Below are 55,992 nucleotides of genomic sequence, written 5' to 3' on the forward strand. Positions count from 1 at the left end.
GGCGGAGGCCCAGCGGGGCATGGCGGCGCAGGCGGGCCAGGTCATCGGCCAGGCCCACGGCCCCAAAGGCCAGCGCCCCAAACAGCGCGATGCGGCGCAGGCGGGCCAGGTCATCGGCCAGGCCCACGGCCCCAAAGGCCAGCGCCCCAAACAGCGCGATGAGGAGCCGGGTGGTCCACAGGCCCTCATCCCCCAGCAGGGCAGGCTCTGCCACGCAGGCGGCCGTCCAGCCCACGCCCACCGCTGCCAGCGTGCCCACCATGAGGCAGAGGCCCCCCATGGTCGGGGTGGCCGGGGGCGGCAGGTCGTCCGGGTCGCTGTCCGGCTGCAGCTGAGAGGTCTGCGGTGCCTCGGGCTCCTGCCCGGGGCCGAACGCCCGGAGCAGCGGCACCATGAAATTCCCGAGCGCCGCCGTGAGGAAGAACCCCAGCGTTGAGGCGACGATCAAGGCAAAACGGATCATTTTTGTATTACTCCAATTGATATTTCTTTTTATTTTTGCTCATTGTAAAAGATTTCGAGCACTTTTTCCAGCGCCATGCCCCGGCTGGCCTTGACCAGCAGCGCGTCGCCGGGCTGCATCCGGGCCAGCAGCAGTTCTGCCGCCTCCCGGTAGGTATCCACATGGCGGGCCTCCACCCCGGCAGCCGCGGCAGCCTGGGCCGTGCGTTTCGCCTCCGGGCCATAGGCCACGAGGAAGTCCACGCCGTATTCCGCAGCCTGTTTGCCCACCGTCTCATGGGCTTCCGGGCTGATCTCGCCCAGCTCCAGCATATCGCCCAGCAGGGCAAAGCGGCGCTTGCAGGGGTACTCTTTGAACATGGCCAGGGCCGCTTTCATGCTGTCGGGGTTGGCGTTGTAACAGTCCTCGATGACATCCACGCCCTTGCTGTGGACCACTTTCTGGCGCATCCCGGTCTGCTGGAACTGGCTCAGCCCCGCAATGACCCGCTTGGCGTTCAGGCCCAGCCGGGTGGCGGCGGCGTAAGCCGCCAGCGCGTTGGCCACATTGTGGCGGCCCATGGCCGGGATGTGCACCTCGGTGGTGTCTTCCTCCCGGTCTTCCAGCGTAAAGGTCATGCCGTCGTTCTCCTGCCGGATGTTCAGGGCGCAGACGTCCGCGTTCTCATCCCCCAGGCTGAACCAGACCGGGTGGACATGCTCCGGCAGCTTCGCGGCCCGCAGGAACGGGTCATCCCCGTTGAGCACCAGCGGGGCACCGTTGGGCAGGCCCTCGCAGATCTCCAGCTTGGCCTTGCAGATATTCTCCTGGCTGCCCAGGTTGCCAATGTGCGACACACCGATGCAGGTGATGATGCCCACATCCGGGCGGGCGCAGCGGCTCAGCCGCTCGATCTCGCCCCGGTGGCTCATGCCCATCTCCACCACCGCGTACTCCGTCTCTTTGCCGATGCGGAACATGGTGCGGGGCAGGCCCAGCTCGTTGTTCTGGTTGCCCTCGGTCTTGATGGTATTGCCAAAGCCCGCAATGGCGGCGTAGGTCATCTGTTTGGTAGTGGTCTTGCCCACGCTGCCCGTCACGCCCACTACCTTGGGGAAAACTGGCGGCGGTAGTTGGCACCCATCATCATCATGGCGCGGTAGCTGTCCGGGCAGAGGAAACACTTCCCCGCCGGGACATCTTTCACCGGGTGGTTGAGGACGACATATTCGGCCCCTTCTTCCAGTGCTTTGGCCGCGAAATCGTGGCCGTCAAATTTTTCACCGGGGAACGCCACAAAGATGCACCCGGGGCGCACCTCGCGGCTGTCGGTGGTCACAAGGTCGATGGCTGCCTCATCGGCAAAGCCTCCGGGGCCAGGCCTTTTAAAAGAACGCTTGCACTGATTTTATCCATAATGCTTCTCCTGTCTAAACCTCTCAGTCTCGCTATCGCTCGACAGCCGTTCCCCTTTCGGCACTTGCGTCGCCACCCTGCCCCGGCGGGAGTCTTTCCTACCAGGGGAGCCCTTGGCAAAGAGAGTTTGTTTTCGATAAAACGAATTTAATTTGCTGGAAAACGTACCGGACTGCCAAAGCCTCTCCTGACAGGAGAGGTGTCATCGAGCGAAGCGTGGATGACGGAGAGGTTTTATCCACAAATAATTGTAACGATGGTACCACGCTGGACGCTGGTGCCGGGGGCCTCGCTCTGGCTCTGGACCAGACCGTTGGCATCGCCTTCCACCGTGCAGTTCAGGCCCGCTGCCGCCAGCATCTGGCGGGCAAACTCAGCACTTTTGCCGCTGACATCCGGCACCTCGGTGTGGCTGCCCTCGTAAGTGTCCGTGTACAGGTAGATGGTGGTGCCGTAGGGCACCTCGGCCCCGGCGCGGGGATACTGGTAAGTGACCACGGCGGCGGTCTGGTCGGAGCTGCTCTCCATGAGCTGATGCTTGAGGCCCTTGATGTTCAGGGAGACCTGTGCGTTGCTCCACTCCTGCCCGATGAGGTTGGGCACCTTGTAGCTGGTCTGGCCGCGGTCCACGCCGTCGGTCGCAAGGCCCAAGTAGGGGGCCACCTCACTGATGATGTTGCCCACCACAGGCGCCGCCAGAATGGAGGAGTAGTCCGTCCTGGCGTTGTTGGGGTCGTCCAGCATGACGTAGACCAGAATCTCCGGATCATTCGCAGGGAGAACCGCCGCAAAGGAGGCCACTTTCTTGTAGTCGCCGTCGGCGCGGCGGTCCATGTTCAGCTGCTCGGACGTACCGGACTTGCCGCCGATGCGGTAGCCCGCCACGTAGGCGCGGCCGCCGCCGCCCTGCGTGCCGTCCGCCACTTCGTATTCCATGATCTGGCGGATGGCGTCGCTGGCGCTCTCGCTGATGACCTGACGGCGGATGTTGGAACCGATCTCCTGAATGACGTTGCCGTTCTGGTCGGTGATCTTATCCACCACATGGGGGGTGACGAGGTAGCCGCCGTTGACGGCTGCCGAAATGGCGGTGCAGACCTGCAGCGGCGTGACCGCCATGGCCTGACCGAACGCCGAGGAAGCGAGCTGGACTTCGCCCAGCTGGCTGGCGTTGTAGTACTGCATAAAGTTGGTCTCGTTGGGCAGGTCCACACCCGTCCGCTCGGTGAAACCGAACGCGTCAAAGTAATCGTAGAAGAGGCTGGAACCCACCCGCTGGCCCAGCTGGATGAAATAGATGTTGCAGCTATTCCGCAGAGCCATGGCCAGATTCTGCACGCCATGGGCCTTTTTGCCGGCGCAGTGGTAGGTCTGCTTGGCAATGGTGTAGGCACCGGAGCAGTTCAGGGTGGTGTTGAGGGTGGCATGGCCGGAGTCCAGCCCCATGGCCGCCGTGATGACCTTAAAGACGCTTCCGGGGTAGTACAGCTCAGTGATGGTCTTGTTCTTCCACTGGATGTCACGGTAATAGCCCGAGTAATCGCCTTCCGGGTCCAGGATCTTATTGCCCCGCTCATCGGTGATGTAGTTGCCATTCTCATCTTTTTGATAGATGCCGTAGAGCTCCGGCTCCGCGTGGACCAGTTCATCCAGATAAGTCAGGTTCTGGCTGTAATCCAGCGGGTTATTGGGGTCAAAATCCGGCTTGGAGGCCATGGCCAGAATGGCACCCGTCTTGACGTTCATCACGATGGCGGCACCACGGTTCTCGACATTGTTGGCTTTGATGGCCTCGTTCAGATACCGCTCCACCACTTCCTGGATATTGACATCCAGCGAGAGAACAAGGTTGGAGCCGTCCTTGGCTTCGTAAGTGGTGGCGTTCTCGTCGGCAATGGCGTTGCCATAGGCATTGCGGAGAGTGATGGTGCGGCCATTCACACCGGCCAGCGTGGATTCATAGGATTTTTCGAGGCCATAAGTACCGTAGCCGTCGGCATCGCAGAAGCCCAGCACCGAGGCCGCAAAGGCACCATAGGGGTAATCCCGCTGGAAGCTCTTGGTGGAGGAGACAGAGACGCGGCCCTTGCGGATGCCTTTTTCGGCGTTGGCTTTTTTGTGGGCCTTGTTGTACTCCGAGACGTATTTTTCAATGGAGAGCTTGACGGCGTTGTTGACCTTGGTGGCCAGCACCTGATAGGATGAATCGTTTTGGGAGAGGGCGTCGTACACCGTCTGATACTGGGTCTTGTAGGCTTCAGAAGAAGGATCCACGCTGTCCAGCGCCGCGCCATCGCCCGAGAGCAGCCGCAGGGTGATCTGGGTGCTCACCTCATTGAGAGCAGCGGGGTCGATGGTCTTGGTCACCACCTTGGTGTCGTCGTCCGTCTGGCTGGTGAAGAGAGCGCTGCTGTAGCTGGGGTCGGCCCAGATGGTCCATACCACGCTGGTGGATGCCAGCGTGATGCCCGAGGTATCGTAGATCTCGCCGCGGGTAGCCTGAATCGTGCTGTCCAGCAGCTGCTGCTGGGCGGCGTACTGGCGGTACCGGGCACCATCCCGGATCTGGATGTCATATAGGCTGTGGATGACGATGGCCGCCGCCGCCACAACAAAAAAGACCGCCGCGCCGAAGCTGAAATGCCGCAGCGTTGCGCCAAGACGCTCGTGCGGGTCGCTGCGGCGCAGACGGTAGTAGATTTTTTTATGGTTCTTGGGGGATTCTTGCATTGCGTACTCCTGCAGAAACCGAAAAAGCGTGCACTGCCGCACGCTTTCCCGTCATTTCGTTTTATTTTGCCTGGTTGACCGCGCCAATGATGGTCATGGCACCATCGTGCAGAAAATCCGTCCACTGGTGGACTGCCGATTCTTTCCGCACCAGCACGCTGCCCGCATCCAGCCGGATGTAGGTGATCTGGCTCTGGTCGATCTTCATGAGGCCAAGGCGGCTGGCCGCTTCCTCCACACTGGTGATGTTCGTTTTGCTGTTCAGGGCACTGTTGTAGTATGTATACTGACTCTGCTCGCTCACCAGCTGCGCTTTGGCATCCTGGATCTGGTCGTTGAGTTCCACCAGCTGGGCTTCGCTCCACAGCAGGCTGACCGCAAAACCCACCATCAGCGCCACCGAGATGAGCTGGATGGCGTGCTGCATGGCAGCCTGGAACGGGGTAAGGCGCCGCTTGCCGCCTTTTTCCACCCGCAGAGGGACGTTCTTCCGCGTCTGCGGTGCTCTTCTGCGGCGCACCGCGTTCATATCATATGCTGCCTGGCCCATGGTAGGTCTCCTCCTCACTCAGATGCCGTAACGCATTCAAATTTTTTCCAGTACCCGCAGATGGGCGGAACGGCTGCGCCGGTTTTCTTCCAGCTCCCGCGTGTTCGCCTCAATGGGTTTGCGGGTGATGAGCTTCGCCTTGGCTTTGCCGCCGCAGACACAGACCGGGAACTCCGGCGGGCAGGTGCAGGCAGTGGACCAGCGGCGGAACTTGTTCTTTACCAGCCGGTCTTCCAGCGAGTGGAATGTGATGACACACAGCCGCCCGCCCGGGGCAAGATGCTCAAAAATGGTGTCCAGCCCCTCCTCCAGAGCGTCCAGCTCGTGGTTGACCGCAATGCGCAGCGCCTGGAACGTGCGCCGCGAGGGGTTTTTGTTTTTGCGCCGCTCCGCAGGCGGCATGGCACTGGCCACGATATCGGCCAGCTGAAGCGTTGTTTCAATGGGGGCCGTCTCCCGTGCCTCCACGATCTTGCCCGCGATCTGCCAGGCAAAGGGTTCCTCGCCGTAATCGCGCAGGATGCGGGCCAGCTCTTCCCGGCTCTCGGTGTTCACGAGGTCGGCGGCGGTCTCGCCCTCCTGGCTCATCCGCATGTCCAGCGGGGCGTCCGCCCGGTACGAAAAGCCCCGGGCCGCGTCGTCCAGCTGGTGGCTGGAAACGCCCAGGTCCAGCAGCGCGCCATTGATCTTCTCAATGCCCAGCTGCTCCAGAGCTTGTCCGGCATAGCGGAAGTTGATCTGTACCACCGTGGCAGGCAGGCCCGCCAGCCGCGCCCGGGCGGTCTGTACCGCGTCCGGGTCCTGGTCCAGCGAGATGAGCCGCCCGCCCTTTGCGCCGTCCAGCCGGAGGGCGATCTGCCGGGAGTGTCCCGCGCCGCCCGCCGTGCCGTCCAAGTAAGTGCCTGCCGGGTCGATGGCAAGCCCGTCCAGGCACTCGTTCAGCAGCACAGGGATATGCTCAAACGAGGCCGGGTCAAAGGCTTGCGGGTTGGTTTGTGGTTCCACAGGGCCCAGCCTCCTTTCAAATGTCTCAAAATTGGGATGCTGTCAGGCTGGAAGCGTTGGAATTTTGCACCATTCTTCCGCTCCCACTGATACAAGTTTATTTTAACAAATCAAGCCCCCGATTGCAAGGATTTTCCGCTTGCCAAATGTGACAAAAAATGCCCCTGTGAGCCGTCATTTTTGCTCACAGGGGCCGCGGAAGCGAGACACTCCGTTTTCGGGGTCGATTTTGCCCGCCGAATTTCTCTGGTCACAGGGTGGTTTTGCGGGGTGACTGGCGCAGGTTTGCCCGCACGCTCTTGACCTGGGCGGCATTTTCCGCCATGGTCTCCTCGGTGGTCTTGAGCATATTGTCACAGTAGTCCGTCACGGTCTGGCGGACGGTGCGGGCCTCGGTCTGGGCGGCAGAGACGATCTCGGAAGCGCGCTGCTGCGCCGCTTTTACGATCTCCGCCTCACTGACCAGGATGCGGGCACGCTCCTCCGCCTTTTTCACGATGGCCTGTGCCTGCGCGTTGGCCGATTCAATCAGCTGGGCGCGGTCGCTGACGATGGACTGGGCCTGCCGCAGCTCCACCGGGAGGTTCGAGCGGACCTCGTCCAGATAGTCCCGAATTTGTTCCACGTCCACAATGCGTTTGCCGCCCGAAAGGGGCATTCCGGCGCTCTCTTCCAGCGCGTCCTCAATGGTATCCAGAAGCTCGTTTACGTTCATTCTTCCACTCCTCCGGTTTCTTCCTCGGCAGCCATGGGTTTGGTGTACTTCCACAGCAGCACCTTGCCGTATTTATACTGCTTTTTGAGGGTCAGGCTGCCCACCTCGGCAGGCAGCACCAGGCCCGTCTCACTTTCGCACAGGACGATGCCGCCGGGTGCCACGCGTTTCTCCACGCCGGGCAGGATCTTTTCCAGCGTACCACCCCGGAACGGCGGGTCCAGCAGAACCAGGTCGAACTGCTCATGGCAGGCCGAGAGGTAGCGGGCCGCCTCGCCGATGTTGACCCGGCTGCGGTCAAACACGCCGCAGTTTTTGCAGTTTTTCATCACGATGTTCACGGCGTCGCGGTTCTCATCCAGAAAAACGCAGCGGGCCGCCCCGCGGGAAAGGGCCTCGATGCCCAGCTGGCCGCTGCCAGCGTACAGGTCCAGCACCCGGGCGCCGGGCAGATCAAATTGGACGATGCTGAACATGGCCTCCTTGACCTGATCGAGGGTGGGGCGGGTCACGTCGGTGCCGGGCAGTGCTTCCAGCCGTCTGCCCCGGGCTTCTCCTGCAATTACGCGCATGTTTGGCCTCCTTTAAAGCTCTTGTTTTCGTAACTTTATATTAAAGTCAAATCCCCGTGCTTTGTCAAGTAGCTGCGTTGCACTCCGGGCTGTTTTGTGCTAAAATCAGGCCAGAACGCGCCGGAACTTCCGCGCGGCGCACAAAGGAGAGTATTTGTTATGCATGTTCTGCTCATCAACGGCAGTCCCCACGAAAAGGGCTGCACTTACACCGCCCTCAGCCTGGTGGCCGGGGAGCTCAACGCCGCCGGCATCACCACTGAGATCTTGAATGTCGGCACCAAGCCCGTGGGCGGCTGCATCGGCTGCGGCGGCTGTGCCAAGGGCAATGGCTGCGTGTTTGGCGGCGTGGTCAACGAGGCCATCGAGAAGCCCGGACCGCCGACGCCTTTGTCTTCGGTACCCCGGTGCACTACGCTTCCGCCTCCGGCAACATGACCAGCTTCCTGGACCGTCTGGCCTACGCGGGCGGCAAGTATCTGGCCTATAAGCCCGCCGCCATCTGCGCTTCCGCCCGCCGGGCCGGCACCACCTCCGCGCTGGATCAGCTGGTCAAGTACCCGGAGTTCTTCCACATGCCGCTGGTGAGCGGCTCCTACTGGCCCATGGTGCACGGCTCCAACCCCGAACAGGTTTTGCAGGATGAAGAGGGCTGCGCCGTGATGAAAGAGCTGGGCCGGAACATGGCCTGGCTGCTCCAGTGCATCGAGGCAGGCAAGGCCGCCGGGATCTCCCACCCGGAGAACCCCCGCCGCCCCATGACCAATTTTATTCGATAATTTTCCCATGAAAGCACCGAAATTGCACTTCGGTGCTTTTTTCGTTCATAACTTTGTGGTAGCATAGGAGGAGAATGTTGATTCACCGAGGGAGAGAACGGCGATGGAACACTACGATTGGAACGACGGCTGGCTGTTTGCCCCCGTCTTTACCCCCGCACTCGTACAGCCGGACCGCGCGGAAGAGCTGACCCCCGTGCGCGTCCCGCACACGGTCAAGCCCCTGCCCTACAACTACTGCAACGAGAACGATTGCCAGCGGCTTTCCGGCTACCGGAAAGAGTTTTTCGCGCCCAAGGAGTGGGAGGGCCGCACGGTCCTGCTCACGTTCGGGGCAGTGGCCCACGACGCCACCGTTTTCTGCAACGGGCGGCGGATGTTCCACCACGGCTGCGGCTACACTGCTTTTACGGTCGATCTGACCGCCGCTCTCCGGCTGGGCCAGAAAAACGTGGTGGCCGTCCGGTGCGACAGCCGCGAGGATCTGAACATCCCGCCCTTTGGCGGCCAGCTGGACGGCCTGACCTACGGCGGCATCTACCGCGCCGTCTCGCTGGACATCAAGGAGCCCGCCTACCTGCGGGATATCTTCATCGAGGCAAAGGCCGAGGGCGATTTCCGCATCTATTCCTCCACCGTGGGCGAGACGGTGGGCTGCACGTTACAGGCCGAGATCCGCAGTCCCTCGGGCAGCCGGGCCCTCTACCAGGGGGAACTCTCCCTCCCTATCGTGGGCACTTTGAACGGCGTCCACCCCTGGAGCTCGAACACCCCTCCCTCTACACCCTTACCGTCCGGCTCATCCGTCCGGGCACCAACGGCCTGCCGGACCGTGTCCTGGATGAGCGGAGCACCCGGTTTGGCTTCCGCACCCTCCAGTTTGTGGCCGGGGGACTGTACCTCAACGGCCAGCGGGTGGAGCTGCGGGGCCTCAACCGCCACCAGAGCTACGCCTACCAGGGCTATGCCATGCCGGACAGCATCCAGCGGCTGGATGCCCAGCTGCTGAAAAAAGAGCTGGGCTGCAACGCCGTCCGCACCAGCCACTGTCCCCCCAGCCCGGCGTTCCTCGACGCCTGCGACGAGCTGGGCATCCTCGTGTTCACGGAAATGCCCGGCTGGCAGCACCTGGGCGACGACACCTGGAAAGCCCAGGCTTTGCAGAACTGCCGGGAGATGGTCTGCCAGTACCGCAACCACCCCAGTATCTTTTTGTGGGGCGTGCGGGTCAGCGGCAGCGCCGACGACGAGGCGTTTTACAAGCGCACCCATGAGACCGTCCACCGGCTGGACCCCACCCGCCCCACGGCCGGGGCCCGGGGCTTCCACAAGAGCCAGCTGCTGGAGGACGTGTATGCCTACAACGATTACTCCTACCGGGGCCGCGGCTCCGGGTGCGAGCCCCGCAGTGCCGTGACGCCGGACCTGCGCCGGGGATATCTCATCAGCGAGTTCGGGGGGCAGCAGTTCCCCGCCAAAGCCTTTGACGACGAGCCCCACCGGCTGGCGCAGGCTCTGCGCTACGCGGCTGTCCTCAACGACAGCATCGCCCAGCAGGGCGTGGCCGGCAGCTTTGGCTGGTGCATGACCGATTACAACACCCACCGGGAGTTTGGCAGCGGCGACCGCGTCAGCTACCACGGCGTGATGGACCTGTTCCGCAACCCGAAGCTCTCCGCCGCCGTCTATGCCAGCCAGAAAACGCCCCGCGCTCCCTCGGACATCGTGCTGGAAGTCTCTTCCGGCATGGCACTGGGCGATCTGCCCGGCGGCATTCCGGTGGCCTGCTGGGTCTTTACCAACGCCGAGAGTGTCCGCCTGTACCGTGACAACGATTTTGTGGCCGAGTTTTCTCCTGACCGCCGGGGCCGTTTTGCGGCTCTTCCCCATCCGCCCATTGAAATCCAGGATTTCGTGGGTTCCCTGCTGGAAAAATACGAGGGGCTGGACCGGGCCGCGGCCCCGCAGGTGGCCGCCATCCTCAACGAGATGCGCCGGGACGCCATGGAGCTCTCGCCCCTGTCCCGGGCTCGGATGCTTTCGCTCCGGCTCAGCGCGCAGGAGCTGCTGCGGATGTATTACAAGTACATCGGCGTGCTGGGCAGCCCCACCAGTGTCTACCGCTTTGAGGCCGTCTGGCATGGCCGGGCCGTCAAGACCGTCATCCGGGAGCCCGTGCAGAGCGTCCGGCTGGAATGCACGGTCCACAACCCCATCCTGACCGACGGCCCCACCTGGGACTGCGCCGCCGTCAGCCTGCGGGCCATCGACCAGAACGGCAACCTCCTGCCCTACTGCAGCGAGGCTGTTCAGCTCAGCGTGGAAGGCCCCGTGGAGATTCTGGGCCCCAGCGTCGTGCCGCTGCGGGGCGGCATGGCGGGCACCTATCTGGCTACCACCGGCGAGGCCGGCCGGGCCGTGCTCCATTGCAAAATGGAGGGTGCTTTGGACACCGAGGCCGTGCTGACCATCCGCTGCCGGGAGGAATCCAGAGCTTAAACCCCGTCCTTTCATGATAGATTTGCACTCTGTTCAAAGTTTTATCATGGTTGCATGGTATCCTAATGGCAAAGAAACAGTTAAGGGCAGCACCGGCTGCCCTCCTTTTTAAGCGTATTTGCAAAGGAATGGATGACGTTTATGAGAGAAAAACTCCGCCAGTTTATGATCGGCCGCTATGGCACGGATGGCCTGAACCAGTTTTTGAGCATTGCCTCGATCGTGATGCTGCTGATCTCCCTGATCACCCGGGTCAGCCTGTTCACTTATGTGGGCATGGTGCTGCTGATCCTGTGCTACTACCGCTCTCTGAGCCGCAACATCTCCAAGCGCACCGAAGAGAACTATAAGTTCTACACCATCAAGGACCGCATTACCGGCAAGGCCAACGGCCTGAAAGACCAGTGGACGAACCGCAAGCTTTACCACTACTACCGCTGCCCCCAGTGCCGCCAGAAGCTGCGGGTGCCCCGGGGCCGGGGCCGCATCCAGATCTCCTGCCCCCGCTGCGGCACCCAGTTCATCAAAAAGAGCTGAGTTATGTTTGGTTATGTGATCCCCAATCAGGCCGCCCTCTCCCCGGAGGCGCAGGCCCGCTACCGCACCGCTTACTGCGGGCTCTGCCGCCGCATTGGCGCGCTGCACGGCCTGCGCGGGCGGTTGACCCTGAGCTATGACCTGACGTTTCTGAACCTGCTCCTCTCCAGCCTGTACGAGGGCGAGACGGAGTGCGTGCAGGGCTGCGGGCACTGCCCCATCCACCCGGTGCGGAAGATCCACTGGCGTTCCAGCGGCCCCACCGATTACTGCGCCGATCTGAGCGTGGCGCTCCACTACTACAACGCGCAAGATAAATGGAACGATGACCACAGCCTGCTGGGCCTTGGGTTTGAAAAACTGCTGGCTGCCCCCACACAGGACGCCGCCGCCCGCTGGCCCCGCCAATGTGAGGCCATCCGCAGCTGCCTGGATCAGCTGGCCGAGTATGAGGCCGCCGGCAGCGAAGATTTAGACGCCGTCTCCGGCTGCTTTGGCCAGCTGATGGCGGAGCTGTTTGATTACAAGCAGGATCACTGGTCGCCGGAGCTGCGGAGCATCGGCTTCCACCTGGGCAAGTATCTCTATCTGCTGGACGCTTACGATGATTTAGAGCGGGATCAGCGCAAGGGCGCCTACAATCCGCTCAAGACCCTGAGCCAGCAGCCCGGATACGAAGAAGAGATGCGGGAAATTTTTGAGCTGCTGCTGGCCCGCTGCGCCAAGAGCTTTGAGCGCCTGCCCTGCGTGGAGGATGCAGACTTGCTGCGCAACATCCTGTATTCCGGCGTGTGGCTCAAATACAACTGCAAAAACGCCAAAAAAGAGAAATAACCCTCTCGGGCGCTCACGCGCCAGGTCTCGCCTCTCCCTTTGGGAGAGGTGTCATTTTGCGAAGAAAAATGACGGAGAGGGCGCGGAAACACTTGATTTATTCTCTGTGTTCCTGTAGACTGAGAAAGTATTGTGACCAATGCTAGAGACGTGAGGAAGTAGACCGATGAGAGACCCCTATGAGGTGCTGGGCATCCAGCGCGGTGCAAGCGATGAAGAGATCAAAAAGGCATACCGGGCCAAGTGCAAGCGCTGGCACCCGGACCTGAACCCCAACGACCCGACGGCTGAAGAGCACTTCAAGGAGGTGCAGGCCGCTTACGATGCCATCACCAAGGGTGAGACCCAGCAGCAGGCCGGCGGCTATGGTTACGGGCAGCAGGGCTACAGCAACCCCTACGGCAATTATCAGCAGCAGGGCAGCTACCAGCAGAACGGCTATTACAGCAGCCAGAACAACGGCTATACCGATTTTGGCGGCTTTGATTTCGACCCGTTCGGTTTCGGGTTCAACTTTGGCGGCTACCAGCAGCAGAGCGGTGCCAGCTACAACAGCACCGGCAGCGCCGAGATGCAGGCCGCCCGCAACTTCATCATGAACCGCCGCTACGCCGAGGCCCGCCGGGTGCTGGACAGCATGAACGCCCGGAACGCCCGCTGGTATTACCTCTCCTCCCTGGCCAACCAGGGCCTGGGCAACAGCATCGACGCCCTGCAGGACGCCCGCCGCGCCGCCCAGCTGGACCCGAATAATACCGAGTACCAGATGCACCTGCGCAACTTGCAGAACCCCGGCCAGACCTACCGTACCCAGACCACTTACGCCCAGCCCGGCGGACTGATGCGCTGGTGCTGGAGCATGATCCTGCTCAACCTGCTGTGCAACTGCTGCTGTGGCGGCGGCTGGGGCTGGCGGTTCCGGATGTAAGCATTTTCATTTTGATCAACATAACAGAAGCCAGTGCGGTGCACGGGGCCTTTGCTGTTATGCGTCTTTAATTGATCACGATGGTCCGGGTGATCTTTTCGCTGGAGTAGTTGCCAGCGGCCTTGGCCGTCTGCGTGTAGGTGCCCGGCTCGGTGGGGAAGCCGCCGATGGTCGTACCGCCAAAGAAGCTGCTCTTCTTTTTATAGCTGTAGGTCACCTTGCCGTTCTCAACCACCTGCCCGTCGGACTCGACGACAGCGGCAGCGTTGAAGCTCCGAGCCTCTTCCACGGTCATGGCGGCGGGAGCCTCCTGGGCCCAGTAGACCCGGACGCCCTCCGTCTTGGGCTTGATTTTGAAGAATGCCACGCCCGCGGTGTTCAGATCACCGGATTCCAGCGCGATGGCACCGGCAATGTAGCTGCCGGCATCGCTGGGCTGTTCATCCACATAAATGCGGCTCATGCTGCCCGCCGGCAGATACTTGCGGATCATCTCCAGCGCCAGCCGGAGGCCAGTGGAAACATCCTTGATGGTGGGGATATAAAACTGCAGAGCATCCATCACCGAGGCGACCTCATCGGCCACCCGAAGCAGCACCTCCACGTCGTTGCCGTCGATGAGCTGCTTGATGTAGGAATACAGGTTGAAATCGGTGGTCTGGTCCGGCGTTGCGGACATCCGCTTGGGCAGCGGGATCATTTTGAGCAGGGTGCGGATCTTATCGGAGAAGACCAAGGTCACAAAGCCTTTTGCCTCGCCCTTGGTGCCCAGCACCACCCCCAGATACTGCGTCTCGGCCGGGCGAGTCTCCACCACCAGCTCAAACGGAGAGCCGTACACCAGCGGGCCGGAGGCCGTCAGCTTGATGGACACCGGGCCGTTGCTCTCCTCCAGCGCCGCGCTGCCGGGCAGAGCCGACGCTGCCGAGGCGGCCACAGCCGGGGTCACGGCGACACCCAGCGTCAAAACCGCTGCTAAAAACAGTGAAAGAATGCGTTTGGCGTTCATATGCAAAACCTCCTGTTTGCAAAACTTCCGGCAGAGTTTCCGCATTCTGCACGGGCCCGGAGCACCGCCCCAAACGCGGCACTCCGGATAGTCTCATTTTACCGCAAACCGGAGGGCAAATCAACAACGGGATTCAACCAGTTCCACTTTTTGAGGTACTTTTTTCCCGCCGCTGCCGTAAAGAGCCGCTGCCCGGACGGGCGGCGGCTCTTTGCGTATAAAAAGGTTCGGGGAAGATCTCCGTGTTACAGGATGCGCACCCGGATGACGGCGGGGATGGCAGCCAGCTTTTCGGCCAGCTTGCCGTCCACGGCACCGGTCGCGTCCAACATGGTGTAGGCCATATTCTTTTTGCTCTTGTTCATCATGTTTTCGATGTTCAGGCCCGCCTCGGTGGTCAGGGCGGTGATTTGGCTGATCATGCCCGGCTCATTCTTGTGAATGATGCAGATACGCTTGCCGCCGGCACGGGGCTGGTGGACTTCCGGCATGTTGACCGAGTGGGCAATATTGCCGTTTTTGATGTAATCGCTGATCTCCTGCGCTGCCATGACGGCGCAGTTGTCCTCGGCTTCCGGGGTGGAAGCGCCCAGGTGCGGGGTGCAGACGACGCCCGGCTTGCCCAGCAGGGCCTCGGTGGGGAAATCGGTCATGTAACCGGAGACCTTGCCCGTCTCCATGGCGTCCAGCAGGGCGGGGGTGTTCACCAGCTCGCCGCGGGCGTAGTTCAGGATCCTGACGCCATCCTTGCACAGGGCCAGTGTCTGGGCATTGATGGTATCTTTCGTGGTGGGCAGGTAGGGCACATGGATGGTGATGTAATCGCAGAGAGGCAGCATGTCGTTCAGGTTGACACAGTGGTGCACCTGGCTGCTCAGGTTCCAGGCCGCGTCAATGGAGATGTAGGGATCGTAGCCGTAGACCTCCATGCCCAGCGCGATGGCACAGTTGGCCACCCGGGAACCGATGGCACCCAGACCGACGACGCCCAGCGTCTTGCCCTTGATCTCGTTGCCCACAAACTGCTTTTTGCCCTTTTCCACGCTCTTGGCCATGGCGGCATCCCCGGCCAGCCCCTGGGTCCACTGGGCGGCGTCAGCCACATTGCGGCTGCCCGCGATCAGCATTCCGATGACCAGCTCGGCCACGGCATTGGCGTTGGCACCCGGCGTGTTGAACACCACGATGCCCTGCTCACTGCAGCGGTCCAGCGGGATGTTGTTGACGCCTGCACCGGCGCGGGCAATGGCCAGCAGGTTGTCCTTGAACGTGGTGTTCAGCAGGTCCGCGCTGCGGACGAGGATGCCGTCCGGCGCGTCGGCATCCACCGACACGTCAAAGAGGTTTTTGGGGAGCTTTGCCAGGCCCACCGGGCTGATGGCGTTGAGGGTTTTGATGGTAAACATACTTTCCGATCTCCTATACACAAATCAGGCATTCGCCTTGCGGAATTTCTCCATAAAATCGACCAGCTTGTCGATGCCCTCGCTGGGCATGGCGTTGTAGATGGAGGCGCGCATACCGCCTACCAGACGGTGGCCTTTCAGGTTGACAAAGCCTGCCTCCGCGGCCTCCGCACAGAATTTCTTGTCCATGTCGGGGTTGGGGCTGGTGAACGTGACGTTCATCGTGCTACGGTAACGGTGCTCGACGGGGTTGTTGTAGAAGTCCTGGCCGTCCAGATAATCGTAGAGGACTTTCGCCTTGGCTTCGTTGATCTTCTGCATGTTGGCCAGGCCGCCGATGTCGTTTTCCAGGTACTTGAGCACCAGCCCGGTCATGTAGATGCACCAGCAGGGAGGCGTGTTGTACATGCTGTCCTTGTTGATCAGGGTGGTGTAGTTCATCATGGTGGGCACATTGTCCGCTGCTTTGCCCAGCAGATCGTCCCGGATGATGGCAATGGCCATACCGGCAGGGGCCACATTCTTCTGGACACCAAAATAGATGCATCCGTACTTGGTCACATCCACAGGCTTGGAGAGGATCATGGAGCTCATATCCGCCACCAGCGGCACGCCCTCCACCTGCGGCACCTCCACATACTGGGTGCCGAAGATGGTGTTGTTCTGGCAGATGTGGATGTAGCTTGCATCCTTATTGTAAGGGATGGCGTTCACATCCGGGATGTAGGTAAAGTTTTTGTCCTTGCTGGAGGCCACGATGTTGGCCTCGCCGAACTTGGCGGCTTCTTTGGCGGCCAGGTTGGAGAAGTTGCCGGTCACGATGTAATCGGCCTTGCCCGTGGTCATAAAGTTCAGGGGCACCATGGCAAACTGCTGGGTAGCACCGCCCTGGAAAAAGCCGATCTTGTAATGATCCGGGATGTTCATGACCCGGCGCAGGGTGGCTTCCGTCCCAGTGATGATGGCATCAAACCACTTGCTGCGGTGGCTCATCTCCATCACGCTCTGGCCGCTGTCGCCGTACTCGAGCAGCTCGGCCTGTGCCTGCTTCAGAACTTTCTCGGGCAGCATGCTGGGCCCCGCGCTGAAATTATATACTCGTGCCATAATGCACCTCTCCTTTTCCCTCGGTGATTCATGGAAACGCCGCCCGAACCTTGGCGGCGTTCGTGTTCTGGATTTGTCCGTAGTATACCGGTTCTGAGGGGTGCAAAACAAGAGCATCTTTGCACAAAGATGCAGCGTTCCTGTCCGCATTGAAATCGCAAAGCGCACAAACGTTCGTCGTATAAGAACAAATTCTAAGACATCTGTAAAATAAGTACAGAATCACCGCATGACCACTCGATTTTCCGCTCTTGCGCTTTGGTGTGGATTCTGGTAAAATAGAAGTATCAGAGACAATTGTAAAAGCATTTTTTTGAAAGGAGGCGTTCCCATGTACGGTATCCCGGAGCACTGCCAGCCCCTTTCCCCCGCCGAGGAGCAGGTGCTGCTGGCCGTCTGGGCCTGCCGCCCGCCTGCCACCCGGCGCGACATCGGTGAAAAGCTGGCTGCCAAGGGCTGGGCCCCGGCCACGGTGCTCAACTTCTTGTATCGGCTGGAAAAAAAGGGCTGGGTGAAGAGCGGCAAGGACCAGAACCGCAACACCTACACCCCCACCGTTACCCGCCGGGCCTACGGCGTGGCCGCCATGCGGGAACGGCTGGACACCGTCTTCGGCGGCGACCTCGCCGAGGCCGTCCGGGCCCTCGTCAGCGAGAGCGGCTGCGGCCAGAGCGAGCTGGAACAGGCCATGGCCGTCCTGGCCGAAAAGCAGGCTGAAGCGGAAGAATATGATTTGTATGACCCATACGGGTAAAGCCCGTGCAAAAACAGAGCAAGCCCTCTCCGGAGGGCCTGTTCTGTTGCGTTTGATCGACATTTATGCTATTCTTGTTTGTAGAAAATACAAAAATGACCGCCTCACAGCCTACCAAACTTGAGCGGTCATTTCTTCTTGACGAATCTGGTAAGGGGCTAGTCGTTTGCAGACAGCGCCTTTTCTATTTGTAGAATCGTGATTTTTTGTTGTTTTGTCAAGCCCGCATGGTGGGCTGGGAGGATCTATGTCAGATTGCAAACTGCGCGCCAAAAACTGCGGCGGCTGCCCGCTTCTGGGGCTGGACTACGCCGCGCAGCTCAAACAAAAAGAAAGCGCCGTCCGCGCCCTGCTGGGCAAATACGGCCCCGTGCACCCCATCCGGGGGATGGATGTCCCCTACCACTACCGCAACAAGGTCATTTCCACCTTTGCCCCGGCAGCGGGCGGGAAGCTCACCTCCGGCATCTATGCGGCCCGCACCCACAAAGTGCTGCCCGTGGAGAGCTGCCTGCTGGAAGACGAAGTGCTGGACAAGGTGCTGCTGGCTGTCCGGGCGGCGGCCAATCGCTGCCGCTACCAGCCCTACAACGAGGACCGCGGCACCGGCCTGCTCCGTCACTGTCTGCTCCGTCGGGCCGTTGCCACCGGGCAGGTGATGGTGGTACTGGTCACGGCCCAGCCCGTTCTGCCCGGTGCCAAGAACTTCGTCCGTTATCTCTTGGAAGAAGCCGAAACGCGCGGCGTCCCTGTGACCACCGTGGTGCAGAATTACAACCCCAGCCAGACCAGCGTTGTGCTGGGCGAGGCCGAAAAAGTGCTGTACGGCAAGGGCTTCATTCTGGACACTCTCTGCGGCAAGACCTATGCCCTGAGCCCCCGCAGCTTCTACCAGGTCAACCCGGTGCAGACGGCGGTGCTCTACGGACTGGCCGTGGATGCCGCCCGCCTGACCGGAAAAGAGACCGTGCTGGACGCCTACTGCGGCATTGGCACCATCGGCCTCACGGCCTCCGGCAAGGCCAGGCAGGTGGTAGGCGTCGAGCTCAACCGGGACGCCGTGCGGGACGCCATTGGCAACGCCAAACACAATGGCGTGAAAACGCGCGCTTCTTCGCCGCGGATGCCACCGCGTGGATCCAGGAAGCCGCCGAAGCGGGCCAGCGGGCAGACGTCATCTTCATGGACCCGCCCCGAGAAGGCTCGACCCCCCGGTTCCTTGAGAGCGTGGCCAGGATGGCCCCGAAGCGGGTGGTCTATGTCAGCTGCAACCCCGAGACCATGGCCCGCGACCTCGCTCTCCTGACCCAAAAAGGCTACCGCGCCGAAGGCTTTGTCCCAGTGGATCTATTCCCCCAGACCGCCCATTGCGAAGTGGTCGGGGCCTTGTCCAGACCGTGAATCAAACACCGTGAAAGCGAGGAAGCAGTATGAATGAGTTTTCACACTTAAAAAACAAGCTTCTGGCGGAGCGGGCTTCCTCGTGGCACGGATCCTCTCTTTCTTTGCTTGACCGACGATTTGATCCTCTTTCAAGTTGTCGTTCCCTGTTCTCCTAATTCATTTACCTTCTAAAACACAGCCGCTCCGGTTTATGCTTTGCCCGGAGCGGCTGTTGTTTTTTATTTTAAATTGAAATCACGCCCCAAAGAACTCTTTTGCGATATCCGCGCTCTGCTTGGCGTCCTTGGCGTACCAGTCCGCACCGATCTTCTCGGCGTACTCGGGGGTCAGCACGGCACCGCCCACCATCACCTTGCAATCCAGCTTGGCGGCGTGGAGGGCCGCAATGGTCTCCTCCATGCTCTTAAGGGTTGTGGTCATCAGGGCGGAGAGGCCCACAAGGTGGACGTCCTTTTCCCGGACAGTCTCCACTACGGTCTCCACGGGAACGTCACGGCCCAGATCGATGACCTCAAAGCCATAGTTTTCAAGGATGACCTTGACAATGTTCTTGCCGATGTCGTGGACATCGCCCTTGACGGTGGCCAGCACGATGCGGCCTTTGCTGGCCCCGGCGCCGCCCCGCTGGGCAATGGCGGTCTTGATCTCGTCAAAAGCGCTCTGGGCCGCGCTGGCGGCCTGCAGCAGCTGCGGCAGGAAGAGCTTCCCTTTCTCGTACTTGACCCCCACGATGTCCAGTGCCGGGATGAGGGCCTCATCCACCAGCTCCAGCGGCTCTTTCTCGGCCAGCAGGGCCTTGGTGCAGGCAGCAGCTTCCCCTTTCAGGCCCTGCTCCACCGCTTTCATCAGGGGGGCATAGGGGCCGGACACCGCCGGGCCCGCTGCCTCCGCGGCGGCAGGGACACTGCTGGCAGCTTTGTCCTGCATGGCCTTGGCCAGCGCCGCCGAGGCGGGCACCTGATCGGCATAGCGGGCAATGTATCTGCCGCTCTGCTTGTCCCGGTTGGTGAGGACGTTGTAGGCATAGACCGCCGCCATCATCTCCTCACTGGAGGGGTTCATGATGGCAAGATCGAGGCCTGCATACATGGCCATGGTGAGGAACGTAGTGTTCAGGTACGGGCGGCAGGGCAGGCCGAAGCTGATGTTGGACACGCCCAGAATCGTCCGTACCCCCAGCTCCGTCTTACAGGTGTGGAGAGCCTGCACCGTGGCAAGCACATCCTCCTGCTGAGCGCTGGCGGTCAGGGTCAGGCAGTCGATGTAAATATCCTCCTGCGGGATGCCCGCTTCCAGCGCCGCTTTTTTGATGCGGCGGGCAATGGCCACACGGTCTTCCGCCTTGGGCTGGATGCCCCGCTCATCAATGGCGAGGCCTACCACGGCGGCACCGTACTTTTTGCACAGGGGCAGAACTTTTTCCAGCACCTCCGGCTCGCCGTTGACCGAGTTGACGATGGGCTTGCCGTTGTAGACCCGCAGGCCCCGCTCCAATGCCTCCGCGTGGGAAGAATCCAGCTGCAGGGGCAGGCTGACCACGCTCTGCAGGGCCTTGACCACCTGCTCCATCAGGGCAGGCTCATCCACACCGGGGGCACCCACGTTGACGTCCAGGATCTGTGCTCCGGCCTCGGCCTGGCTGACCGCCTGCTCGAGGATATAGTTCATGTCGCCGTCCCGCAGGGCCTGCTGGAACCGCTTTTTGCCCGTGGGGTTGATCCGCTCGCCCACCACGGTGATGCCGTCCACATTCACGCAGTCCACCGGGCTGCAGATGACCGAGAGCATCGGGTGCTCCGGGCGGCCCGGCTTGCAATCGGCAAACACGCCGTTGAGCATCTGGATGAACTCCGGCGTGGTGCCGCAGCAGCCGCCCGCCGCAAACAGGTGCAGCTCCCGGTAGGGCTTCATCTGCATAGCGTAAAGCTGCGGGGTGATGTCGTAACCGCTGCCGTCAGCCCGGGGCAGGCCCGCGTTGGGCTTGACGAAGACCGGGAAATCTCCGGGCACGGCCTCCGCCAGCCGCTTGGCCATGGGGAAGATCTCTTTGGGTCCCAGCGAGCAGTTGATGCCCACGGCGTTGGCCCCCAGGCCCCGGGCCGTGGCCGCAAAGCTCTCCACGGTGCAGCCCGTAAAGGTGCGGCCATTGGCCTCAAAGCTCATGCTGGCCATGATGGGCAGGGTGCTGTTCTCCTTGGCGGCCAGCAGAGCCGCTTTCATTTCATACAGGTCGGTGAATGTCTCAAAATAGAGGATGTCCGCCCCGGCAGCCACACCGGCCCGGACGATACGGCCATACTCCGCCACGGCGTCCTCAAAGGCCAGCGTCCCGCTGGGTTCCAGCAGCTCGCCCAGCGGGCCCACATCCAGCGTGACCAGTGCGCCATACGGAGCCACGGCCTGCTTGCAGTTGGCAATGCCCGCCGTAATGACCTCTTCCAGCGTGTACTTGCTGTCGGCCAGCTTGTGGGGCGAAGCGCCAAAGGTATTGGCGTTGACGACGCGGCTGCCAGCGGCTGCGTATTTTGCATGGATGCTCCGGATGAGCTCCGGGTTTTCAATGTTCAAATCTTCCGGCCGGGTCCCCAGCTTCATCCCGGCTGCCTGCAGCATGGTGCCCATGCCGCCATCCAGCAGGATGGTATTGGGCTGATGGAACAGTTCACTCGCTTGCACAGGTCTTCCCTCTCTTTCGATATTCGCACCGGGTACGGAGCACACAATGCCCGCAGCCCGCTAAATGTCCCTTGACCGGGTGGTCACTGAGGCCCAGAATGGCCGTCACGCTCTTGCGGGGGGTCATCAGGTTGGTGTTCAGCACACAGATGCCCGCCCGCCGGGCGGTGTCCAGCACTGCCGCTACTTTCGGCTGCACCGTGATGGGCCAATCGCCGTAGCCCGGCGAGAAGCGGCCCGTGAGGTACTTTTCCTCCCGCGCGGCCCACTGCCGCAGCTCGGCTTCGGCGGCATCCGCCGCCTGCTCCGCCAGGGCGGAACCCAGCGCGTCCGACGCCACGGAGGCGGCAATATCCCCCACCCCGGCCCGGCGGATCTGTGCATCCACGCCGGGGCCCAGAGTGACCGCCAGCATCAGTGCCTGCGGGCAGCCCTCCAGATGCTTCATCACATCCCCGCCCTGCAGGATCCCTGCTTCCAGCAGGCTGTCCACATCGGCTTCCAGCCAGACGGCCCGGGGCGTGGCGGCTGCCAGAATGGGCACCGCGCATTTTTCCAGCAGTGTCCGAGTGGCCGTGTCCGGCTCCCCCCGGGCTCCAAAGTAGCGCGCTGCCTGCGGGATATCGATCTTGGCCGGTTTTTCCAGCACCAGCGGCCTGCTTGGCCCGATGGACATTTCCGCCGCCCCCTTTCCGTAGAATCTGTTTCAGTATACCGCACCGGTGGGATTTTATCAATCCCGCAGACAGAAAAACACCCCTGCACACGGGGCGCAGAGGTGTTTTGCATCCGGTATCAGAATTTGATCTTCCACACATGGTCGGTGCGGAACAGGCCATTGGCGTAATGGATGGCGCCGGACTCAAACAGCACATAGATGCTGCCGTCCTTGGCGTCGGCCAGCGCCTCGGTCATGGGCATGGCGGTCACGCTCTCTTTGAGGCGCTTGCTGTCCAGAATGTAACCCGGCACATCCCTGCCCTGCACGGTCAGCATGGTGTCCAGCGTCTCTCCCAGTGCCAGCGAGTAGCGGAGCAGGCTGGCGTTGTTCTTCCGGCCATAGGACTGGCTCAGGGTGACGGTATCGTCCTCCCCGGCCACGACACCCTGAATTTTGTTGGGGCCGACCAGTACCACATCCGGCTGAGCGTAATCGTCGCCATCCGCCACGGAAAGGCTCCCCTTGCTGAGGTCATAGCCCATGATGTAGCAGCCGTAGTCCTCGCCGTCGGCGCTGGCCGTGGTGTACTTCATGCCGTCCGAGAGGGGGTAATCCGCGCCCGGGTGGTAGAAGTTTCCCACCCACAAATAGCCGTGGGAACAACTCAGGAACGAGGGCGAGACCGGCACCGGGATGGTCTGCTCCAGCTTCACCTCGTGGCTGCCCTCGGCGGGCAGGTCTTTGAGGGGAATCGCGCAGATGGTGTACAGGCCGTTTTGCTTCTGGCCCGAGACGTAGAGGATGTCTTCACTGACAGCCACGCCGCCCACATGGCCGTCAAAGGGGGTGCCACCTGCATTGAGCAGGATGTACTCCGCCGTCAGCTCCCCGGTGGCGGTGTCCACGGCTAGAATGGCCGAGGATTTTCCGTCGGTGGTGTAATAGCCTGAGATGTACAGGATGCCTGTTTCATCGCACTGGTCCATGCCCTGGGGGATGAGGTTTTCCGCAAGGCCCGGAATGACCAGCCCCGGCTCCGCCTTGCTCAGGAAATCCGCAAAATCCGCTTTCTCTTTGTAGGTCTCCGTGGGCACAGTGGGGGTCTGGGTGTACTTCATGGCAGGCTCTTCCGGCTGCTCTGCCGCCTCCGAGGAAGCCACAGACGATGCAGGCACGGAAGAAGCCGAGGATGCCGGAGCACCGCCGCAGGCCGTCAGGAGCAGGGCCCCTGCCAGCAGGGCAGCAGAGAGGGATAACCCTTTTTTGAAACAGGACATTGCTTTCATCCTTTCTGTTTTGTTGTTTTGTTCGTGTTTATTCTGTTTTGTATGATCTTTTCCAGGCTATTCCGCAAGCTCTGCCCGCCGGAACGCCCGGGTATGGGCGGCTTTTCCATCGGCCGTGTAGACCGAGAAATAGACGTACTCGCCGATGGGCGGCAGGTCCAGCTCCGCGTGGGTGATGGGGCTGCCATCCGGGTTGTAAAAGCTCTTGCCCATCTTGGGGCTGCCGTGGACGACGATCCGCTGGGCCGGGCTGCAGCCGATCCGCACATGGCTGCCGTCAAACGTCAGCTCGGTGATCTCGGGGCCGGTGGTGGCATAAAAGCGGCCCTCTTCCAGCGCCCGAATGACCGCCGGGTAGGTCAGCTCCTCGGCCAGGATCTGGGTCCAGGAGCCGAACGAATCGCACATCAGATCCCCGAACGGCGCTTTGTTGTGGTTGTCGTCCGCGCCATGGACATAGAGGAATTTGCCCTTGCGTAGGAACTTATCGTACAGGGCCATGTTGCACTCGTAGCCGCTGATCTTCTCCGAGCCGGTGTTGAACACCTCCAGGCTGAAGCAGCCGTCATAGCTCAGGGTGTCTTCCTCGGCCTCCATGGACCAGCAGGGGTGGTTGTAGGTGACGAGATATCCGCTGGCCCGGGCCGTATCAATAAACCGCTGGATATATTCCCGGCTGTATTTCCGGGGGCCAAGGTCGCCCTTGTGCTCCCGCTGATGCTCGGCCACTTCCAGCGGCATATACTTGCAGAAATTGGGGTCCCAGCCGATGATGGCGGTGTTGTGCGGATCCTTTGCCAGCAGGTTGAGGTGAATTTCCGGCTTGAACAGGTCAAACTCGCAGGTGGGCGAGGGGCGGATATAGGCCTCATAGCCCGTCAGCATGAGGAAATCGTCTGTGGAAAGGGCCGTGTGGTCATAGGGAGCCTCGTGGTCCGTGATGGCCAGGATGGAGTAGCCTTTTTCCTGATAGGCTTGTACCATCTGTTCCGGCGTCAGGGTGCCGTCCGAAAGGTTGGTGTGGGAGTGCAGGTTGGCGCGGTACTGCTTCGCGCCCGGGGCAATGTACGAGAACATGGCATGTGCCTCCTTTATTGCTTTGTGCCAGAACGGCAAAAGGGCAGCCGCCGCGGGCTGCCCTTTTCCGGTTGTGTGGAGGAATTTACTTCATTGCGGCCTTGGAGTAGCCCGTCATCATATATTTCTGGAAAATGAGGAACAGGATGACCACGGGGATGATGGCCAGCACGGCGCCCGCCATGATCTCGTGATAGTTGGAAACTGCCTGGCCGGCAAAGGTGTTTTTGAGCTGTGCCAAGCCGACGGTCAGCACGCGGCGGACTTCGTTCTTGGCAATGATCTTGGGCCAGAAGTAAGCGTTCCAGCCGTTGGTAAAGGTGACCAGCGTCACGGTGAAGATGGTGGCCTTGCTCATGGGGACCAGCACATACCAGATGGTACCCAGACGGCTCAGGCCATCAATGCGGCCTGCGTCGATGTAGCTCTGGTCAATGGACATGAACGTGTTCCGCAGCATGAAGATGTAGTAAGCGGAAACTGCTTCCGGCAAAATCAGGCCCAGGAACGTATCGCACAGGTTCCAGTTGGCACACATGATGTAGATGGGGATGAACGTGACCTGCAGGGGGATCATCAACGCGCCCAGCACCACATAGAACAGGACGTTGCGGCCCTTGAAGCGGCCCACCGCGAAACCATACGCTGCCAGGACGCCGGTGCCCACCTGCAGCAGCAGGATGCCCGCCGTCATGACGATGGTGTTCCAGTAGTATTTCATGAAGTTGGCTTTCTGGAGCACGTTGAGATAGTTTTCGGGGTGGAACTCATGCGGGAAGAGCGTGGGGATGACCAGCTGCACTTCCTCGGCGGACTTGAACGACGTTGCGATCATCCAGTACAGCGGGAAGAGCATGATCAAGGTAACGATGACAGCCACAACGGTCTGTGCATGGTAGCCCACGGAATATTTTTTGTGCTTGTGCGCCTCATTGACCTCTTTGATCAGAGCCGCGTTGTCCATAGCTGTATTCTGCGTAGCCATGTCTGCATTCTCCTTTCAAAGCATTACGAGTCGTAAGTGACCGAGCGGTCGGACACTTTCATGGTCAGCACGGTGATGACCAGCAGGATGAGGAAGAACATGACGGCTGCGGTGGCCGCGCGATCCATCCGGAAGTCCACCATGGCGTAGCGGTAGATGAGGTAGACGAACACTTCCGTCGAACGGGCGGGGCCGCCGGACGTCAGGATATCCACCGACTGGAAAACTTTCATGGAAGACAGGAACGTGGTGACCAGCAGGAACAGCGTGGTGGGAGACAGCAGGGGCAGCGTGATGCGGAAGAACTTCTGGACGCCGTTTGCGCCATCCAGAGAAGCCGCCTCGTAATACTCCTGCGAAATCCCCATCATGGCCGAGAGGTAGATCATCATGCCGTAGCCGATGACACGCCAGCCGGTCAGCATCAACACCGAGGGCAGCGCCGTGGACTGCTGGTTGAGCCAGTCCACCGCCGGCAGCCCGATGCACTGCAGCAGGTAGTTGAGAACGCCGGAATCGGTGTTCAGGATCCACAGGAAGACCACTGCCGCGGAGGACATGGCCACATACTTGGGCACGAACACAAAGGCACGCATCAGGCCGAACGAGCGGGTCATCCGGTTGAACAGCAGTGCCAGCAGCATGCCGCCCACCATGGTGACGAGGATCTCGCCCATCGAGTAGAGGAACGTGACCTTGAGGGAGTTCCACAGGTATTTGGCACCGCTGCCTGCGAACAGCCACTGCCAGTTTTTCAGGCCGACATATTTCCAGGTGTCATTCAGCAGGTTCCAATCGGTAAAACTGATCTGCACCAGCTTCACGATGGGGTAGTAAGTAAACACGCCCAACAGGATCAGAGCCGGCAGAACGAAGAGGAAATCAATAAAATGGGAAAGGGTGCGCTGGGAAAAAAACGGCTTCTTGTCGGCTTTCACGGCCTGTGTGGCAGAAGCTGCGCCCGCAGCGGCTTGTTTCATGATCTCACGTCCTTTCAGGAGGTGTCGAATACTGATTTATCAAGCGTGGTCCGCCAGGATCTCGTCGATCTCCGTGACCATATCCTCGGAGTCGGAGTTCACGTCGCCGCCCTGGTTCATGATGACTTCCATGTAGTTCTTCCAGGTAGTGGCCAGCTCGCTCCAGGCGCTGTTCTGGATACGCGGGTTGATGAGGTTCAGGTTATCAAAGATGCACTGGAATGCAGGCTTCTTCTCCAGGAACTGCTTGCCCTCATCGGTCTCCAGCACGGAGTTGCGGGTGGGCAGGTAGCCGGTGCCCTCGGCCCACTCCATGTTGACTTCCTTGCCGCAGAGGAACTGCAGGAACTGCCATGCAGCGTTCTTGGTGGCCTGGTCGTTCTTGGAGGGGATGCCCAGCACGCAGCCGCCGACCTCAGAATTCTTATCGCCGGTAGAAGCGGCGGGATACCATGCCATGCCGACCTCGAAGTCCGGGCACTTGTCAACATAGTTGTTGTACAGGGAGGAGGTGTGCATAACGGAGAACGTCTTCTGATCGTAGAAGTTCTGACGCATGGTAGCGGAAGCATCGGTGCCAGCTGCAAAATAGGCATCGCCTGCATCGCACCAGTCCTTGATCATGCTGGTCACGCCCAGAGCGGTGTCGCTGCCCAGGTCGCAGGTGTTGTCATCGGTGATGATCTGCACGCCCTCATTGAGGTACAGGGTCTCGAAATACCACTGGTCCCAGCCCGGAACCACGGTGCCGTACACACCGGCGGTCTTGTGGACCTCGGCCAGGAACGGGGTAAAGTCCTCGATCTTTTCGGGGATGGTCCAGCCGTTGGCGTCGGCCATGGTCTTGTTGTAGTAGATGACCTGGGTGGAGTGCAGGAACGGCAGAGCCACCTGCTTGCCCTCGAACTGGGAGCTCAGCAGCAGACCAGCGGAGAAGTCATCGGTGTCATAACTGGTGCTCTCGATGTAGGGGTCCAGGTTCTCAAACAGGCCGCTGTCGCCGTAGGAAGCAACGTAGTCGGTGTTGGCGACGGCGATCGCGGGCAGGCCGGTTCCGGCCGCGTGGGCAGCCACCAGAGCCTCGTTGATGTCCTTGTAAGAGCCGATGTACTGGGCCTCGACGGTGATGAGGCTCTGGGTCTCGTTGAACTTCTTGACCACGTCGGCCACCAGATCGTCGTACTGAGACTCCAGCGTGCCACCAGGTAATGGTGATGGGTTCGGTGACCTCATACTTGCTGGGGTCCGCAGCCTCGGAAGCGGCCGCGCTGGATGCGGGTGCGGAAGAAGCCGCGCCGGCCTTGCCAGTGGAGCCGCCGCCAGAGCACGCGGTCAATGCTGCAGAAGCCGTCAGGATACCAGTAGCGGTCAGAAAGCTGCGACGAGAGATCTTTTTCATAGTTCTTCCTTCTTTCCTTCGTGTTTTGGTTGTTCTTTTTTCTTTTTTAAAAGCGCTCGTTCCATAGAGCGCAGGGTCCATGGTAAATTGGCATCCCATTCCCCGCTCTTCCGTTTTCAGGGACAAAAGAAAAGCGAACAATCCAAAACCGCTCGAATGGCTCTTCAAGTCTCTTTCTGGTTGTCCGCTTGGCGCTCTCATCTCTGCAAGCTAGATACAGGGTTCGTGATGCAATTCTCTGGTTTTGATGATATCATATCATCTTGGATTTTTCAACGGGAAAAACGTATTTTTTACAATTTCTATTGTCTATCTTGACCAATTTCGTCTACTTTGCCTAAATCTAACGCAAATTATAGGCAGATTTTACAATTGACAGAGCTGCTGGCCCATTTCGCCCAGCGACGCAAAGATGGCATCCGGCTGCACCTCGGAAGTCGGCACATCTTCCAGATGTGTCTCCCCTGTCAGCACCAGCAGGCCGACGGCTCCGTTTTTCACGCCGGTAGCCACATCTGTATACAGGCGGTCGCCCACAAAGGCCACTTCCGGGGCGGAAAAGCCGGTCTTGTCCAGCACCATCTCCACGGTTTCGGCAAAGGGCTTGCCAGGTACTTGGGCTGCTTGCCGGTGGAAAGGCTGATAGCGGCACAAAAGCTGCCGCAGTCCGGGATAAAGCCCGTCTCGGTGGGGCAGTTGATATCCAGATGGGTGGCTAAAAACAGCGCCCCCTCCCGGATGAACGTGCAGGCGTTGGAGAGTTTCTCGTAAGTCAAGGTGGTATCAAACCCGATGACCACAATGTCCGGTTTCTCATTTACCAGATGGATGCCCGCCTCCTGAAAGCTCTCCACCAGCGGGGGCGTGCCCACCAGATAGACGGTTTTCTCCGGATAATGGGTCTGCAGGTAGCGGATGGTCACATCGCCGCTGGTCATGATCTGGTCCCGGGTGATGGGGCAGCCCATCTTTTCCAGCTTTGCCATGTAGTCCCGGGGCGAGCGGGAAGAATTATTGGTAAAAAACAGGTACTGCTTGCCTGCTTTTTCCACAGCTTTCAAAAAATCAGCCGCTCCGGGCAAGATCTGGTTGCCCAGATAAAAGGTGCCGTCCATATCCAGCACAAACAGCTTGGTGCGCTTGAGAAGTTCCATTTTGTCGGTCATACTTTATACCACCCTTTCGGTGATGCCCGGTGCGGGTCACTCGTTGACTTCCAGCACCCACGGCAGCTTCTCCAGCTCGCCGATGATGGTCAGCTGGTCCACATTTTTACCGGGCTTGATCCGCATTTCCACACGGATGATGTCGTTTTTCTTCTGCGTTACCGTCAGGTCCACCAGTTCGCCGCCCAGTGCCTGGATCTGCTGGACGGTCTGGCTCACGGTGCCGTTCCGTCCATCGATGCGCAGGACCAGGAACATCAACCCGCCGCCGATGATGTGCTCGTTGTGGAGCAGGCTCTGGGCCGTGATGAGGATCATGGTACCGGCCACGGCAATGAGATACATCCCCGCGCCCATGGCCATGCCGATGCCGGCGGTGGTCCAGATGCCGGCGGCAGTGGTCAGGCCGGTAACACAGCGGTTGCGCTCAAAGATGATGCCCGCACCGAGGAAGCCGACGCCCGAGACCACGCTGGACGCCACGCGGGAGACATCCGCCTTGAAAAACTCGGTGAGGGGCGAGACATCAAAAAAGCCATATTTGGAGACCAGCATCATCAGGGCCGCGCCCATGCAGACGATGAGGTGGGTACGGATGCCCGCGTCTTTCAGGCGGTTGGTGCGCTCAATGCCGATGCACAGGCCACAGCAGGAGGCCAGGATCAGCCGCACGGCACAAACCATCTGAAACTCAAACGAAGACATTTGCTGCACGGTGGTCATCATGGCAGAGCCCTCCTCAACCGTCTGCGGGGTTCATAGCGATCAGCAGACCTGCTGCCCCGCTCCCGCCCCCGGTACACAAAAAAAGAGCAGACCTACAGCTTGAGAGGATAAAGCTTTCCCGTTCTCAAGCCGCTGCTTCTGCTCGTTGCTCTTTCAGGCGGCTGTGCCACATCTTCTTTTTTTCTGTCCGGCGCGCGTTCTGCCGCAGGCCGAAGTCCATGCACAGAGAGTAGCACACGATGTTCATATTTGTCAATACAAAGTTCTCACAATGCAAAATCTTTGTATGTTTTGTCGAATCCGTTCTCCAAAAACCCAGCATCTTTACCAGTGTCATTGTTGAATTTTTCAAAAAAGATTGCTTTTCTTTGGCAAAACCGTCATAATGTTTCTGGAGAAGAGAGAATTTCAGAAACAGGAAAGTGAGGAATCTCAATTTCATGAAACAGGAACTGATGGACGCCATTCAGGAAACGCCCGTCATCGCCGCGGTCAAGGATGATGACGGGCTGCAGAACGCGCTGCAAAACGAAAATATCCGGGTGGTCTTTATCCTATATGGCGATATCTGCAATATCTCCACACTGGTGCAGCGGATCCACGCGGCGGGCAAATTCGCCATCGTCCATGTAGACCTCATTGCGGGCCTTGCCAGCAAAGAGGTGGCCGTGGACTTTATCCGCAGCCAGACCGAGGCCGACGGCATCATCTCCACCCGCCAGTCGTTCATCCGCCGGGCCAAAGAACTCGGGTTGGCTGCCATCCTCCGGGTGTTCCTGCTGGACTCCATCTCGCTGGAGAGCCTGGGCAAGATGCCCGCCAACCTCCCGGACTGTCTGGACATCCTGCCCGGCACCATGCCCAAAATTCTGCGCCGGGTGTGCGCGGACGCCAAAGTGCCGGTGCTCACGGGCGGCCTGATCGCCGACAAAGAGGATGTGATGGCCGCGCTGGATGCCGGTGCCACCGCCATTTCCACCACCAATCAGGCGGTCTGGAACATGTGAGACGCATGTTCTGCAATATGCGCAAAAAGAAAAGCGGCTTTTTGTGGCTTCCTACAAATCGAGTGCAAATCCTCTAAAACGCCTTGCAATTTGGGCCGCGGGAGGGTATGATAGAGCCAACATAAGTTGTTTGTTTCAAAGAGTTATGAGCGAAACGAGCAGGGGCTATGCCTTTGTTTTGGTTCGCTCTTTTTTTGTACAAACAGCACAGCACCCCGGCTCCCGACGGGCCAAGGCGGAACTGACAGGAGGAAAAGAGTAATGTATGATGTTGCTATCATCGGCTGTGGTGTGATCGGCGCCGCTACAGCCTACGCATTGTCGCGCTACGAGAACAAAGTCGTCATTCTGGAGGCAGAAAACGACGTGGCCGACTGCACCACCAAAGCCAACAGCGCCATTCTGCACGCAGGCTACGACCCCGCTCCCGGCACCAAGATGGCACGGCTGAACGTGCGCGGTGTGGAGCTGGCCAAGGAGATCTGCGCAAAGCTGGATGTTCCCTACAAGCAGTGCGGCTCCCTCGTGCTGGCTCTGTCCGAGAGCGAGCTGCCCCACCTGCAGCACCTGTACGAGAACGGCACGGCCAACGGCGTGCCCGATATGAAAATTTTGACCAAGGAAGAAACGCTGGCCATGGAGCCCAACCTCTCCGAGAATGTCTGCGGCGCCCTGTGGGCCCCCAGCGCCGCCATCGTCAGCCCCTGGGAGTACGCCCTGGCCATGACCGAAGTGGCTGTGCGCAACGGCGTGGAGCTGCGCCGCAGCTGCCGCGTGGAAGACGCCGAGGCCATGGCCGACGGCGGCTACCGCCTGACCACCACCCAGGGCACTGTGGAAGCCCGCTACGTCATCAATGCCGCCGGTATCTGGGCCGAGAAAGTCCACTGCATGGTGGAGCCCGCCAGCTTCCACATCACTCCCACCCGTGGCGAGTACTACCTGCTGGACAAGAGCGAGGGCACCCGTGTGAATCACGTCATCTTCCAGTGCCCCAACGAGCTGGGCAAGGGCGTGCTGGTCTCCCCCACCGTCCACGGCAACCTGATCGTCGGCCCCGACGCAGTGCCTGTCAACGGTGATGATACTTCCTGCACCAGCAAGGGGCTGGAGTTCGTCAAGACCACGGCCCAGCGCAGCGTGCCCAGCATCAACTTTGGCGAGTCCATCCGCAACTTTGCAGGCGTCCGCGCCAACCTGGACGTGGACGACTTCATCATTGGCGAAGAGCCCGAGGCACCCGGCTGGATCGACCTGGCCGGCATGAAGTCCCCCGGCCTGTCCGCCGCCCCCGCCGTGGCCGAGGAAGCTGTGGGCATCCTGAAAGGGCACGGCGCTCTGGGTGCCGAAAAAGCCGATTACAAGGATGGCCGCCGCCACATCCGCTTCAAGGAGCTGTCCGCCGAGGAAAAGGCCAAGCTCGTTAAGGAGCAGCCCGCTTACGGCCGGGTCATCTGCCGCTGCGAGACCATCACCGAGGGCGAGATCCTGGCAGCCCTTCACAGCGAAGTGCCCGCCACCACCATCGACGGCGTCAAGCGCCGGGCCGGTGCCGGCATGGGCCGCTGCCAGGGCGGTTTCTGCGGCCCCCGTGTGCTGGAGCTCATCAGCAAGGAACTGGGCATGGACCCGCTGGACATCCTGCAGGACAAGAACGGCTCCAATGTGCTTGTTAGCGAAACGAAAGTAGGAGGAAAGAGCAATGGTTGATCTGGTCATTATCGGCGGCGGCCCCGCGGGCCTTGCTGCTGCCTGCAAGGCATGGGAAAGCGGCCTGCGTGATATTCTGATTCTTGAGCGCGACAAGGAGCTGGGCGGTATCCTGAACCAGTGCATCCACAACGGTTTTGGTCTGCACCGCTTTGGCGAGCAGCTCACCGGCCCCGAGTATGCCGGACGCTTTATTGATATGCTGAAGAACACCGGCGTTAAGGTCCAGCTGGACACCATGGTGCTGGAAGTGACCCCGGATAAGAAAGTGCACTGCGTCTCCAAGACCGAGGGCTACCAGATCATTGAGGCCAAGAGCATCGTTCTGGGCATGGGCTGCCGTGAGCGCACCCGCGGCGCCATCGGCACGCCGGGCACCCGCCCCGCCGGTGTGTACACCGCAGGCGCCGCCCAGCGCTATGTCAACATGGAAGGCTACATGGTGGGCAAGCGTGTCCTGATCCTGGGCAGCGGCGACATCGGCCTGATCATGGCCCGCCGCATGACGCTGGAGGGTGCGAAAGTCCTGGCCTGCGTGGAGGTCATGCCCTATTCCGGCGGCCTGACCCGCAACATCGTCCAGTGCCTGAACGATTTCAACATCCCGCTGTACCTGTCCCACACCATCGTGGATATCCAGGGCAAAGAGCGGGTGGAGAAAGCCATCGTGGCCGAGATCGGCCCCGACCGCAAGCCCATTCCCGGCACCGAGATGGAGTTTGATGTGGATACCATCCTGCTCAGCGTCGGCCTGATTCCCGAGAACGAGCTGACCAAGCAGGCCGGCATCGAGATGGACCCCCGTACCAAGGGTGCTGTGGTCTACGAGAACATGGAGACCAGCATCCCCGGCGTGTTTGCCTGCGGCAACGTTGTCCAGGTGCATGACCTGGTGGACTTCGTCTCCGGCGAGAGCGAACTGGCCGGTGTGGCCGCTGCCAAGTATGTGCAGAACGGCCCCGTGCAGGAGGGCCGCGTGCTGGCCGTCAAGCCCGGCAAAGACCTGGGCTACACCCTGCCCCAGCGCATCCGCGTGGAGGGTGTGGAGAAGAGCACCAATGTCTCGTTCCGTGTCCGCCGCATCTGCGGCAAGAGCACCATCCTCGTCAAGAGCGGCGATCAGGTCATCGCCAAGTTCAAGCGGGAACGCCTGGCCCCCGGCGAGATGGAACACATCGCCCTGCCCAGAGTCCTGCTGGACAAGGCTCCGGTGGACGAGCTGACCATTGAGATCGAGGAGGCATGAGCGATATGAAAGAAGTAATTTGCACCTGCTGCCCCAAGGGCTGCCACCTGCAGGTGGATGAAGCAAACGATTATAAAGTGACCGGCAATGGCTGCCCCAACGGCATTGCCTACGGCAAAGAGGAGCTGACCCACCCCACCCGCATCATCACCAGCACGGTCCGGGCCGAGGGCGGCCTGCATCCCCGCTGCCCGGTAAAGACCTCCAAGCCTGTGCCCAAGGGCCAGATGGCCGAGGTGGTGGCCGCGCTGGACAGCATTGTCCTCCACACCCCCATCCATGTAGGCCAGGTGGTCGTGGAGAACGTCTGCGGCACCGGTGCTGACATCGTAACCTGCCGCGACATGGATTAACAAGCTTCCTGTCACCTCCGACCCCCTGATACAACAGAAAAGGACCGGCTCGCAAGAGCTGGTCCTTTTCTGTTGCTGTAGACAGAGAACGATGAGAAATCGGAAATTGCAAATAACCAGAAGCTTACAGCCCGAAACTGTACCGCAGGAACTGCACGATCTGCTCCGGGTGGGGTGCCCCCGCCGGGACAAAGAAATAATAGGTGTGCTGGACATTGGGGTCTGCATCGGCCCCGGTGCCCGCCACAAAGCGGCTCTGGGTCATATCCAGCGCAATGGCAGTCGTTTTACTGTCCGCGTCCGTGTTGAAAAAAAGCTGATCCGCGAGGGCTTCCCGCAGGTCCGCCGGGAGAAGCGCTTCGAGGTCTTCCATGGGGAACGTGTCTTTGTAATACTCCAGCACCTCGTCGCTGGTCACCACAAAATCCAGCTCGTGCATCATCATGTAGGCGGTCAGCTTGCCGTTGCTGGCGGCGGTGTACTCGCTGGCCTCGCCCCCCAGATCAATATAGAGGGCGTCGTCAAACACGACGCGCTGCTGGCGGGTGAGGGTCTGGGTGGCGGCGTAGTCTTTCTCGATGCGTTCCGCCGGGAAGAGGTTGTACTCGTCGTTGGTGAAAAAGCCCTGCAATAAAATTTCTTTGTGGCTCTGGATGACGGCGTCCCCGATGTAGAACCCAACAAGGAGGAGCAGTGCCAGCCCGATAAACCAGAAACGGTAATAGTGCAGGATGTATCCGGCCCGCTGTTTTGCGGTCATGGGGCGGAGCTTGGCGGCCTCCGTCTCTTTCCAGCGGGCAAAATATTGCTTGATGCTCATAAGTACCCGGCCTCCGCTCACAGCATTTTATTTTTCTGGAGCTTCCGCCGCTGGCGGCGCTCCTCCTGCTTCTGCTTCCAGGCGGCTTCTTCCTCGGCCAGCTCTCCGGTGTACTTTTTGAACACCATGTCCACAAAGTAGGAGGAGGCAAAGATGGCCAGCCCCACCCAGACGAAGAAAACACCGCTGAGGTAGAAGCACCCCACGCCCGCCAGCGCCCAAACCAGCGCCAGCGTCAGGGTAACGGGCAGGTTGCCCACGGCCATGACGAAGCTGTTGGTCAGCAGCTTCTTGAGCGGGAACTCAAACACGGCCAGCAGCGGCCAGATGTAAAACGTGCAGCCCAAGAAAAGAAACGCCAGGCAGAGCACCAGTGCTCCTACCAGAATGGCCGGGAGCCCGCCCAGAAAGAGGAACAGGTTCCACACGCCCACGAGGTCGGCCGCGAAAAACGCGAGGCCCGCCACCTCCAGCAGCCAGAGCAGGGTGGCTTTTTTGAAATTGTGCCGGAACGCCTTAAAGTACCCTGAGAGGATGCCTCCCTCGGTGTCCCGTACCTGATGCATGGTATAGGAATAGAACGCCGTGGTCGCGGCCCCCATGGTGACAAGCGGCAGGCTGGTGCCCACCCACAAAAAGCTCATACAGGTGACATCCGCGATCTTTCCGATAAAATTCCAGAATTTATTTTCCGGGTCAAACAAACGGCTCATGCAACGTTCCTTCCAATTTTCAGTAGATTTGGCTTATTCAGCCTTGTTGGTGCCCTCCAGGATGTTGGTGGTGATGTAATCCACCCCCATGGCCACCATGGCGTCGCCGTCCACGGCTTCGTTGACGGTCCAGACATTGTACTCCTGACCCAGGGCGTGCACTTTCCGCACGTTGTCCGGGGTGGCGGACTTGTAGTAGATATCAATGCCCAGGTTGTACTTTTCCAGGGTATCCAGCAATTTGTCGTCCCACTCTTTGATGAGGTACTGGGCCGGCTGGGTGGGATAGCGGCGGCGCAGGAAGATCAGGTTCTTGAGGGCAAACGAGATGAAGATGACGTGGTCGAGATACCCTGCTTTCTCGATCATGGAGACGATCTTATACACGTCGCTGGCCTTGAACTCGTTCTTGAGCTCCAGCACACAATGCTTGCCATACTTCTTGCAGATCTCAATATACTCCATCAGGGTGGGGATGGTCAAGTCGATGCGGCCGCGCTTGCCGTCGATGTCCACCAGCTGCAGCTTACGCAGGGTCTCAAAGGTAGACTCCTCAATGACCAGATGGTCGAGGCCGACGCGGGCGGTGTTGTCGTCGTGGAAGATGACGAACTGGCCGTCCACCGTGCGGTGGACATCCGTCTCCACGGCAAAATAGGTGGCGCGGTTGCAGGCCGCCACAAAAGCGGAGCAGGTGTTCTCTTTCTCAATGCCGCTCAGGCCGCGGTGCGCTACCATTTTGACATTTTTATTGTCGATCTTGATCGTATCCATAGCGAAATATTTCCTTTCCGTATCGTTTTATGATTTTGTCCCCGGCATCTACCGGAGTGATTCAGTGTTTGGCCCAGTCCTGGCTGCGGCCGACAGCCTTGTGCCAGCCCTCCAGCAGCTCTTCCCTCTGGGTCTCGCCCATTTTGGGCTCAAAGAGCTGGTTGCAGCTCCACAGGTGGGTGATCTCTTCCCGGCTCTTCCAGACGCCCGTGGCAAGGCCCGCCAGGTAAGCAGCGCCCAGAGCCGTGGTCTCCCGGATGGCCGGGCGCTGTACGACTTTATCCAGAATATCGGCCTGGAACTGCATCAGGAACTGGTCCCGGCTGGCGCCGCCGTCCACCTTGAGGGTCTTGATCTTGATGCCGGTGTCCTTTTCCATGGCACCCATCAGGTCCGCGCTCTGGTAGGCGATGGATTCCTCTGCCGCCCGGATGATGTGGTTCTGGGTGGTGCCGCGGGTGATGCCCAGAATGGCACCCCGGGCGTACATATCCCAGTAGGCGCGCCCAGGCCCGTGAACGCCGGCACAATGTACACGCCGCCGTTGTCCGGCACTTTCTGGGCGTAATACTCGGAGTCGCAGCTGTCTTGGATCATGTGCATCCCGTCCCGGATCCACTGGATGACGGCACCGCCCACGAAGACCGAGCCTTCCAGCGCATACTCCACCTCACCGTTCAGGCTGATGGCAATGGTGGTCACCAGGCCGTTCTTGCTCTGGTAGATCTCCTTACCGGTGTTCATCAGCAGGAAGCAGCCGGTGCCGTAGGTGTTCTTGGCGTCGCCGGGGGCAAAGCAGCCCTGACCAAACAAAGCGGCCTGCTGGTCACCGGCTATGCCGGCCACCGGAACATCCACACCCTGGATGTTGGTGTAGCCGTAGATCTCGCTGGAATCCCGCACCTCGGGCAGGATGCCGCGGGGGATGTCCAGTGCCTGAAGCAGCTTTTCGTCCCAGTCCAGCGTGCGGATGTTGTAGAGCATGGTGCGGCTGGCGTTGGTGCGGTCGGTCACATGGACCTTGCCGCCCGTCAGCTTCCAGACCAGCCAGGTGTCCACGGTACCGAACAGCAGCTCCCCTGCTTCAGCCTTTTCCCGTGCCCCGGGAACGTGATCCAAAATCCACTTGATCTTGGTGGCGGAGAAGTAGGCGTCCGGCACCAGGCCGGTGTTCTCCCGGATGTATTCGTCCATACCGGGGGTCTTGAGCAGCTCGTCCACGATGGGGGCCGTGCGGCGGCACTGCCAGACGATGGCGTTGTACACCGGGCGGCCGGTGGCACGCTCCCACAGGATGGTGGTCTCGCGCTGGTTGGTGATGCCGATGCCCGCAATGTCGCGGGGGTCCACGCCGCTCTGGGCGATCACCTCGTTCATCACGCCGTACTGGCTGGACCAGATCTCCATGGGGTTATGCTCCACCCAGCCCTGATGGGGGTAGATCTGCTCAAATTCCCGCTGCTGCACACAGAGGATGTTCTGCTCGTTGTCAAACAGGATGGCACGGCTGCTGGTCGTGCCCTGATCCAGCGAGAGAATGTACTTGGTCTGGCTCATATGAACTCTCCTTTTTCTGGTACGATCACGGACAAAAAAAGAGCGTGACAAACCAAAGCTTCCGTTGCTCTGTCTGCCACTCTCCTACTCTGAACAAACATCTATTCGCTTGGGTTTATTGTACTCCCACGGCAGAAGAATTACAAGCGCCTCCCACATTTTTGGTGGCTGTGCACAAAGGAGCACGCTGCCTCTTGAACACTCTGCCCGAAACCGGAACGCAAAACGCCCCCGCGCCGAGCCGGAATCTTCCGGTGCTCTGCACAGGGGCGCGGTTCTTTATTGGATGCAGGTGCTGCAGGGGGTATAGCCCGCGGCCACGGCCTCGTCGTAGCTGGAGAACAGGATCTGATTTTTCTCCGCCGGGAGGTTGGGGCAGGTGGGCAGGTGGAACTTTTTGCTGTTCACATTGCCGATGTAGGCCTGCTGCGCCGTACTGGACGCTGCAGGAGCAGTGGGGTTCAGCTGGCTGTCCGGCACAAAGTGCTCGGTGCCCACGGTGAGGTTCTGACCGTCGCTGCCGATGGTGATGGTGCCCTGCAGGTCGGTGCGGTAGACGTCCACCTTTGCGTCCCGCAGGATGCTTAACGTCTCCTCGTGGGGATGGCCATACTTGTTGTTCACCCCGCAGGAGATGATTCCCATTTCCGGCAGGACCGCGTTCAGGAAGACATAGCTGGTGGAGGTGGAAGAACCGTGGTGGCCCACCTGCAGCACATCCACCTTGAGGTTGGCCCCGCTGTTGACGAGGTCCCGTTCGGCGTCGGCTTCCATATCACCCGTGAGCAGAAAGCTGGTGGCACCGTAATCAATGCGGAGGACAATGGAGGTATCGTTGGTGTCACTGTACTGCGCCACCGGGCCCAGCTGGGTGATGGTTGCCCCGCCCAGCTGCCAGGTAGTGCCCACAGCGGGCACCTCTACCTGTAAGCCCTGCTGCTGGGTGTACTTGACGAAATCCTGAAAACACTTGGTGCTGGCCTCCGTCACCGGGGCATAGACGTGGTTGGCCGGGAAGTAAGCCAGTGCCGCGGCCAGACCGCCCACATGGTCCTCGTGGGCGTGGGAGCAGAAGACGTATTCCAGCCCCTCCACGCCCTGATTCTGTAAGTAGGAGACCACGAGGCTGCCGTCGTCCACATTGCCGCCGTCGTAGAGCATGAACTGCCCGTCGCACTCGATCAGCACGCTGAGGGCCTGCCCCACATCGATGAAGTGCATCTCAAACGGGGCATTGACGGAGTCCACGGTGGAGGCCGACGCCGCCGGGTTGGGGATGACGTCGGCGTTGCCGCCCGGGACAACGCCCGAGACATCACAGGCGGCCAGACTCAGAGCCAGCGCCGCCGCAACGGCCAGCGCGGCCAGACGGCGGAACAGCCCCGGCTTTTGGGCGGGGGTCACTTTTTCTTTTTGGAAGTTTTCCACGTTGCATTCTCTTTCTGTTGATTGTTTTCGGTTTATGGGTGACGGCGGAACAGCCCCGGCTTTTGGGCGGGGGTCACTTTTTCTTTTTGGAAGTTTTCCACGTTGCATTCTCTTTCTGTTGATTGTTTTCGGTTTATGGGTGCCGTTGGGGCATTGTTTTCGGTTTATGGGTGCCGTTGGGGCAAAGCGGGCTCCCGGGCTGGGCTGGCGGCCGCCTGCCGCGCGGCTGACCGGTGCCGCATGGCCTCCGCGGCGATTGCCCGGCTGGGTCTTTCCGCTGTGGGGCCGGACGCTGTAGGTGCCGTCCTGATGGATGGTCACATCCGCCGCCTCCGCCCGGCGTGCCGAGCGCTGGACGGCACGGCGGCCCTCGGCGGGCACCAGCAGGGGGATCAGGTCTTCCCGGTGGGTCATCCGCAGGGCCTTGACCACTTTCTCGGCGTTGCGGGGCTCATAGTACTGGAGCAGAGCGCGCTGCAAGGCCTTGCCCTCGGCAGTCTTTTCCACAAAAACAGGCTTGAGGGTGTAGGGGTCCAGCCCGGTGTAGAACATGCAGGTGCTCACGGTGCCGGGGGTGGGGTAAAAATCCTGCACCTGCTCCGGGCGCATGTGGTTCTTGTAAAGATACTCGGCCAGATAGACGGCATCTTTCAGGGTGCTGCCCGGGTGGCTGGACATGAGGTAGGGCACCAGATACTGTTTTTTGCCCGCTTTTTTGCTCAGCTCGTAGAATTTATCCTTGAACTTGTTGAACGTCTCGATGGGAGGCTTGCCCATGTAGGCCAGGGTGTTGGGAGCGCAGTGCTCCGGGGCCACTTTCAGCTGGCCGGAAACATGATACTCCACCAGCTCTTTGAAGAACGTATCGTCCGGGTCGGCCATCAGGTAGTCAAACCGGATGCCGCTGCGGATGAACACTTTCTTGACGCCGGGCAGCTCCCGGACACGGCGGAGGATCTTGAGGTAGTCGCTGTGGTCCACGATCATGTGGGAGCAGGTCTGCGGGGCCAGACAGTGCTTGCCGCCGTTGCACATGCCCCGGAGCATCTGCTCCCGGCAGGAGGGGAAGCGGAAGTTGGCGGTAGGCCCGCCGATATCGTGGATATAGCCCTTGAAATCCGGCTCATGGGTCATCCGCTCCGCCTCGGCCACGATGCTGTCCGCGCTGCGGCTGGTGACACGGCGGCCCTGATGGAGCTGGATGGCGCAGAAGTTGCAGCCGCCAAAACAGCCGCGGTTCTGGATGATGGAGAACTGCACCTCCCGGATGGCAGGCACGCCGCCCATATCTTCATAGATGGGGTGGTAACGGCGGGTGTAGGGCAGAGCGTAGACTTTATCCAGCTCCCAGCGGACAAGGGGCTTGGCCGGGATGTTCTGCACCAGATATTTCTCGCTCTGCTTCTGGACGATGATCTGGCCGCTGACCACATCCTGATTGTCCATCTGGATGCGGCAGGCCTTGGCGTAGGCCGTCTTGTCGCTGGCCACTTTTTTGAAGCCCGCGCACTCCACATACCGCTCGGGCAGGTGGTCAAAATCGGTCAGGTAGCAGGTGCCGTCCACATCGGTGATGCTCTCCACAGGCTCCCCTGCCGCCAGCCGCCGGGCGATCTCCACGGTCTGGTGCTCGCCCATGCCGTAGCTGATGAGGTCGGCACCGGAATCTTCCGCGATGCTGGGCAGCACAGTGTCCAGCCAGTAATCGTAATGCGCAAAACGGCGCAGGGAGGCTTCCAGGCCGCCCAGGATCACGGGCAGGTCCGGGTAAGCCTCTTTGGCCAGCTTGGTGTAAACGGTGGCGCTGCGGTCCGGGCGGGCACCGCCCTTTCCGCCGGGGGAATACTCATCCTCGCGCGGGGGATCTTTGCCACCGAGTAGTGGCTCACCATACTGTCCACGTTGCCGCCGCCGATGAAGAAGCCGTACTTCGGCTTGCCGAACCGCTTGAAGTCCTCGCAGTCGGTATAGCGGGGCTGTGCCAGCACGCCGATCTTATAGCCCTCTGCCTCCAGCAGGCGGCTGATGATGGCGGTGCCAAAGCTGGGGTGGTCCACATAGGCGTCACCGCCCACCACCACAAAGTCCAGCTGGTCCCACCCCCGCGCCTCCATGTCGGCGCGGCTGATGGGGAGAAATTCGGTGTAGGTCTGCTGTTCCATGTTACTCCTTTTCTCTTTATTCTTCCGGCTGGTTCATCTGCATTTCCAGCCACTGCTGGCGGCTGATGAGCACGGCGCGGGGCTTGGCACCCTCGTAGGGGCCAATGATGCCTTTCTCTTCCATTTCGTCCATGATGCGGGCCGCGCGGGCATAGCCCAGCTTGCAGCGGCGCTGCAGCAGGCTGGTAGACGCCTGCCCGGCGTCGATGACCACTTCCACGGCCTGCTTGAGCATCGGGTCGCTGCCGGAATCCTCGTCGGAGTCGGCGCTGCCGCTGCCGCCCTTTTTGCCATCCTGAATGGCGTGGCGCTCCATCGCCTCGATCATGGCCTCGTCATACTGGACGGTGGCGCTCTGCTTGATGAAATTCAGCACCCGGCTGATCTCTTCATCCCGGACAAAGGTGCCCTGAATCCGGGTGGGCTTGGGAGCGCCCACGGGCATGAAGAGCATGTCACCCATGCCCAGCAGCTTCTCGGCACCGGCACCATCCAGGATGGTGCGGCTGTCCACCTGGCTGGACACCGCAAACGCAATGCGGCTGGGGATGTTGGCCTTGATCAGGCCGGTGATAACGTCCACGCTGGGGCGCTGGGTAGCCACGATGAGGTGCATCCCGGCCGCGCGGGCTTTCTGGGCAATGCGGCAGATGGAGTCCTCCACGTCTTTGCCCACCACCATCATCAGGTCGGCCAGCTCGTCGATGATGATGGCAATGTAGGGCATCTTTTCCAGCGTGGAGTCGGTGGCCGCCAGCTTGTTGAACGATTTGATATCGCGGACATTGTTCTCCGCGAACATGTGGTAGCGCCGCTCCATCTCCTGCACCGCGGAACCCAGAGCGCCTGCCGCCTTTTTCGGCTCGGTGACCACGGGCATGAGCAGATGGGGAATGCCATTGTACTCCGCCAGCTCCACGACTTTGGGGTCGATGAGGAGGAGCTTGACGTCCTCGGGGCTGGAACGGAAGAGCAGGCTCATGATGATGCTGTTGACACAGACGGATTTACCACTGCCCGTGCTGCCCGCAATGAGCAGGTGGGGCATCTTGCACAGGTCGGCCACCTGGGCCACACCGGCAATGTCCTTGCCCAGGGCGATGCCCAAGGGCGAAGTCATCCGCAGGAACGCCTGGCTCTCAAACACGCTGCGGATATAAACGGGGGTCTTTTTGTGGTTTGGCACCTCGATGCCCACAGCAGGCTTGCCCGGGATGGGGGCCTCCATGCGGACATCGGCCACGGCGAGGTTCAGGGCGATATCGTCCGCCAGCGAGGTGATGCGGCTGATCTTGACGCCCGCCATCGGCTGCACCTCGTACCGGGTGACCGAGGGGCCGCGGGAGATATCCAGCACTCGGGTGCGGACGCCAAAGCTCTCCAGCGTATCCACCAGCTTCTGGGCGTTGGCCTTGAGCTCGTCCTGCGCGCCCACATCCGTTTCCTCGGGGGCACGCTCAAACAGCTCGATGGAGGGGTACTGATACTGGTAGGTCTCCACCGTCTCGGCTTCTTCGGCAGGGGCACTGGCGGCGGCCTGCTCCGAGGCGGCAGGCTTTTCCATGGCCGCTGCCACTAAGGTATTAAGGTCTTTCTCCTCCACCGGCTCAGAGGTAATGCTGATCCAGCCGTCCTCGTCCGGGGCGGAGCGGAACGCCACAGCGTTCTCCGCGCTCACCCGGTGCGGCTCCGCAGGGCTGACCGGGATGGGCTCAAACTCCGGCTCTTCCACAGCAGGGGCATCCGCATTCAGGCCCGGCATACCGGGCGTCTGGGTGGGGGCCGGGGCGATATCCGCCGGGGCCACCGCAATGTCGCCGGGTTCCGGTGCGGGCCCCGGCTCCGGCTTGCGGAAGAAGTCCTCCGCCGGGGTCTCCACCGCATCCGGTACCACCGGCTTGACGATGGCGCGGGGTGCCGCGTTGCGGAGCGGGTCCATGCCAAACGTGCCGCCCGGGCCCAGAATGACGGGTTCGATGGGCTCACTGCCGCCCTCTTTTACCTGGGTATGGTCCGGGCCCAGGTCGATGTCAAAGGGCGCGCGGGGCCCCGGGGCGCTGACCTGGATGGGTTCAAATTCCGGGGCAGGCTGAGGCGGGGCACATCCGCCGGATCCGGAGCCGGAGGCGGTTCGTAACCCAGGTTGGGGTCCTGGGGCGGCTCGGGCTCTGCCTCGCCCTCCAGCTCTTTGGTCACCTTATGGCCCCAGGAGAGCACACCGGACAGCCAGCCGGGAGCCTTGAGGCCGGTTTCTTCGTCGTCCTCAAAGTCCTCGTCCAGCTCGTCGGGATCTTCCTCCTCGTAGGATCCTTCTTCCGCCTCCGCGGCAAGGCGCTCCGCCCTGCGTTCCGCGCGGCGGGCGGCGTTCTGCTCATAGACGGCCACGCCTTTTTCGTGCACGCCGCCGCCCACGTTGCAGAGCCACTGCCAGACTTCCGCCGGGGTGATATCAAAAATGTACAGGCTGGCGCAGAGGGCCAGCGCCGCCATGACCAGATTGGCTGCCGGGCGCCCGCAGAGCAGCAGCAGATTGCCGCCCAGCACGGCACCCAGCGCGCCGCCGGACAGCCAGGCGTTGACACCGTTCTGGTAACAGGCGGCTACCATGGTCGCCGCCGGGACATCGGCGGGGATATCCGAGAACACGATGACCGTGCTGCTGGCAAACACCAGCCCCAGCAGCAGCTTTGCAATGTGGGGCAGCAGGTCCTCGCCGCGGGTGTACAGGATGGCCAGATAGCACAGCGCCGCGCCCACCACAAAGCTGCCGCAGCCAAACACGCCAAACAGCGCGTCGTGCAGAGTCTTCCAGACCGCGCTGCCCGGCACAAAAGCCAGCGCCATGAGGATGAGGCCCAAAAACAAGGTCACCAGCCCCGCAGGCATCCGGTCCTGTGCCCGGCTTCTCCGGCGCTGTCTGCCGCGCCCCGCAGTGGATTTTCGTTTCCGTTTTGCCATGTTCGCTCTTCCCTGTCGTTTCTATGATAAAATCGATTTCGATACTTCTCGATTCTTTCATTGTACCACGCGGAAAGTCAAATGGCAAATTATCCTTTTTCTATTTCCTGATACAACCACTCCAACGCGTCCGAAATGCCGCCCAACTGGTCGATGAGCTTTTCCCGCACGGCCTTGCGGCCGTCCAGCACCGTGCCAACATCCATCACCAGCTCCCCGGTGCGGAGCATCAGCTCGGTGTAGCGCTTTTCCGTCATGCCGCTGTGGGCCGCCACAAAACCGGTGATCCGCTCCTGCATCTGCTCAAACCACCGCATGGTCTGGGGCACGCCCAAAATCATGCCGGAATGGCGCACCGGGTGGATGGTCATGGTGGCCGTGGGCACAATAAAGCTCCGCCGGGCGCTCACCGCCAGCGGGATCCCAATGGAGTGCCCGCCGCCCAGCACCACGGCGGCGCTGGGCTTGGAGATGCTGGCAATGAGCTCCGCCAGCGCCAGCCCGGCCTCCACATCCCCGCCCACCGTGTTGAGCAGCACCAGCAGCCCCTCGATGCCGGGGTCCTCCTGCACCGCCACCAGCTGGGGGATGACATGCTCATATTTGGTGGTTTTCTGGCCCTGGGGCGCTTCCACATGGCCCTCCACCTGCCCCACTACCGTCAGACAGTGGATGGCGTGTTTGCCCCGGGTGCGCCAGATGCTGCCCAGGTCCTCGATCTGCTCCTGTTCCAGCCGCTGCTGCTCCACAGGGCTGCCTTTTTCGTCGTTCGTTTTCTCTGCCATCTTCCATCCTCCCGGCCGTTTTTTCTCAGGATTCCCCGGGCGGCACGGTGCTATTCCGAAAGCTAAAAATCTTAGCCAAAAAAATTTTGTCCAAAGGGTTTGACATTCTCGTATCAGGCTGTATACTTTATATTAACTAAAACATTGTCAAATATGTATCATTATTGCAAAAATTCTGAGAATCTGTCGGCGCGTCCTGCTTGCACTGCTCCCCTGCCCGGCACCTTTTGCAGAAAGGAGATTTTCTGATATGAACACCCCCGGAAAAGCGTCGCTCCCCGTCATCAAGCGGCTGCCCAAATATTACCGCTACCTGCGCACGTTAAAAAATGATGGCATCACCAGCATCTCGTCCCGTGAGCTAGCTGCCCAGATGGGCACCACCGCCTCCCAGGTGCGGCAGGATTTCAACTGCATCGGCGATGTGAATGGCCGGCAGGGCATCGGCTACTCGGTGGAGAACCTGCTCTCCATCCTGGAGCATCTGCTGTTTGGCAACGGCGACCTTCTGCCCACCATCCTCATCGGCTGCGGCCGCTTAGGCAAGGCCGTGAGCCGTTTTATCACCACCGACACCAATGGTTACAAGCTGATCGCTGCCTTTGATAACTCCGCCGACGAAGTGGGCAAGGAGATCAGCGGCGTGCAGATCTTGAACATTGACCAGCTGGAAGCGTTCTGCGCCGAGCATCACCCCGAGGTGGCCGTTCTCTGCCTGCCCCGCAGCGGTGCCGAGGAGCTGAGCAGCCGCCTGGTCAGCTTGGGCATCCAGGGCTTCTGGAATTTCTCCCACTACGACCTGTCCATTTCTTACCCGGATGTGGTGGTGGAGAACGTTCATCTGGGCGACAGCCTGATGAGCCTGGGCTACCGCCTGCGCAATCAGGACTGATCTCTTATACCGTATAAAAGTAATATGCAACCCTCTCCGACCTATTTTGACTGGGAGGGTTGCCTTTTTATGAGGAGAAAACAATGGCAAAACTTTATTTTCGTTACGGTGCCATGAACAGCGGCAAGAGCACCGCCCTGATGCAGGTGGCCCACAACTACGAGGAGCAGGGAATGCGGGTGCTCATCCTCAAGCCGCAGGTGGATACCAAGGGCGGCGGCGAGCTGGTCAGCCGCCTGGGCGTGCGCCGCAAGGCCGACCTCCTGGTTCCCCCGGAAATGGACGTGTTTGCAGCGGTGCAGCAGGCCGCTGCCGCAGCCCCGCTGGCCTGTGTCCTCTGCGACGAGAGCCAGTTCTTCACGCCCCAGCAGGCCGAGGAGCTGTTCATGGTCACGGTGGAGCTGAACATCCCGGTCATCTGCTACGGCCTGCGGTCTGATTTTTCCCTCAAGGGTTTCCCCGGCTCCACCCGCCTGCTGGAGCTGGCCCACACCATCGAGGAGATGAAGACCATCTGCACCTGCGGCCGCAAAGCCACCTGTAACTGCCGCAAGGTCAACGGCGAGTTCGTCTTTGAGGGGGAACAGGTCGCCATCGATCTGCAGAACGATGTGCAGTACGTCAGCATGTGCCCCCAATGCTATTTCAAAGCCCGCAAAGAATTTTATGCCAAGCGGGCTGAGCATCTGTCCAAGTAAATTTTTTCCATTTACGCTGTCTGCAATTGCGGGCAGCGCTTTTTTCATCCGTTTTACGAGCAATTAGTATATCAGTTGCAAGGCAATTCGCACGTTTATTGCGTTATTGATATATCAGTTTCACATGAGAATCATCTGTCTTCGATTGTTTTATTGTATACAACACTCCAGCGACAATTTTCCACACCGCATAAAATTATAACAATTTACGTTGTTTTGTCGTCCAAGACCCTCGATTTTCTATGCAAAGTGTTGAAGTATACAAGTTGCACAGTTTTTTAACCGAAGTTTATTCATTCTGGCAAGGACGCCGATGCCTCCGCAAAGGTTATGACAATATTTGTGCGTTTTTAGAGTGTATCACGCCAAATTCTATCTTTCTTTTTGTGAATGCTTTTGTTATCATAATTGTATACAACGGATGCTTTGCAGAGGCTCCGTTCCACACGAGGTTTTCTACACAATTAGGAGGAGAACAAAAATGAGCAAGGCAATTTCTCGTCGTGATTTCATCAAGGTCACTGGCGCTGTGGGTGCAGCCGGTCTGCTGGCTGCCTGCGGCGGCAACAGCGGCGCGGCTTCCAGCACCGCTCCTGCTTCTTCCGCGGCAGCTGCTTCTGTTGAGGCCGTCGGCGGCCTGAGCAGCGACCCCGTTACCCTGACCATGAGCTGGTGGGGCGGCGAGTCTCGTCACAATGCATACCAGGATGCCATCAAGGCTTTCTCCGCTGAGCACAGCAACATCACCGTCAACCCCACCTTTGCCGCATGGTCCGGCTGGGAGGATACCATGTCCACCAAGTTTGCCGGCGGCGTGGCGGAGGATGTCTGCCAGATCAACTGGAACTGGCTGTACAACTATTCCAAGAACGGCCAGACGTTCGTTGACCTGAACAGCACCACCGATTATCTGGATCTGTCTCAGTGGGATGAGGCGCAGCTGACTGCCTGCAACGTGGCAAACGCTCAGCAGTGCGTGCCTGTCTCCATGACCGGCCGTATCTTCTACTGGAACATGACCACCTTTAACAAGGCTGGCATTACCGAGGTCCCCAAGTCTCTGGACGATCTGATGGCAGCCGGCAAGACTTTCCAGGAGAAGCTGGGCGATGACTACTATCCCCTGCACCTGGCGCTTACGACCGTATGATCCTGATGGTCTTCTACCTCGAGTCCAAGTACGGCAAGGACTGGGCAGACCCCACCACCTCTACCCTGAACTACACCGCGGACGAGATCGCGGAGGGCATCGACTTCATCAAGAGCCTGGTCGATGGCCACGTCATCATGAGCCTGCCCACCTACTACGGCTCCAACGGCGACAACGCCGCTCACCAGTCCACCGAGTGGATCACCGGCAAGCTGGCCGGCTGCTTCGAGTGGGATTCCTCCGCTACCAAGTATCAGGACGCTCTGGACGAGGAGAACAAGCCCGGCTTCACCGTCGGCGAGGAGATCAAGTTCGGCGATTACAACGGCGGCTTCTCCAAGGTCTCCATGGGCCTGGCCATCACCAAGACCTGCGAGCACCCCGCGGAGGCAGCTACCCTCATCAACTTCCTGCTGAACGAAGAGGCTGGCGCTTCCATCATGGGTTCCGAGTGCGGCATCCCCGCTTCCAAGGCTGGTCTGGCTGCCGCTCAGGCTGCGGGCGCTGTCAAGGAGCTGGTTGCCGAGGCAAACGGCAAGGTCATGGCTTTCGTTTCCAACAAGCTGGATCCCCTGTTCGAGTCCAACGACCTGAAAGCAAACGGCACCGGCGTTTACCAGGAAGTCTTCGACACCGTCGATTACGATAACAAGTCCGGCGCTGACGTTGTTGACATCCTGCTGGATGGCATGGATGCCGTCGGTTACACCGTCGAGTAATTCTTCCACACGCTGCAGCGGGGTCCGAGTTACGGTATAAACTCCCGCCCCCTCGATTCTGTTTGGTACATTGTAGGGGCATCCGCCGCCCAAGAGGTGGATGCCCCTTTTTTGCAAGAAAAAGATGTCTAAACTTTGACCAAGATGTGTCCAAACCATGCTGCACCCACCCCGAATTTTCAAAAAGGAGGATTCCCGGATGAAAGAAAGCAAAGCGCCCTCGCTCGGGCGTACCCCGGCCCAGAAGTTTTTTGACAAATGGCAGGGCCTGTTCTACCTGATCCCCTGGATCATCGGCTTCGTCGTCTTCAAAGCCATTCCGTTTGGCCAGTCGCTGTACTACAGCTTTACGGATATGAACTTCTTTGAGGGCATCCACGAGTACGGCCTGATGAACTACGCCACCGCGTTCACCAATGCCAAGATCACCAAGCACTGATCACCACGTTCAAGTACGCGTTCATCACCGTGCCCCTGAAGCTGATCTTCGCGCTGTTCATCGCTTACATCCTGAACTTCAAGATCGCCTGCGTGAACCTGTTCCGTACCATTTACTACATCCCGTCCATCCTGGGCGGTTCCGTGGCCATCGCCGTGTTGTGGAAAGCCGTCTTCCGTGATGACGGTCTGGTCAACACCCTGATCCGTATGATCACCTTTGGTCACGCACAGGGCCCCTCCTGGCTGTCTGACCCGACTTACGCGCTGTGGATCATCTGCTTCCTGCGCATCTGGCAGTTCGGTTCCGCCATGGTGCTGTTCCTGGCCGCTCTGAAAGGCGTGCCCGCGGACCTGTACGAGGCTGCCACCATCGACGGTGCCGGCAAGTGGAAGCAGTTCTTCTCCATCACCGTTCCGATGATCACCCCCATCATCTTCTACAACCTGGTCACTCAGATCTGCCAGGCGTTCCAGGAGTTCAATGGCCCGTTCATCATCACCAACGGCGGCCCCCGCAACTCCACCACCCTCATCTCCATCCTCGTTTACAACTACGCTTTCAAGTCCAACGAAATGGGTATGGCTTCCGCACTGGCCTGGATCATGTTCGTCATCGTCTGCATCCTGACGATCATTGCCTTTACCAGCCAGAAGAAGTGGGTCTACTACTCGGATGAAAGGTAAGGTGTAACACTATGGGAATGAAAGCTTCTAACGCCATCGCGACGTTTTTCAAGTACTTTGTCCTGATTCTGGTGGGCCTTATCATGATCTACCCGCTGCTGTGGATGATCAGCGCCACCTTTAAGGACAACAGCGAGATCTTTGCAGGCATCGGCCTGTGGATCAAGAACCCCACCCTCGAGGGCTATCAGAACGCGCTGAACAACTTTGGCGGTTCCATCAACATCCTGCAGGCCATGCTCAACACCTACAGCTATGTTCTGCCCAAGGTCATCTGCACCGTGGTCTCCTCCTGCGTGGCCGCCTACGGTTTTGGCCGTTTTGATTTCCCGGGCCGCAAGATCCTGTTCAGCATCATGCTGGCCACCCTCTTCCTGCCCCAGGTCGTCCTGAACGTGCCGCAGTTCCTGCTGTACACCAAGTTCGGCTGGGTCAACAGCCCGTTCTATCTGGCCATCTGGGTACACTGCGCATTTGCTACCGAGACCTACTTCGTGTATCAGCTGGTGCAGTTCATGCGCAATGTCCCCCGTGATCTGGACGAGGCTGCCGCCATCGACGGCTGCTCCTCGTTCCAGACCCTGTACAAGGTCATTGTCCCCATGCTGATGCCCGCTCTGGTGTCCTGCGCCCTGTTCCAGTTCATGTGGAGCTGCAACGACTTCATGGGCCCGCTGCTTTATGTGCAGACCCCTGCCAAGTACCCCATGTCCCTGTTCGTCAAGCTGTCCATGGATGGTGATACGGGCTTTGCCTGGAACCGCATCCTGGCCCTGTCGCTGATCTCCATTCTGCCGCAGCTGATCGTCTTCTTCTGCGCACAGGATCAGTTCGTCGAAGGTATCTCCGCGGGTGCTGTCAAGGGCTAAGCGCTCTTTCTCTCGCGGCCAAGACGGCTGAAACCACAAACACCCCCTGTGCCATTGCCCGTAAGATGGTACAGGGGGTGTTCTGTTGTTAACTGGCTAGCCTCTCAGGCCGCCTGTCGTCAGCGATGACGGAGAGGGCAAGGCTGTTTGCCTCATCGATGGCTCTTCCGGTATTGCAGCGGCCCGGTGCCCATGGTCTCCCGGAAGACACGCCGGAAATGGGCGGCGCTGGCAAAGCCCGTCTGCTCCGCCACCGTGCCGATGCTGAGCTCCGTTGTCTCCAGCAGCTTCTGGGCGGCCTCGATGCGGCGGCCATTGATGTAATCCACAATGGACTGCCCCGTTACCCGCCGGAACAGGCGGCTGAGGTAATAGGGCGAGATGTAAAACTTTGCCGCCACCTCGCTGAGGGAAAACTTCTGCTGGTAATTGGCGGCAAGGTAGGCGCAGATCTGCTCCACTGTCTCGTTGCGGGGGCGGGCGGCGTGGCTCTCGGCCCGGTACTCCTGCTCTGCATAGTGGAGCAGGAGCCCCAGGTAGAGCACACCCGGATAATCCTGCTCGCCCCGGGCTTTCCGCATCAGCTCCAGCACCGTCCGCAGACAGCTGGACCACTGCACCGGGCCGTATAAGAGCGTGGCCTGCCCCGGCTCAAACAGGGCGCTGTAGTCCCGCTGGGCCATATTCCGGATATCGTGGAGGGCCGCCACCGGGAAGCGGCACCCCAGCAGCTCCGGCGGCACACTGCCCGCCTGCTGCAGCCGCCCGCTGCCCGGGCCCAGCAACAGCGCGCAGCCAGGAGCCGCCAGCGTGGTCTGGCCATCCCACTGGACATTGCAGCTGCCGCCCGAGACCAGGATCAGATAACAGAGCTCTTCTTCGCTCGTGAGTTCTCTGGCCTCTGCTCCCAGCCGCAGGTTCTCCGCCACGATCTTTGCATTGAGCCGTTCCCGTTCCGCACGCATGTTCCGCATCCCCCTGCATTTTACTTGCTTTTAGTGTACCATGCCGGCCCGGCCGGGCAAGCCGCAATACACTTCTGTTTTTTCCATTTTCTCAAATCTCTTTCAGGAGGCTGTTTATGAATCTGTCTCTCATCCGCTCCATGACCCGCAGTGCGGTCTTTGAGCTTGAAAACGGGCTGTGCTTCCGCCCTGCCCACCCGTTCACTGTCACGCTGAACGGCGAAACCATCTATGATACCTGCAACACCAATGTGTTCTCCCTCTTCTCCCTGCTCCCCGGCACCACTTATACCGTGGGCGTGCAGGCCGAGGGCGAGAGCCTGAGCCTGGAGTTCACCACCGAGGCCGAGACGTTCTTTGTGGACGCCTCCCGCTACGGCCTGGTGGGCGACGGCGAGACGGACAACACCGTCAAGCTGCAGGCGGCTCTCTCCACCTGCCCCAGGGGCGGCACCGTGTATGTCCCCGCCGGACGCTACCGCACGGCCAGCCTGTTCCTCAAGAGCAATACCACCCTCTACCTGGAAAAAGGCGCCGTGCTCCTGGGCGATAACGACCGCACCCACTACCCCATCCTGCCCGGCGTGCTGCCCAGCGAGAACGAGGTGGACGAGTATTACCTGACGGGCTGGGAGGGCAACCCCCTGAACAGCTTTGCAGGCCTGCTGAACATCACCCAGGTGCACGATGTGGTCGTGACCGGTGAGGGCACCCTGGACTGTGACGCCCAGAACGGCGACTGGTGGGTGAACCCCAAGGTCAAGCGGATCGCGTGGCGTCCCCGCGCCGTGGCCATGGTGGACAGCGAGAATGTCTGCCTGCACGGCATCACCGTCCAGAACAGCTACTCCTGGACCATCCACCCCATCTTCGTCAAGCAGCTGGACCTGCTCCACTTCAACATCAATAACCCCTACAACGCCCCCAACACCGATGGCATCGACCCCGAGAGCTGCGAGTATACCCGGATCATCGGCGTCAACATCCATGTGGGTGACGACTGCATCGCCATGAAAGCCAGCAAAGTCTTCCTGGGCATGAAGCTCAAGAAGAGCTGCGAGCACACCATCATCCGCAACTGCCTGCTGGACAAGGGCCACGGCGGCATCGTCATTGGCAGCGAGATGAGCGGCGGCGTCAAGGATATGGTGGTCACCCAGTGCCTCATGGACCACACCGACCGCGGCCTCCGCGTCAAGACCCGGCGCGGCCGCGGCAACACCGCCGTCATTGACGGGCTGGTCTTCCGCAACGTGGAGATGCGGGGCGTCAAGGCGCCGTTCGTCATCAACATGTTCTACTTCTGCGACCCGGACGGCCACGGCCCCTATGTCCAGTGCCGCGAGCCTCTGCCGGTGGACGAGTACACCCCCAAGCTGGGCACCCTGACCATGGAGAATATCGTGGCCACCGACGCCCAGTTTGCAGGCTGCTACTTCGACGGCCTGCCGGAGCAGCCCATTGAGCGGGTGAGCATGAAGAATGTCACCATCACCTTTGACCCCGAGGCCAAGGAAGGCCAGGCGGCCATGGCCGACAACCGCCCGTTTGTGAAAAAGCTGGCCATTTACGCCGAGAACGTCAAGGAGATCGACCTGCACAACGTGAAGATCGAGGGCTATGAGGGCGAGCGGCTCCACTTTGCAAATGTCGGCCATTTTGAGGAGGACTGAAAGCCATGACGCATTCTGAAATTCTGACCATGCTGGGCGATTACGTGGATTACCTCATCGCCAATTCCAGCGCCGAAGCACCCATGTGGAACATTGAGAAAGTGCGCAGCGGCAAGCCCAACAAGTGGAACTACATCGACGGCTGCATGATCACGGCCTGCCTGAGCCTGTACCACACCACGGGCGACCAGAAGTATCTGGATTTCTCCAAAAACTTCATCGACTATTTTGTGCAGGAAGACGGCTCCATCCAGACCTACGACCCCAAGGAGTACAACCTGGACAACGTGAATCAGGGCAAGAACCTGTTCACCCTGTACGACATTTACGGCGAGGAGAAATACCGCAAGGCCATTGATGTCATCCGCGGCCAGCTGGAGACCCAGCCCCGCACCAAGGAAGGCAACTTCTGGCACAAGGACATCTACCCCTGGCAGGTCTGGCTGGACGGCACCTACATGGCCCAGCCGTTCTATATGGATTACGAGACCCGCTACAACAAGATGCAGGGCTGCATTGACAGCTACAAGCAGTTCATGAACATCAAAAAGCACATGCGGGACGAGAAGACCGGCCTGTACTACCACGGCTATGATGAGAGCCGCCAGATGTACTGGGCCGACCCCGTGACCGGCTGCAGCCCCAACTTCTGGCTGCGGGCCATGGGCTGGTTCATGGTGGCCATGGTGGACACGCTGGAGCGGATGGACGAGCAGCTGTACAACGAGTACCGCGGCATCATGGCCATGTTGAAGCAGACCATTGAGGACGTGCACAAGTTCCAGGACGAGGAGACCGGCATGTTCTGGCAGGTGATGGATCACCCCGGCGTGGAGGGCAACTATCTGGAGACCAGCGGCACGGCCCTGTTTGCCTACGCCGTGCTCAAGGGCGTGCGCCTGGGCTACCTGCCCAAGCGGATGGCTGCCTGGGCCGAGAAAGCATTCTACGGCACCTGCGATCAGTACCTCTCCCAAAACCCGGACGGCAGCCTGCAGCTGGGCGGCATCTGCCTGGTGGCCGGCCTTGGCGGCAAGGACCACCGGGACGGCTCCCTGGCCTATTACTTCAGTGAGCCCGTCGTCTGCAACGACGCCAAGGGCGTGGGCCCGCTGGTGCTGGCTTACACCGAGATGATCGCAAAGAAATAAACCTCTCCCATAACAAGTAAAAAACCAACCGCCACGGTGACAGATGCCGTGGCGGTTGGTTTTTGCACTTTTTTCCTTGTCCGTCGTCCCTCTATAGAACGCATCTATATTGTACCGAGAGACAAGCCCTTTGTAAAAGGTCTGTTTGGTATTGCAGAAATACAAAATTTGTATGGCTGCATCCGATCAGGCTTCGGGAGCTTTGCCTCCCGCCAGTGAGGGAACGGGAGCAGTCACTGCTCATTCTCTTCCTCGAGCAGCGACTCCACATCGGTGGCCTTTGCCATTTCCTCGGCCGTCCAGTCCAGCTGGACGGTGCCGTTCAGATCCAGCTCATAGTTTTCTTTTTGCGCCAGACTGCCGGAGGACAGGTCCCTGTCCGCATCCGAAAATCCCCTGCAGAAAAAGCCGATCTGTTTGGGCTGCACTTCCATCTGTTGGACCACATTGGTCAGGCGGCGGCAGTCTTTTGCAAAGGCCTCTGCACTGTCATAGGGGCCCTGCAGCCAGACGTTCAGCTCCAGCGTTTCGGTGTTGTCCGGTGTCAGCTTTTCCACATCGTTGTGATTGCTGTAAAGCTCCACCCAGCAGCCCATGTCCTTGAGGCGGATGTCCGATGCCTCCTGCTGGAACTTTTCGTACACGCTCTGCTGGTAGGCATCCCTCAGCCTCTGTTCCTGCTGCTGGGCCTCTGGATCCACTTGTTCCCACACCAGCGGCAGGAGGGTCAGGCCAAAGCAGCAGGCCATCAGGACCAGACAGACGAACACCGAGACGAAATCGTATTTGCCGCGCTGCGGCTTTTTGGCATAGTGCAGCACCTCGCACCCCAGCAGAACGAGGCCTGCTGCCGGAACGATCTTCAGCACCAGCAGCGCGTCAAAATTCGGCAGGAAGTGATAAGCAAAGAAAAATATCCCCGCAGTAATCAGGCAAATGCCCAGCGTCACACTGCCCACCCGCCGGACCGGCTCTGCCTGTGCGGCGGCAGGAGGCGGATTTTTCGGGACCCAGCTCGTTTCCGGGGCGGTATCCGCTGTCGTTTCCTTTCCGTTTTGGACAATTTTTGTTGAAATATCCGGTTCGTTATTCGTCATGGCCATTTTCCTCCTTTGCGGAAGTGTCATCCGACAGGGTCATCTCCGGCGCATCCGGCTGGGCATGGTATTCCTGGAAGTCGGCATCCTCGGCAGCGTCTTCCTGTGCCTCGGCCTGTTTTTTGCCGGCCTTTTGGGGGCCGCGCACCAGCCAGACACCACAGAGGATGAGGGCCACGCAGAGCACCACATCCGGCAGCCGATCCATCACCAGATAAAATGCCCGGAACACCACGCTGTCCCGGCCCCAGCGCCACAGAACATCGTTCAAAAGATTCATAATGATGTTCTCGTAGGCGATCAGCGCGCCAAAGGCGATGAGGGCCCAGCCCACCAGCTTGTGGCTGTCCAGCAGAAGCCGGGCAAGGCGCTTGTCCTTGGGGTCCAGGTGGACCAAATAGTCATCCGCCGGGGCATTGCCCAGGGCGATCTGCGCCCGGAGGTTGAGGGTATCAAAAAAGCTGTACATAAAAACGAGCAGCAGAAAAAACGCAATG

General features: G+C 60.2%; 50 protein-coding genes and 5 pseudogenes (1 of these 55 only partly in view). 21 read left to right on the forward strand and 34 right to left on the reverse strand.

Features of this window, described 5'->3' with window-relative positions:
* The 8 genes and pseudogenes from DXA70_RS08515 to rsmD all read right to left on the reverse strand — a co-directional run.
* A pseudogene (locus DXA70_RS08515) lies at positions 1-463 on the reverse strand (hypothetical protein); the annotation flags it as partial.
* A gap of 29 nt (positions 464-492) precedes the next feature.
* On the reverse strand, positions 493-1,542 hold the full coding sequence (gene murF / locus DXA70_RS08520; protein WP_243001245.1) for a UDP-N-acetylmuramoyl-tripeptide--D-alanyl-D-alanine ligase: 1,050 nt from the start codon (positions 1,540-1,542) through the stop codon (positions 493-495).
* A gap of 5 nt (positions 1,543-1,547) precedes the next feature.
* Positions 1,548-1,781 (reverse strand): Mur ligase domain-containing protein, encoded by a 234-nt coding sequence (locus DXA70_RS14445; protein ID WP_243001246.1) that lies wholly within the window; start codon positions 1,779-1,781, stop codon positions 1,548-1,550.
* Positions 1,782-2,092: 311 nt separating this feature from the next.
* Positions 2,093-4,588 carry a penicillin-binding protein 2 gene (locus DXA70_RS08525; RefSeq protein ID WP_128118218.1) on the reverse strand — a complete coding sequence of 832 codons (2,496 nt, stop codon included), beginning with the start codon at positions 4,586-4,588 and terminating at the stop codon, positions 2,093-2,095.
* 61 nt (positions 4,589-4,649) lie between these two features.
* Positions 4,650-5,138, reverse strand: a complete 489-nt coding sequence (locus DXA70_RS08530; RefSeq protein WP_112115842.1) for a cell division protein FtsL — start codon at positions 5,136-5,138, stop codon at positions 4,650-4,652.
* A gap of 36 nt (positions 5,139-5,174) precedes the next feature.
* Positions 5,175-6,143: a 16S rRNA (cytosine(1402)-N(4))-methyltransferase RsmH gene (rsmH, locus tag DXA70_RS08535; protein WP_128118219.1), complete on the reverse strand. Its 969-nt coding sequence runs from the start codon at positions 6,141-6,143 to the stop codon at positions 5,175-5,177.
* A gap of 250 nt (positions 6,144-6,393) precedes the next feature.
* Positions 6,394-6,858: a hypothetical protein gene (locus DXA70_RS08540; RefSeq protein ID WP_022257525.1), complete on the reverse strand. Its 465-nt coding sequence runs from the start codon at positions 6,856-6,858 to the stop codon at positions 6,394-6,396.
* A complete protein-coding gene (rsmD, locus tag DXA70_RS08545; protein ID WP_112115841.1) occupies positions 6,855-7,430 on the reverse strand; it encodes a 16S rRNA (guanine(966)-N(2))-methyltransferase RsmD in 576 nt (191 codons plus the stop codon). The genes DXA70_RS08540 and rsmD overlap by 4 nt, the downstream gene beginning before the upstream one ends.
* Positions 7,431-7,589: 159 nt before the next feature.
* Here rsmD and DXA70_RS08550 point away from each other — a divergent pair.
* The 6 genes and pseudogenes from DXA70_RS08550 to DXA70_RS08570 all read left to right on the forward strand — a co-directional run bounded on the left by DXA70_RS08550 (position 7,590) and on the right by DXA70_RS08570 (position 13,007).
* Positions 7,590-8,209: pseudogene (locus DXA70_RS08550) on the forward strand (flavodoxin family protein).
* Positions 8,210-8,312: 103 nt separating this feature from the next.
* A complete protein-coding gene (locus DXA70_RS14450) occupies positions 8,313-9,218 on the forward strand; it encodes a sugar-binding domain-containing protein (RefSeq protein ID WP_243001247.1) in 906 nt (301 codons plus the stop codon).
* The gene (locus DXA70_RS08555) at positions 9,125-10,708 is read left to right on the forward strand and encodes a glycoside hydrolase family 2 TIM barrel-domain containing protein (RefSeq protein WP_243001255.1); all 1,584 of its coding nucleotides are present in this window, start codon (positions 9,125-9,127) and stop codon (positions 10,706-10,708) included. The genes DXA70_RS14450 and DXA70_RS08555 overlap by 94 nt, the downstream gene beginning before the upstream one ends.
* 141 nt (positions 10,709-10,849) lie before the next feature.
* Positions 10,850-11,245 (forward strand): hypothetical protein, encoded by a 396-nt coding sequence (locus DXA70_RS08560; protein WP_128118220.1) that lies wholly within the window; start codon positions 10,850-10,852, stop codon positions 11,243-11,245.
* Between the two features lie 3 nt (positions 11,246-11,248).
* Complete coding sequence (locus DXA70_RS08565) at positions 11,249-12,079, forward strand: DUF5685 family protein (RefSeq protein WP_112148677.1); 831 nt, start codon at positions 11,249-11,251, stop codon at positions 12,077-12,079.
* A 166-nt stretch (positions 12,080-12,245) separates the two neighbouring features.
* Positions 12,246-13,007, forward strand: a complete 762-nt coding sequence (locus DXA70_RS08570) for a J domain-containing protein (RefSeq protein WP_128118221.1) — start codon at positions 12,246-12,248, stop codon at positions 13,005-13,007.
* Between the two features lie 67 nt (positions 13,008-13,074).
* Here the strand turns inward: DXA70_RS08570 and DXA70_RS08575 are convergent, their stop codons facing one another.
* The 3 genes from DXA70_RS08575 to serC all read right to left on the reverse strand — a co-directional run bounded on the left by DXA70_RS08575 (position 13,075) and on the right by serC (position 16,529).
* Entirely contained in the window at positions 13,075-14,016 is a 942-nt protein-coding gene (locus DXA70_RS08575; protein WP_128118222.1) for a hypothetical protein, read from the reverse strand.
* Between the two features lie 245 nt (positions 14,017-14,261).
* Positions 14,262-15,422 carry a phosphoglycerate dehydrogenase gene (locus DXA70_RS08580; RefSeq protein WP_128118223.1) on the reverse strand — a complete coding sequence of 387 codons (1,161 nt, stop codon included), beginning with the start codon at positions 15,420-15,422 and terminating at the stop codon, positions 14,262-14,264.
* A gap of 24 nt (positions 15,423-15,446) precedes the next feature.
* Positions 15,447-16,529: a 3-phosphoserine/phosphohydroxythreonine transaminase gene (gene serC, locus DXA70_RS08585; protein ID WP_128118224.1), complete on the reverse strand. Its 1,083-nt coding sequence runs from the start codon at positions 16,527-16,529 to the stop codon at positions 15,447-15,449.
* 331 nt (positions 16,530-16,860) lie between these two features.
* Between serC and DXA70_RS08590 the strand changes: the two genes are divergently transcribed.
* The 3 genes from DXA70_RS08590 (at position 16,861) to DXA70_RS14455 (ending at position 18,684) form a co-directional block, all read left to right on the forward strand.
* On the forward strand, positions 16,861-17,283 hold the full coding sequence (locus DXA70_RS08590; RefSeq protein ID WP_128118225.1) for a BlaI/MecI/CopY family transcriptional regulator: 423 nt from the start codon (positions 16,861-16,863) through the stop codon (positions 17,281-17,283).
* Between the two features lie 247 nt (positions 17,284-17,530).
* A complete protein-coding gene (gene rlmD / locus DXA70_RS08595) occupies positions 17,531-18,589 on the forward strand; it encodes a 23S rRNA (uracil(1939)-C(5))-methyltransferase RlmD (protein ID WP_243001248.1) in 1,059 nt (352 codons plus the stop codon).
* A complete protein-coding gene (locus DXA70_RS14455) occupies positions 18,511-18,684 on the forward strand; it encodes a hypothetical protein (protein ID WP_243001249.1) in 174 nt (57 codons plus the stop codon). Before rlmD ends, DXA70_RS14455 begins: the two co-directional genes overlap by 79 nt.
* A gap of 237 nt (positions 18,685-18,921) precedes the next feature.
* Here DXA70_RS14455 and DXA70_RS08600 read toward each other — a convergent pair whose 3' ends face one another.
* The 11 genes from DXA70_RS08600 to DXA70_RS15085 form a co-directional block, all read right to left on the reverse strand.
* On the reverse strand, positions 18,922-21,363 hold the full coding sequence (locus tag DXA70_RS08600) for a homocysteine S-methyltransferase family protein (RefSeq protein WP_128118226.1): 2,442 nt from the start codon (positions 21,361-21,363) through the stop codon (positions 18,922-18,924).
* Positions 21,350-22,039, reverse strand: a complete 690-nt coding sequence (locus DXA70_RS08605) for a vitamin B12 dependent-methionine synthase activation domain-containing protein (protein WP_112115829.1) — start codon at positions 22,037-22,039, stop codon at positions 21,350-21,352. The genes DXA70_RS08600 and DXA70_RS08605 overlap by 14 nt, the downstream gene beginning before the upstream one ends.
* A gap of 119 nt (positions 22,040-22,158) precedes the next feature.
* Positions 22,159-23,301 carry a hypothetical protein gene (locus DXA70_RS08610; protein ID WP_128118227.1) on the reverse strand — a complete coding sequence of 381 codons (1,143 nt, stop codon included), beginning with the start codon at positions 23,299-23,301 and terminating at the stop codon, positions 22,159-22,161.
* 66 nt (positions 23,302-23,367) lie between these two features.
* Entirely contained in the window at positions 23,368-24,387 is a 1,020-nt protein-coding gene (locus DXA70_RS08615; protein ID WP_128118228.1) for a PHP domain-containing protein, read from the reverse strand.
* An 85-nt stretch (positions 24,388-24,472) separates the two neighbouring features.
* On the reverse strand, positions 24,473-25,372 hold the full coding sequence (locus tag DXA70_RS08620) for a carbohydrate ABC transporter permease (protein WP_243001250.1): 900 nt from the start codon (positions 25,370-25,372) through the stop codon (positions 24,473-24,475).
* Between the two features lie 23 nt (positions 25,373-25,395).
* Positions 25,396-26,352: a sugar ABC transporter permease gene (locus tag DXA70_RS08625; RefSeq protein ID WP_112148686.1), complete on the reverse strand. Its 957-nt coding sequence runs from the start codon at positions 26,350-26,352 to the stop codon at positions 25,396-25,398.
* 39 nt (positions 26,353-26,391) lie between these two features.
* Complete coding sequence (locus tag DXA70_RS08630; RefSeq protein ID WP_278321324.1) at positions 26,392-27,585, reverse strand: extracellular solute-binding protein; 1,194 nt, start codon at positions 27,583-27,585, stop codon at positions 26,392-26,394.
* A gap of 532 nt (positions 27,586-28,117) precedes the next feature.
* A complete protein-coding gene (locus DXA70_RS15450) occupies positions 28,118-28,333 on the reverse strand; it encodes an HAD hydrolase-like protein (RefSeq protein ID WP_347553530.1) in 216 nt (71 codons plus the stop codon).
* A complete protein-coding gene (locus tag DXA70_RS08635; RefSeq protein ID WP_347553531.1) occupies positions 28,249-28,917 on the reverse strand; it encodes an HAD-IIA family hydrolase in 669 nt (222 codons plus the stop codon). The genes DXA70_RS15450 and DXA70_RS08635 overlap by 85 nt, the downstream gene beginning before the upstream one ends.
* A gap of 36 nt (positions 28,918-28,953) precedes the next feature.
* On the reverse strand, positions 28,954-29,643 hold the full coding sequence (locus tag DXA70_RS08640; protein ID WP_199522866.1) for an MgtC/SapB family protein: 690 nt from the start codon (positions 29,641-29,643) through the stop codon (positions 28,954-28,956).
* Between the two features lie 124 nt (positions 29,644-29,767).
* A complete protein-coding gene (locus tag DXA70_RS15085; RefSeq protein ID WP_278321325.1) occupies positions 29,768-29,899 on the reverse strand; it encodes a hypothetical protein in 132 nt (43 codons plus the stop codon).
* Between the two features lie 184 nt (positions 29,900-30,083).
* Between DXA70_RS15085 and DXA70_RS08645 the strand changes: the two genes are divergently transcribed.
* From DXA70_RS08645 to DXA70_RS08660, 4 genes are all read left to right on the forward strand, one after another.
* Entirely contained in the window at positions 30,084-30,650 is a 567-nt protein-coding gene (locus tag DXA70_RS08645) for a glycerol-3-phosphate responsive antiterminator (protein ID WP_128118229.1), read from the forward strand.
* 261 nt (positions 30,651-30,911) lie between these two features.
* Positions 30,912-32,360 (forward strand): NAD(P)/FAD-dependent oxidoreductase, encoded by a 1,449-nt coding sequence (locus tag DXA70_RS08650; protein WP_128118230.1) that lies wholly within the window; start codon positions 30,912-30,914, stop codon positions 32,358-32,360.
* Positions 32,353-33,606 (forward strand): FAD-dependent oxidoreductase, encoded by a 1,254-nt coding sequence (locus DXA70_RS08655; RefSeq protein WP_022257549.1) that lies wholly within the window; start codon positions 32,353-32,355, stop codon positions 33,604-33,606. Before DXA70_RS08650 ends, DXA70_RS08655 begins: the two co-directional genes overlap by 8 nt.
* Before the next feature lie 5 nt (positions 33,607-33,611).
* Positions 33,612-33,959, forward strand: coding sequence for a DUF1667 domain-containing protein (locus DXA70_RS08660; protein ID WP_022257550.1), 348 nt, complete (start codon positions 33,612-33,614; stop codon positions 33,957-33,959).
* Positions 33,960-34,083: 124 nt separating this feature from the next.
* On the opposite strand, the gene DXA70_RS08665 is transcribed toward DXA70_RS08660, so the two are convergent.
* From DXA70_RS08665 to DXA70_RS08700, 9 genes and pseudogenes are all read right to left on the reverse strand, one after another.
* Positions 34,084-34,779 carry a hypothetical protein gene (locus tag DXA70_RS08665; protein ID WP_128118231.1) on the reverse strand — a complete coding sequence of 232 codons (696 nt, stop codon included), beginning with the start codon at positions 34,777-34,779 and terminating at the stop codon, positions 34,084-34,086.
* A 17-nt stretch (positions 34,780-34,796) separates the two neighbouring features.
* Entirely contained in the window at positions 34,797-35,492 is a 696-nt protein-coding gene (locus tag DXA70_RS08670; protein ID WP_022257552.1) for a YesL family protein, read from the reverse strand.
* 33 nt (positions 35,493-35,525) lie between these two features.
* The gene (locus DXA70_RS08675) at positions 35,526-36,266 is read right to left on the reverse strand and encodes a glycerophosphodiester phosphodiesterase family protein (RefSeq protein WP_128118232.1); all 741 of its coding nucleotides are present in this window, start codon (positions 36,264-36,266) and stop codon (positions 35,526-35,528) included.
* 61 nt (positions 36,267-36,327) lie between these two features.
* Positions 36,328-37,823: pseudogene (glpK, locus tag DXA70_RS08680) on the reverse strand (glycerol kinase GlpK).
* A gap of 279 nt (positions 37,824-38,102) precedes the next feature.
* A complete protein-coding gene (locus DXA70_RS08685) occupies positions 38,103-39,359 on the reverse strand; it encodes an MBL fold metallo-hydrolase (protein ID WP_347553532.1) in 1,257 nt (418 codons plus the stop codon).
* A gap of 25 nt (positions 39,360-39,384) precedes the next feature.
* Positions 39,385-41,413: pseudogene (locus DXA70_RS08690) on the reverse strand (YgiQ family radical SAM protein).
* A 16-nt stretch (positions 41,414-41,429) separates the two neighbouring features.
* Complete coding sequence (locus tag DXA70_RS08695) at positions 41,430-43,352, reverse strand: DNA translocase FtsK (protein ID WP_347553533.1); 1,923 nt, start codon at positions 43,350-43,352, stop codon at positions 41,430-41,432.
* 59 nt (positions 43,353-43,411) lie between these two features.
* Positions 43,412-44,371 (reverse strand): hypothetical protein, encoded by a 960-nt coding sequence (locus DXA70_RS15455; protein WP_347553534.1) that lies wholly within the window; start codon positions 44,369-44,371, stop codon positions 43,412-43,414.
* Positions 44,372-44,460: 89 nt separating this feature from the next.
* Positions 44,461-45,156 carry an ATP-dependent Clp protease proteolytic subunit gene (locus DXA70_RS08700; protein WP_128118234.1) on the reverse strand — a complete coding sequence of 232 codons (696 nt, stop codon included), beginning with the start codon at positions 45,154-45,156 and terminating at the stop codon, positions 44,461-44,463.
* Between the two features lie 250 nt (positions 45,157-45,406).
* On the opposite strand from DXA70_RS08700, the gene DXA70_RS08705 reads away from it, so the two are divergent.
* The 6 genes and pseudogenes from DXA70_RS08705 (at position 45,407) to DXA70_RS08725 (ending at position 50,609) form a co-directional block, all read left to right on the forward strand.
* A complete protein-coding gene (locus DXA70_RS08705) occupies positions 45,407-46,048 on the forward strand; it encodes a redox-sensing transcriptional repressor Rex (protein ID WP_128118235.1) in 642 nt (213 codons plus the stop codon).
* Positions 46,049-46,131: 83 nt separating this feature from the next.
* A complete protein-coding gene (locus DXA70_RS08710; RefSeq protein ID WP_128118236.1) occupies positions 46,132-46,746 on the forward strand; it encodes a thymidine kinase in 615 nt (204 codons plus the stop codon).
* Positions 46,747-47,227: 481 nt separating this feature from the next.
* Positions 47,228-47,896 (forward strand): ABC transporter substrate-binding protein, encoded by a 669-nt coding sequence (locus DXA70_RS14460; protein WP_243001251.1) that lies wholly within the window; start codon positions 47,228-47,230, stop codon positions 47,894-47,896.
* Positions 47,893-48,615, forward strand: a complete 723-nt coding sequence (locus DXA70_RS14465) for a hypothetical protein (protein WP_243001252.1) — start codon at positions 47,893-47,895, stop codon at positions 48,613-48,615. Before DXA70_RS14460 ends, DXA70_RS14465 begins: the two co-directional genes overlap by 4 nt.
* Before the next feature lie 199 nt (positions 48,616-48,814).
* A pseudogene (locus DXA70_RS08720) lies at positions 48,815-49,740 on the forward strand (sugar ABC transporter permease).
* Between the two features lie 11 nt (positions 49,741-49,751).
* Positions 49,752-50,609 (forward strand): carbohydrate ABC transporter permease, encoded by an 858-nt coding sequence (locus DXA70_RS08725; protein WP_128118237.1) that lies wholly within the window; start codon positions 49,752-49,754, stop codon positions 50,607-50,609.
* A gap of 152 nt (positions 50,610-50,761) precedes the next feature.
* Here the strand turns inward: DXA70_RS08725 and DXA70_RS08730 are convergent, their stop codons facing one another.
* Entirely contained in the window at positions 50,762-51,574 is an 813-nt protein-coding gene (locus tag DXA70_RS08730; RefSeq protein WP_243001253.1) for an AraC family transcriptional regulator, read from the reverse strand.
* A 116-nt stretch (positions 51,575-51,690) separates the two neighbouring features.
* Between DXA70_RS08730 and DXA70_RS08735 the strand changes: the two genes are divergently transcribed.
* Positions 51,691-53,247: a glycoside hydrolase family 28 protein gene (locus DXA70_RS08735; protein WP_128118239.1), complete on the forward strand. Its 1,557-nt coding sequence runs from the start codon at positions 51,691-51,693 to the stop codon at positions 53,245-53,247.
* 5 nt (positions 53,248-53,252) lie between these two features.
* Entirely contained in the window at positions 53,253-54,398 is a 1,146-nt protein-coding gene (locus DXA70_RS08740) for a glycoside hydrolase family 88 protein (protein WP_128118240.1), read from the forward strand.
* Between the two features lie 233 nt (positions 54,399-54,631).
* Here DXA70_RS08740 and DXA70_RS08745 read toward each other — a convergent pair whose 3' ends face one another.
* Together DXA70_RS08745 and DXA70_RS08750 are read right to left on the reverse strand one after the other, a co-directional pair.
* Positions 54,632-55,495 carry a hypothetical protein gene (locus tag DXA70_RS08745; protein ID WP_199522867.1) on the reverse strand — a complete coding sequence of 288 codons (864 nt, stop codon included), beginning with the start codon at positions 55,493-55,495 and terminating at the stop codon, positions 54,632-54,634.
* A protein-coding gene (locus DXA70_RS08750; RefSeq protein WP_128118241.1) for a hypothetical protein crosses the window boundary here: on the reverse strand, positions 55,485-55,992 show its 3' portion. It continues 140 nt past the right edge of the window; the window shows 508 of its 648 coding nt (coding positions 141-648); the start codon falls outside the window, past its right edge — the gene reads right to left on this strand; its stop codon occupies positions 55,485-55,487. The genes DXA70_RS08745 and DXA70_RS08750 overlap by 11 nt, the downstream gene beginning before the upstream one ends.

The sequence above is a fragment of the Faecalibacterium sp. OF04-11AC genome, assembly GCF_003460645.1.
Lineage (GTDB): Bacteria > Bacillota > Clostridia > Oscillospirales > Ruminococcaceae > Faecalibacterium > Faecalibacterium prausnitzii_I.

Excerpts from the sequence above, each read along its gene's own strand:
- DXA70_RS08745 (WP_199522867.1), bottom strand. The coding sequence starts at position 55,495 with ATGACGAATAACGAACCGGATATTTCAACAAAAATTGTCCAAAACGGA.
- DXA70_RS08565 (WP_112148677.1), top strand. The coding sequence starts at position 11,249 with ATGTTTGGTTATGTGATCCCCAATCAGGCCGCCCTCTCCCCGGAGGCG.
- DXA70_RS08675 (WP_128118232.1), bottom strand. The coding sequence starts at position 36,266 with ATGGATACGATCAAGATCGACAATAAAAATGTCAAAATGGTAGCGCAC.
- DXA70_RS08525 (WP_128118218.1), bottom strand. The coding sequence starts at position 4,588 with ATGCAAGAATCCCCCAAGAACCATAAAAAAATCTACTACCGTCTGCGC.
- DXA70_RS08695 (WP_347553533.1), bottom strand. The coding sequence starts at position 43,352 with ATGGACCCGCTCCGCAACGCGGCACCCCGCGCCATCGTCAAGCCGGTG.
- DXA70_RS08725 (WP_128118237.1), top strand. The coding sequence starts at position 49,752 with ATGGGAATGAAAGCTTCTAACGCCATCGCGACGTTTTTCAAGTACTTT.
- DXA70_RS08610 (WP_128118227.1), bottom strand. The coding sequence starts at position 23,301 with ATGTCCTGTTTCAAAAAAGGGTTATCCCTCTCTGCTGCCCTGCTGGCA.
- DXA70_RS08685 (WP_347553532.1), bottom strand. The coding sequence starts at position 39,359 with ATGCAACGTGGAAAACTTCCAAAAAGAAAAAGTGACCCCCGCCCAAAA.
- DXA70_RS14460 (WP_243001251.1), top strand. The coding sequence starts at position 47,228 with ATGAGCAAGGCAATTTCTCGTCGTGATTTCATCAAGGTCACTGGCGCT.
- DXA70_RS08580 (WP_128118223.1), bottom strand. The coding sequence starts at position 15,422 with ATGTTTACCATCAAAACCCTCAACGCCATCAGCCCGGTGGGCCTGGCA.
- DXA70_RS08605 (WP_112115829.1), bottom strand. The coding sequence starts at position 22,039 with ATGTCCATCGGGCCAAGCAGGCCGCTGGTGCTGGAAAAACCGGCCAAG.
- DXA70_RS08670 (WP_022257552.1), bottom strand. The coding sequence starts at position 35,492 with ATGAGCCGTTTGTTTGACCCGGAAAATAAATTCTGGAATTTTATCGGA.
- DXA70_RS08705 (WP_128118235.1), top strand. The coding sequence starts at position 45,407 with ATGAACACCCCCGGAAAAGCGTCGCTCCCCGTCATCAAGCGGCTGCCC.
- DXA70_RS08710 (WP_128118236.1), top strand. The coding sequence starts at position 46,132 with ATGGCAAAACTTTATTTTCGTTACGGTGCCATGAACAGCGGCAAGAGC.
- DXA70_RS08640 (WP_199522866.1), bottom strand. The coding sequence starts at position 29,643 with ATGATGACCACCGTGCAGCAAATGTCTTCGTTTGAGTTTCAGATGGTT.
- DXA70_RS15455 (WP_347553534.1), bottom strand. The coding sequence starts at position 44,371 with ATGGCAAAACGGAAACGAAAATCCACTGCGGGGCGCGGCAGACAGCGC.
- DXA70_RS08655 (WP_022257549.1), top strand. The coding sequence starts at position 32,353 with ATGGTTGATCTGGTCATTATCGGCGGCGGCCCCGCGGGCCTTGCTGCT.
- DXA70_RS14450 (WP_243001247.1), top strand. The coding sequence starts at position 8,313 with ATGGAACACTACGATTGGAACGACGGCTGGCTGTTTGCCCCCGTCTTT.
- DXA70_RS08700 (WP_128118234.1), bottom strand. The coding sequence starts at position 45,156 with ATGGCAGAGAAAACGAACGACGAAAAAGGCAGCCCTGTGGAGCAGCAG.
- DXA70_RS08625 (WP_112148686.1), bottom strand. The coding sequence starts at position 26,352 with ATGAAACAAGCCGCTGCGGGCGCAGCTTCTGCCACACAGGCCGTGAAA.
- DXA70_RS08540 (WP_022257525.1), bottom strand. The coding sequence starts at position 6,858 with ATGAACGTAAACGAGCTTCTGGATACCATTGAGGACGCGCTGGAAGAG.
- DXA70_RS08665 (WP_128118231.1), bottom strand. The coding sequence starts at position 34,779 with ATGAGCATCAAGCAATATTTTGCCCGCTGGAAAGAGACGGAGGCCGCC.
- DXA70_RS08645 (WP_128118229.1), top strand. The coding sequence starts at position 30,084 with ATGAAACAGGAACTGATGGACGCCATTCAGGAAACGCCCGTCATCGCC.
- DXA70_RS08735 (WP_128118239.1), top strand. The coding sequence starts at position 51,691 with ATGAATCTGTCTCTCATCCGCTCCATGACCCGCAGTGCGGTCTTTGAG.
- DXA70_RS08590 (WP_128118225.1), top strand. The coding sequence starts at position 16,861 with ATGTACGGTATCCCGGAGCACTGCCAGCCCCTTTCCCCCGCCGAGGAG.
- DXA70_RS08660 (WP_022257550.1), top strand. The coding sequence starts at position 33,612 with ATGAAAGAAGTAATTTGCACCTGCTGCCCCAAGGGCTGCCACCTGCAG.
- rlmD (WP_243001248.1), top strand. The coding sequence starts at position 17,531 with ATGTCAGATTGCAAACTGCGCGCCAAAAACTGCGGCGGCTGCCCGCTT.
- DXA70_RS08560 (WP_128118220.1), top strand. The coding sequence starts at position 10,850 with ATGAGAGAAAAACTCCGCCAGTTTATGATCGGCCGCTATGGCACGGAT.
- DXA70_RS08635 (WP_347553531.1), bottom strand. The coding sequence starts at position 28,917 with ATGACCGACAAAATGGAACTTCTCAAGCGCACCAAGCTGTTTGTGCTG.
- DXA70_RS08575 (WP_128118222.1), bottom strand. The coding sequence starts at position 14,016 with ATGAACGCCAAACGCATTCTTTCACTGTTTTTAGCAGCGGTTTTGACG.
- DXA70_RS08650 (WP_128118230.1), top strand. The coding sequence starts at position 30,912 with ATGTATGATGTTGCTATCATCGGCTGTGGTGTGATCGGCGCCGCTACA.
- DXA70_RS08630 (WP_278321324.1), bottom strand. The coding sequence starts at position 27,585 with ATGAGGTCACCGAACCCATCACCATTACCTGGTGGCACGCTGGAGTCT.
- DXA70_RS14465 (WP_243001252.1), top strand. The coding sequence starts at position 47,893 with ATGATCCTGATGGTCTTCTACCTCGAGTCCAAGTACGGCAAGGACTGG.
- DXA70_RS08530 (WP_112115842.1), bottom strand. The coding sequence starts at position 5,138 with ATGGGCCAGGCAGCATATGATATGAACGCGGTGCGCCGCAGAAGAGCA.
- DXA70_RS08570 (WP_128118221.1), top strand. The coding sequence starts at position 12,246 with ATGAGAGACCCCTATGAGGTGCTGGGCATCCAGCGCGGTGCAAGCGAT.
- DXA70_RS08620 (WP_243001250.1), bottom strand. The coding sequence starts at position 25,372 with ATGGCTACGCAGAATACAGCTATGGACAACGCGGCTCTGATCAAAGAG.
- serC (WP_128118224.1), bottom strand. The coding sequence starts at position 16,529 with ATGGCACGAGTATATAATTTCAGCGCGGGGCCCAGCATGCTGCCCGAG.
- DXA70_RS15450 (WP_347553530.1), bottom strand. The coding sequence starts at position 28,333 with ATGGTGCTGGACAAGACCGGCTTTTCCGCCCCGGAAGTGGCCTTTGTG.
- DXA70_RS08730 (WP_243001253.1), bottom strand. The coding sequence starts at position 51,574 with ATGCGTGCGGAACGGGAACGGCTCAATGCAAAGATCGTGGCGGAGAAC.
- rsmD (WP_112115841.1), bottom strand. The coding sequence starts at position 7,430 with ATGCGCGTAATTGCAGGAGAAGCCCGGGGCAGACGGCTGGAAGCACTG.
- DXA70_RS08740 (WP_128118240.1), top strand. The coding sequence starts at position 53,253 with ATGACGCATTCTGAAATTCTGACCATGCTGGGCGATTACGTGGATTAC.
- DXA70_RS08615 (WP_128118228.1), bottom strand. The coding sequence starts at position 24,387 with ATGTTCTCGTACATTGCCCCGGGCGCGAAGCAGTACCGCGCCAACCTG.